The sequence below is a fragment of the uncultured Brevundimonas sp. genome, assembly GCF_963974615.1.
Lineage (GTDB): Bacteria > Pseudomonadota > Alphaproteobacteria > Caulobacterales > Caulobacteraceae > Brevundimonas.
On record NZ_CAXBDH010000004.1, the window covers coordinates 57,672 to 113,086 of the forward strand.

60 protein-coding genes and 2 tRNA genes (2 of these 62 cut by a window edge) are annotated in these 55,415 nt (G+C 64.6%); 28 read left to right on the forward strand and 34 right to left on the reverse strand.

Annotated features, from left to right (window positions below; genetic code table 11):
* Positions 1–194: the beginning of a deoxyguanosinetriphosphate triphosphohydrolase gene (locus tag AAC050_RS03545; protein ID WP_339913677.1), read on the reverse strand. It extends 988 nt beyond the left edge of the window; 194 of the gene's 1,182 nt are visible here — the first part of the coding sequence; its start codon is at positions 192–194; its stop codon lies off the left edge, out of view.
* A 110-nt stretch (positions 195–304) separates the two neighbouring features.
* Here AAC050_RS03545 and erpA point away from each other — a divergent pair, with 110 nt between their 5' ends.
* The 4 genes from erpA to AAC050_RS03565 all read left to right on the forward strand — a co-directional run bounded on the left by erpA (position 305) and on the right by AAC050_RS03565 (position 2,652).
* The gene (gene erpA, locus AAC050_RS03550; protein WP_339913801.1) at positions 305–646 is read left to right on the forward strand and encodes an iron-sulfur cluster insertion protein ErpA; all 342 of its coding nucleotides are present in this window, start codon (positions 305–307) and stop codon (positions 644–646) included.
* An 83-nt stretch (positions 647–729) separates the two neighbouring features.
* Positions 730–1,020, forward strand: coding sequence for a metalloregulator ArsR/SmtB family transcription factor (locus AAC050_RS03555; protein WP_339913678.1), 291 nt, complete (start codon positions 730–732; stop codon positions 1,018–1,020).
* Positions 1,020–1,694: an SdpI family protein gene (locus tag AAC050_RS03560; RefSeq protein ID WP_339913679.1), complete on the forward strand. Its 675-nt coding sequence runs from the start codon at positions 1,020–1,022 to the stop codon at positions 1,692–1,694. The genes AAC050_RS03555 and AAC050_RS03560 overlap by 1 nt, the downstream gene beginning before the upstream one ends.
* A 28-nt stretch (positions 1,695–1,722) precedes the next feature.
* On the forward strand, positions 1,723–2,652 hold the full coding sequence (locus AAC050_RS03565; protein ID WP_339913680.1) for an alpha/beta fold hydrolase: 930 nt from the start codon (positions 1,723–1,725) through the stop codon (positions 2,650–2,652).
* 67 nt (positions 2,653–2,719) lie between these two features.
* Here the strand turns inward: AAC050_RS03565 and AAC050_RS03570 are convergent, their stop codons facing one another.
* The 4 genes from AAC050_RS03570 to AAC050_RS03585 all read right to left on the reverse strand — a co-directional run bounded on the left by AAC050_RS03570 (position 2,720) and on the right by AAC050_RS03585 (position 6,299).
* A complete protein-coding gene (locus AAC050_RS03570; RefSeq protein ID WP_339913681.1) occupies positions 2,720–3,127 on the reverse strand; it encodes a response regulator in 408 nt (135 codons plus the stop codon).
* Between the two features lie 102 nt (positions 3,128–3,229).
* Positions 3,230–3,988 carry a prephenate dehydrogenase gene (locus AAC050_RS03575; RefSeq protein WP_339913682.1) on the reverse strand — a complete coding sequence of 253 codons (759 nt, stop codon included), beginning with the start codon at positions 3,986–3,988 and terminating at the stop codon, positions 3,230–3,232.
* Entirely contained in the window at positions 3,985–5,319 is a 1,335-nt protein-coding gene (locus tag AAC050_RS03580) for a dihydroorotase (protein WP_339913683.1), read from the reverse strand. Before AAC050_RS03580 ends, AAC050_RS03575 begins: the two co-directional genes overlap by 4 nt.
* 20 nt (positions 5,320–5,339) lie before the next feature.
* Positions 5,340–6,299, reverse strand: coding sequence for a glycosyltransferase family 9 protein (locus tag AAC050_RS03585; RefSeq protein ID WP_339913684.1), 960 nt, complete (start codon positions 6,297–6,299; stop codon positions 5,340–5,342).
* Between the two features lie 97 nt (positions 6,300–6,396).
* Here AAC050_RS03585 and AAC050_RS03590 point away from each other — a divergent pair, with 97 nt between their 5' ends.
* Genes AAC050_RS03590 through AAC050_RS03600 form a run of 3 tightly spaced genes read left to right on the forward strand, consistent with a single transcriptional unit; the run spans position 6,397 to position 8,401 of the window.
* A complete protein-coding gene (locus AAC050_RS03590) occupies positions 6,397–7,191 on the forward strand; it encodes a folate-binding protein (protein ID WP_339913685.1) in 795 nt (264 codons plus the stop codon).
* The gene (locus tag AAC050_RS03595) at positions 7,188–7,775 is read left to right on the forward strand and encodes a DNA-3-methyladenine glycosylase I (RefSeq protein ID WP_339913686.1); all 588 of its coding nucleotides are present in this window, start codon (positions 7,188–7,190) and stop codon (positions 7,773–7,775) included. Before AAC050_RS03590 ends, AAC050_RS03595 begins: the two co-directional genes overlap by 4 nt.
* Positions 7,772–8,401 (forward strand): ribonuclease HII, encoded by a 630-nt coding sequence (locus tag AAC050_RS03600; protein ID WP_339913687.1) that lies wholly within the window; start codon positions 7,772–7,774, stop codon positions 8,399–8,401. Before AAC050_RS03595 ends, AAC050_RS03600 begins: the two co-directional genes overlap by 4 nt.
* Here AAC050_RS03600 and AAC050_RS03605 read toward each other — a convergent pair.
* The 3 genes from AAC050_RS03605 to pyk are packed head-to-tail and all read right to left on the reverse strand — an operon-like array spanning position 8,398 to position 11,188.
* Entirely contained in the window at positions 8,398–8,649 is a 252-nt protein-coding gene (locus tag AAC050_RS03605) for a hypothetical protein (RefSeq protein WP_339913688.1), read from the reverse strand. The two genes, AAC050_RS03600 and AAC050_RS03605, sit on opposite strands and share 4 nt — an antisense overlap.
* Positions 8,650–8,695: 46 nt before the next feature.
* Entirely contained in the window at positions 8,696–9,736 is a 1,041-nt protein-coding gene (locus AAC050_RS03610; RefSeq protein ID WP_339913689.1) for a DNA adenine methylase, read from the reverse strand.
* 9 nt (positions 9,737–9,745) lie between these two features.
* On the reverse strand, positions 9,746–11,188 hold the full coding sequence (pyk, locus tag AAC050_RS03615) for a pyruvate kinase (protein WP_339913690.1): 1,443 nt from the start codon (positions 11,186–11,188) through the stop codon (positions 9,746–9,748).
* Between the two features lie 170 nt (positions 11,189–11,358).
* On the opposite strand from pyk, the gene AAC050_RS03620 reads away from it, so the two are divergent.
* The 3 genes from AAC050_RS03620 to AAC050_RS03630 all read left to right on the forward strand — a co-directional run bounded on the left by AAC050_RS03620 (position 11,359) and on the right by AAC050_RS03630 (position 15,265).
* The gene (locus AAC050_RS03620) at positions 11,359–11,541 is read left to right on the forward strand and encodes a DUF3606 domain-containing protein (protein WP_339913691.1); all 183 of its coding nucleotides are present in this window, start codon (positions 11,359–11,361) and stop codon (positions 11,539–11,541) included.
* 134 nt (positions 11,542–11,675) lie between these two features.
* Positions 11,676–14,366: a hypothetical protein gene (locus tag AAC050_RS03625; RefSeq protein WP_339913692.1), complete on the forward strand. Its 2,691-nt coding sequence runs from the start codon at positions 11,676–11,678 to the stop codon at positions 14,364–14,366.
* Complete coding sequence (locus AAC050_RS03630; protein WP_339913693.1) at positions 14,363–15,265, forward strand: mechanosensitive ion channel domain-containing protein; 903 nt, start codon at positions 14,363–14,365, stop codon at positions 15,263–15,265. Before AAC050_RS03625 ends, AAC050_RS03630 begins: the two co-directional genes overlap by 4 nt.
* Before the next feature lie 36 nt (positions 15,266–15,301).
* On the opposite strand, the gene AAC050_RS03635 is transcribed toward AAC050_RS03630, so the two are convergent.
* The 11 genes from AAC050_RS03635 to AAC050_RS03685 all read right to left on the reverse strand — a co-directional run bounded on the left by AAC050_RS03635 (position 15,302) and on the right by AAC050_RS03685 (position 25,183).
* Positions 15,302–15,730, reverse strand: coding sequence for a response regulator (locus AAC050_RS03635; protein WP_339913694.1), 429 nt, complete (start codon positions 15,728–15,730; stop codon positions 15,302–15,304).
* A 131-nt stretch (positions 15,731–15,861) separates the two neighbouring features.
* Entirely contained in the window at positions 15,862–16,227 is a 366-nt protein-coding gene (locus tag AAC050_RS03640; protein WP_339913695.1) for a response regulator, read from the reverse strand.
* A complete protein-coding gene (locus AAC050_RS03645) occupies positions 16,227–16,619 on the reverse strand; it encodes a response regulator (protein ID WP_339913696.1) in 393 nt (130 codons plus the stop codon). Before AAC050_RS03645 ends, AAC050_RS03640 begins: the two co-directional genes overlap by 1 nt.
* 65 nt (positions 16,620–16,684) lie before the next feature.
* A complete protein-coding gene (locus AAC050_RS03650; RefSeq protein WP_339913697.1) occupies positions 16,685–19,786 on the reverse strand; it encodes a PAS domain S-box protein in 3,102 nt (1,033 codons plus the stop codon).
* Between the two features lie 203 nt (positions 19,787–19,989).
* Positions 19,990–20,074: transfer RNA gene (locus AAC050_RS03655), tRNA-Leu, on the reverse strand.
* Between the two features lie 10 nt (positions 20,075–20,084).
* Entirely contained in the window at positions 20,085–21,518 is a 1,434-nt protein-coding gene (locus AAC050_RS03660) for a M20/M25/M40 family metallo-hydrolase (protein WP_339913698.1), read from the reverse strand.
* A 75-nt stretch (positions 21,519–21,593) separates the two neighbouring features.
* Positions 21,594–21,833: a DUF3297 family protein gene (locus AAC050_RS03665; protein ID WP_339913699.1), complete on the reverse strand. Its 240-nt coding sequence runs from the start codon at positions 21,831–21,833 to the stop codon at positions 21,594–21,596.
* Between the two features lie 71 nt (positions 21,834–21,904).
* Positions 21,905–22,837 carry a hypothetical protein gene (locus AAC050_RS03670; RefSeq protein WP_339913700.1) on the reverse strand — a complete coding sequence of 311 codons (933 nt, stop codon included), beginning with the start codon at positions 22,835–22,837 and terminating at the stop codon, positions 21,905–21,907.
* A 20-nt stretch (positions 22,838–22,857) separates the two neighbouring features.
* Complete coding sequence (locus tag AAC050_RS03675) at positions 22,858–23,403, reverse strand: DUF6468 domain-containing protein (RefSeq protein WP_339913701.1); 546 nt, start codon at positions 23,401–23,403, stop codon at positions 22,858–22,860.
* A gap of 1 nt (position 23,404) precedes the next feature.
* Positions 23,405–24,478, reverse strand: a complete 1,074-nt coding sequence (gene fliM, locus AAC050_RS03680) for a flagellar motor switch protein FliM (RefSeq protein WP_339913702.1) — start codon at positions 24,476–24,478, stop codon at positions 23,405–23,407.
* On the reverse strand, positions 24,479–25,183 hold the full coding sequence (locus AAC050_RS03685; RefSeq protein WP_339913703.1) for a flagellar basal body-associated FliL family protein: 705 nt from the start codon (positions 25,181–25,183) through the stop codon (positions 24,479–24,481). It abuts the gene before it with no gap.
* Positions 25,184–25,362: 179 nt separating this feature from the next.
* Here AAC050_RS03685 and flgF point away from each other — a divergent pair, with 179 nt between their 5' ends.
* The 8 genes from flgF to AAC050_RS03725 all read left to right on the forward strand — a co-directional run bounded on the left by flgF (position 25,363) and on the right by AAC050_RS03725 (position 31,754).
* Complete coding sequence (gene flgF, locus AAC050_RS03690) at positions 25,363–26,100, forward strand: flagellar basal-body rod protein FlgF (RefSeq protein WP_339913704.1); 738 nt, start codon at positions 25,363–25,365, stop codon at positions 26,098–26,100.
* A 13-nt stretch (positions 26,101–26,113) separates the two neighbouring features.
* Positions 26,114–26,902 carry a flagellar basal-body rod protein FlgG gene (gene flgG, locus AAC050_RS03695; protein WP_339913705.1) on the forward strand — a complete coding sequence of 263 codons (789 nt, stop codon included), beginning with the start codon at positions 26,114–26,116 and terminating at the stop codon, positions 26,900–26,902.
* Between the two features lie 4 nt (positions 26,903–26,906).
* Positions 26,907–27,500, forward strand: a complete 594-nt coding sequence (locus tag AAC050_RS03700) for a flagella basal body P-ring formation protein FlgA (RefSeq protein ID WP_339913706.1) — start codon at positions 26,907–26,909, stop codon at positions 27,498–27,500.
* Between the two features lie 38 nt (positions 27,501–27,538).
* A complete protein-coding gene (flgH, locus tag AAC050_RS03705) occupies positions 27,539–28,264 on the forward strand; it encodes a flagellar basal body L-ring protein FlgH (RefSeq protein ID WP_339913707.1) in 726 nt (241 codons plus the stop codon).
* Between the two features lie 149 nt (positions 28,265–28,413).
* The gene (locus AAC050_RS03710; RefSeq protein WP_339913708.1) at positions 28,414–28,884 is read left to right on the forward strand and encodes a hypothetical protein; all 471 of its coding nucleotides are present in this window, start codon (positions 28,414–28,416) and stop codon (positions 28,882–28,884) included.
* Positions 28,885–28,917: 33 nt separating this feature from the next.
* Positions 28,918–29,349, forward strand: coding sequence for a hypothetical protein (locus AAC050_RS03715; protein ID WP_339913709.1), 432 nt, complete (start codon positions 28,918–28,920; stop codon positions 29,347–29,349).
* Positions 29,350–29,363: 14 nt separating this feature from the next.
* The gene (locus AAC050_RS03720; protein WP_339913710.1) at positions 29,364–29,876 is read left to right on the forward strand and encodes a hypothetical protein; all 513 of its coding nucleotides are present in this window, start codon (positions 29,364–29,366) and stop codon (positions 29,874–29,876) included.
* Positions 29,877–29,957: 81 nt separating this feature from the next.
* Entirely contained in the window at positions 29,958–31,754 is a 1,797-nt protein-coding gene (locus tag AAC050_RS03725; protein ID WP_339913711.1) for a DUF885 family protein, read from the forward strand.
* Here AAC050_RS03725 and AAC050_RS03730 read toward each other — a convergent pair.
* Together AAC050_RS03730 and msrA are read right to left on the reverse strand one after the other, a co-directional pair.
* Positions 31,747–32,091, reverse strand: a complete 345-nt coding sequence (locus AAC050_RS03730) for an MmcQ/YjbR family DNA-binding protein (RefSeq protein ID WP_339913712.1) — start codon at positions 32,089–32,091, stop codon at positions 31,747–31,749. The two genes, AAC050_RS03725 and AAC050_RS03730, sit on opposite strands and share 8 nt — an antisense overlap.
* A 2-nt stretch (positions 32,092–32,093) precedes the next feature.
* Positions 32,094–32,744: a peptide-methionine (S)-S-oxide reductase MsrA gene (gene msrA, locus AAC050_RS03735; RefSeq protein WP_339913713.1), complete on the reverse strand. Its 651-nt coding sequence runs from the start codon at positions 32,742–32,744 to the stop codon at positions 32,094–32,096.
* Between the two features lie 128 nt (positions 32,745–32,872).
* On the opposite strand from msrA, the gene AAC050_RS03740 reads away from it, so the two are divergent.
* Positions 32,873–32,962 (forward strand) — tRNA-Ser (locus AAC050_RS03740).
* Between the two features lie 331 nt (positions 32,963–33,293).
* Here the strand turns inward: AAC050_RS03740 and AAC050_RS03745 are convergent.
* From AAC050_RS03745 to AAC050_RS03805, 13 genes are all read right to left on the reverse strand, one after another.
* Positions 33,294–34,394, reverse strand: coding sequence for a PHP domain-containing protein (locus tag AAC050_RS03745; RefSeq protein ID WP_339913714.1), 1,101 nt, complete (start codon positions 34,392–34,394; stop codon positions 33,294–33,296).
* Between the two features lie 269 nt (positions 34,395–34,663).
* On the reverse strand, positions 34,664–35,398 hold the full coding sequence (locus AAC050_RS03750) for a hypothetical protein (RefSeq protein WP_339913715.1): 735 nt from the start codon (positions 35,396–35,398) through the stop codon (positions 34,664–34,666).
* Between the two features lie 93 nt (positions 35,399–35,491).
* Positions 35,492–36,178, reverse strand: a complete 687-nt coding sequence (locus AAC050_RS03755) for an ABC transporter ATP-binding protein (RefSeq protein WP_339913716.1) — start codon at positions 36,176–36,178, stop codon at positions 35,492–35,494.
* Positions 36,175–37,500 (reverse strand): TolC family protein, encoded by a 1,326-nt coding sequence (locus AAC050_RS03760; protein ID WP_339913717.1) that lies wholly within the window; start codon positions 37,498–37,500, stop codon positions 36,175–36,177. The genes AAC050_RS03755 and AAC050_RS03760 overlap by 4 nt, the downstream gene beginning before the upstream one ends.
* The gene (locus tag AAC050_RS03765; RefSeq protein ID WP_339913718.1) at positions 37,497–38,378 is read right to left on the reverse strand and encodes an efflux RND transporter periplasmic adaptor subunit; all 882 of its coding nucleotides are present in this window, start codon (positions 38,376–38,378) and stop codon (positions 37,497–37,499) included. The genes AAC050_RS03760 and AAC050_RS03765 overlap by 4 nt, the downstream gene beginning before the upstream one ends.
* Complete coding sequence (locus AAC050_RS03770) at positions 38,375–39,505, reverse strand: ABC transporter permease (RefSeq protein ID WP_339913719.1); 1,131 nt, start codon at positions 39,503–39,505, stop codon at positions 38,375–38,377. The genes AAC050_RS03765 and AAC050_RS03770 overlap by 4 nt, the downstream gene beginning before the upstream one ends.
* Positions 39,502–39,909: a hypothetical protein gene (locus tag AAC050_RS03775; RefSeq protein ID WP_339913720.1), complete on the reverse strand. Its 408-nt coding sequence runs from the start codon at positions 39,907–39,909 to the stop codon at positions 39,502–39,504. The genes AAC050_RS03770 and AAC050_RS03775 overlap by 4 nt, the downstream gene beginning before the upstream one ends.
* Positions 39,906–41,018 carry a peptidogalycan biosysnthesis protein gene (locus tag AAC050_RS03780; protein ID WP_339913721.1) on the reverse strand — a complete coding sequence of 371 codons (1,113 nt, stop codon included), beginning with the start codon at positions 41,016–41,018 and terminating at the stop codon, positions 39,906–39,908. Before AAC050_RS03780 ends, AAC050_RS03775 begins: the two co-directional genes overlap by 4 nt.
* The gene (locus tag AAC050_RS03785; RefSeq protein ID WP_339913722.1) at positions 41,011–41,901 is read right to left on the reverse strand and encodes an alpha/beta fold hydrolase; all 891 of its coding nucleotides are present in this window, start codon (positions 41,899–41,901) and stop codon (positions 41,011–41,013) included. Before AAC050_RS03785 ends, AAC050_RS03780 begins: the two co-directional genes overlap by 8 nt.
* Complete coding sequence (locus AAC050_RS03790; RefSeq protein WP_339913723.1) at positions 41,898–42,263, reverse strand: EamA family transporter; 366 nt, start codon at positions 42,261–42,263, stop codon at positions 41,898–41,900. Before AAC050_RS03790 ends, AAC050_RS03785 begins: the two co-directional genes overlap by 4 nt.
* Complete coding sequence (locus tag AAC050_RS03795; protein ID WP_339913724.1) at positions 42,260–43,201, reverse strand: arginase family protein; 942 nt, start codon at positions 43,199–43,201, stop codon at positions 42,260–42,262. Before AAC050_RS03795 ends, AAC050_RS03790 begins: the two co-directional genes overlap by 4 nt.
* Positions 43,186–44,595: an aminotransferase class III-fold pyridoxal phosphate-dependent enzyme gene (locus tag AAC050_RS03800; protein WP_339913725.1), complete on the reverse strand. Its 1,410-nt coding sequence runs from the start codon at positions 44,593–44,595 to the stop codon at positions 43,186–43,188. The genes AAC050_RS03795 and AAC050_RS03800 overlap by 16 nt, the downstream gene beginning before the upstream one ends.
* Positions 44,596–44,610: 15 nt before the next feature.
* Positions 44,611–45,276: an MtnX-like HAD-IB family phosphatase gene (locus AAC050_RS03805; RefSeq protein ID WP_339913726.1), complete on the reverse strand. Its 666-nt coding sequence runs from the start codon at positions 45,274–45,276 to the stop codon at positions 44,611–44,613.
* A gap of 27 nt (positions 45,277–45,303) precedes the next feature.
* Between AAC050_RS03805 and AAC050_RS03810 the strand changes: the two genes are divergently transcribed.
* The 9 genes from AAC050_RS03810 to AAC050_RS03850 all read left to right on the forward strand — a co-directional run.
* Entirely contained in the window at positions 45,304–45,969 is a 666-nt protein-coding gene (locus AAC050_RS03810; protein ID WP_339913727.1) for an RNA polymerase sigma factor, read from the forward strand.
* Between the two features lie 109 nt (positions 45,970–46,078).
* The gene (locus tag AAC050_RS03815; protein ID WP_339913728.1) at positions 46,079–47,041 is read left to right on the forward strand and encodes a FecR domain-containing protein; all 963 of its coding nucleotides are present in this window, start codon (positions 46,079–46,081) and stop codon (positions 47,039–47,041) included.
* 75 nt (positions 47,042–47,116) lie between these two features.
* The gene (locus AAC050_RS03820; RefSeq protein WP_339913729.1) at positions 47,117–49,486 is read left to right on the forward strand and encodes a TonB-dependent receptor; all 2,370 of its coding nucleotides are present in this window, start codon (positions 47,117–47,119) and stop codon (positions 49,484–49,486) included.
* A 123-nt stretch (positions 49,487–49,609) separates the two neighbouring features.
* Positions 49,610–50,815 carry a cyclopropane-fatty-acyl-phospholipid synthase family protein gene (locus tag AAC050_RS03825; protein WP_339913730.1) on the forward strand — a complete coding sequence of 402 codons (1,206 nt, stop codon included), beginning with the start codon at positions 49,610–49,612 and terminating at the stop codon, positions 50,813–50,815.
* Positions 50,816–50,995: 180 nt separating this feature from the next.
* Positions 50,996–51,352 carry a PepSY domain-containing protein gene (locus AAC050_RS03830; protein WP_339913731.1) on the forward strand — a complete coding sequence of 119 codons (357 nt, stop codon included), beginning with the start codon at positions 50,996–50,998 and terminating at the stop codon, positions 51,350–51,352.
* A gap of 52 nt (positions 51,353–51,404) precedes the next feature.
* Positions 51,405–52,082 (forward strand): response regulator transcription factor, encoded by a 678-nt coding sequence (locus tag AAC050_RS03835; protein WP_339913732.1) that lies wholly within the window; start codon positions 51,405–51,407, stop codon positions 52,080–52,082.
* Positions 52,069–53,445 (forward strand): HAMP domain-containing sensor histidine kinase, encoded by a 1,377-nt coding sequence (locus AAC050_RS03840; RefSeq protein ID WP_339913733.1) that lies wholly within the window; start codon positions 52,069–52,071, stop codon positions 53,443–53,445. The genes AAC050_RS03835 and AAC050_RS03840 overlap by 14 nt, the downstream gene beginning before the upstream one ends.
* Positions 53,442–54,806: a TolC family protein gene (locus AAC050_RS03845; RefSeq protein WP_339913734.1), complete on the forward strand. Its 1,365-nt coding sequence runs from the start codon at positions 53,442–53,444 to the stop codon at positions 54,804–54,806. The genes AAC050_RS03840 and AAC050_RS03845 overlap by 4 nt, the downstream gene beginning before the upstream one ends.
* On the forward strand, positions 54,794–55,415 hold the 5' portion of the coding sequence (locus AAC050_RS03850) for an efflux RND transporter periplasmic adaptor subunit (RefSeq protein ID WP_339913735.1). Its footprint extends 428 nt past the window's final position; the window shows 622 of its 1,050 coding nt (coding positions 1–622); its start codon is at positions 54,794–54,796; its stop codon lies beyond the right edge, outside the window. Before AAC050_RS03845 ends, AAC050_RS03850 begins: the two co-directional genes overlap by 13 nt.

Below are 55,415 nucleotides of genomic sequence, written 5' to 3' on the forward strand. Positions count from 1 at the left end.
CGATAGTGGTCGCCCTCGTGGGCCACGAACACCTGGGTCTTTTCCTTCAGTCGCCGGAAGGCGGTGCAGTGAATGATGCGGTCGCGGTCGCGGGCGAAGGCCGTGCGTGTGCGGCTGATGTTTTCCGGAAACAATCGTCCCCGCGAGGCCACCGAGGTCTCGGCGAAGGAGGCGTGATCGGTCAGCTGGCTCAAGGGCGGCGACTTTGTGAAGACCGCGGGCCTTTGCGAATGCCCGCTTCAGCCTCATATAGACCCCTGTGAGCACCGTCCAATCCCCGCCGTCGTCGTCCCCGAAGCTGGAAATCGCCACCCGTGCGCCCCAGGGTATCGTGCTGACTGCCGGCGCGGCCGTCCGGCTGGCCGAGCTGGCCCGGGCGGAGGGCCGACCGCGGATGCTGCGCGTCGCCGTCGACGGCGGCGGTTGTTCGGGCTTCCAGTACCGCTTTGAACTGGTCGACACCGCCGAGGCCGACGACCTGCGCATTGAGCTGGACGGCCAGACCGCCCTGGTCGACCCGGTCTCGATCCCCTTCCTCAAGGGCTCCGAGATCGCCTTCGTCGACGAACTGGCCGGGGCCCAGTTCGTGGTCCGCAACCCCAATGCCGCCTCCAGCTGCGGCTGCGGCGTCAGCTTCTCGATCTAGCTTCACTCCCATGACGGTACCCTCCCTCGGTTGGTTTCCGTTTTCACTTGCAATTAGGATTTTTCCTAATTAGCGTCTCTCCTATGAACACGCTGTTCAAGGCCCTGTCGCATCCGGTCCGGCGACGCATCATCGAGATGCTGCGCAAGGGTCCCCTGGCGTCCGGCGACATCGCCTCGGCCTTTGACATGAGCTGGCCGTCGATCACCGGCCACCTCAATGCGTTGAAGGCGGCTGGTCTGGTCTCGCCCGAGCGCGACGGAGCCACGATCCGCTACCGACTCGAGATCTCAGTGGTCGAGGAAGCTGTCGCCTTTCTTCTGGATATGACCGGGACCGCACCCAGCGCCCCCGATGATACGGAGCCGACCTGATGACCGCCGCCAACCGCGCCCCCGCCATCGATCTGGCCACCTGGGGCATCAGTATCCTGATCATCGGCACCGGACTCGGCGTGCTCATCGCCGGCCCGACCGAACTGATGCCCGTGCACTGGAACATCAGAGGTGACGCCGACGACTGGGCCGGACGCGAACTGGTCGGCTTGATGATCGCGGGCCTCGGCCTGCTCAACCTGCTGCTCGCCGGCGGCCTCGGCCTGTTCGCCGCCCGCGCCGACGATCCGGCGCGCCACCGCGCCCTGCGCTTCGGCCAGCTGGTCGTCCTGCTCGCCATGACCGGCGTCACCCTGTTTGCCGGTGGCTCCAGCCTCAGCGGTGCGGTCACCATCCGCACCGCCATTCCGATGGCCGGACTCAGCCTGATCTTCCTGCTGTTCGGAGCCTTCCTCGGTCGCGTCGGTCCCAATCCGGTCGTCGGGGTGCGCACGCCCTGGACCTACAAGAGCCGCCTGGCCTGGGACCGCTCCAATCGTCTGGCCGGTCGACTGTTGTTCCTGATCGGCCTTATCGGACTGGTCACCGCCCCCTGGGCCATCCAGCCCTTCGCCCTGATCGCTGTGATCACCGCCGTAATCGTTGCCGCCGTCTGGTCCGTGATCGAAAGCTGGCGCGTATGGCGCACCGATCCCGACCGCCAACCCTTCTGATCGCCCCCTTCAAACCGGAGACCTCGCCATGTTGAGCCTCACCCTCGCCGCCACCCTGCTGACGACCGGTCCGGTCGAGACCGCGGTCATCCTTCCGACCCAACCCGCCCCGCTGCACGGCACCCTGCTAACCCCGGAAGGCGTCACCCACGCCGTCGCGGTGATTCTGCCCGGTTCAGGTCCGACCGACCGGGACGGCAACAGCCCGCTCGGCGTCGCGGCCCAGCCCTACCGGCTGCTGGCGCAAGGTCTCGCCGAGCGGGGTATCGCCACGGTGCGCATCGACAAGCGTGGTATTGGAGAAAGCGCCGCCGCCGCCCCGGCCGAGGCAGACCTGCGTATCACCGCCTATGTCGAGGACGCCCGCGCCTGGGCCAGCGAAGCCGCCGCCCGCACCGGACAACCGTGCGCCTGGCTGATCGGCCACAGCGAAGGAGCCCTGATCGCCCTCGCCGCCGCCGACGGTCATGAAGACAGCATCTGCGGCCTCGTCCTGCTGTCGGGGGCCGGACGCCCGGCCGGGGTCATCCTGCGCGAACAGCTGGGCCCGCAACTGCCCGAACCGATGAAGACCGAAGCGTTCGCCGCCCTGTCCGAACTGGAGGCCGGGCGCACCGTGGCTGACACGCCGCCCGCACTCGCGGCCCTGTTCCGCCCGTCGGTCCAGCCCTATCTGATCTCGTGGCTGGCGCTGGACCCGACAGCCCTGATCGCCGTCTGGGACGGACCGGTCATGATCGGTCAGGGCACTACAGACCTGCAGGTCGGCGTCACCGATGCCGAGGCCATGGCCTCGGCCCGGCCCGATGCCCGGCTGGTACTGTGGGAGGGGGTCAATCACGTGCTCAAGACCGCCCCGGCCGGGCGCGCCGCCAATCTCGCCACCTATGCCGATTCGGTCCTGCCGCTGGCACCCGGAGTGGTCGAGGACGTGGCCGAATTCATTCGGGAAAACTGACGATCTCGCTCCTGCCGCATGCGGCAGGCATGCGGGCTACGGGGACCCTGCCCCCTCCGCGACGATGTCAGTAGTGATTGCGCAGCGAACGTCGCGGCAGTTTCGGGGCCGCAGCCTCGGCAATGGCCAGGCCGACCCGCTCGACGATCTCGTCAGCCTCGAACGGTTTCAGCACATAGCCGCTGCCCCCCAGGAACATCACTTCCTGCAAGGTGGCGGGACTGTTGTCGGCGGTCATCATCAAGATCGGCGTGGAAACACCCAACTGACGCAGCTTGGCCAGCGTCTGCAGGCCACTGATCCCGGGCATGCGAATGTCCAGCAGGATCACCGACGGCATCGCGGCCCGGATCATTTCGATCGCATCCGCGCCGCAGTTCGCGACGCTGACGTCATACCCCGCTTGCGACAGGATCACATTGACCGCTTCGCACATGAAAGGATCGTCGTCGACGACCAATACCCGATCCGTCATGGTTCTGCTCTCTCTCCACAAGCTGCGAGGGAAAGGTACAGGAAAACTCTGTATTTTGGTTAACGGCGGTGCGCGTGACCCGCCCTGCCCCGACCTTTTGGGCTACAGCGCCTCTTGGCCTTCAAGGCTGTCCCGACAGTCCAGCTCTGCCCTAGTCTCCGCCGCCAGACGAAAAAACCGTTCGCGCACCTCGGCGGCGAACGGATTGTCTCGCTGAATGGCGCTGAACACCGTCGGCGGGTCGTCCCGGACCATGTCGATCGCCTCCAGCAGTCGCTCGAAACTGGCAGTCGTCATCCGGTGCGGAAGGGGTTCCATGGCCACCAGGACCCGGGCGATCAGATGGGTCAATCCTTGGACGATAGCCGCCTCTCGATCATGCTCCTCGGGAGAGGCAAAATACACGTTCAAGTCCAGATGGTGCCGGCAATAGGCGGCGACACGGCGCGCCGCCTTCAGACTCCGGATGGGGCAGACGGCAATCCTGAGGCCTGCGATCCCTTCACGCCCGCTCTGTGGTCCGAACAGCGGATGGGTCCCCACGGCTTCTACATGGGCCGGCAGAAATTCGTCCATCAGTCGGGCAGGCAACATCTTGACCGAGCCGACATCGACGACCAGGGCTCCCGGTCGCAGATGTGGGGCGATCGCGACGAGCACATCGGCCATGGCCCCCACCGGCACCGCCAGGATGACTACCGGACAGGCGGCGGCTGTCGCCAGGTCGCTCAGGACAGTCCGACCTGCGGGAATGTCCGTGACGCCGGGATCGTGGGCCAGGATCTCGCTACCCTCCGGCAGCCGGTCTGCGACCAGACGCCCGAAGGCCCCGAGGCCGAAAAGGCCGATCCGACCCCTCACCGCCCTAGCGTTTCCTGGAACCGGACCGGACGGCCTTTAGCTGTGCCGATCAGCTCACCGTCACGCATCACGGTCCGGCCGCGAACGATGGTGGCCATCGGCCAGCCCGTGGCCTCAAAGCCGTCGAACGGGGTCCAGCCCGACCGGGTCGCCATGTCCGCGTGGCGGATCGTCCGCTTCGCCTTCAGGTCGACCAGCGTCAGGTCAGCGTCATAGCCCTCGGCCATCCGCCCCTTGCCGGCGATGCCAAACACCCGGTTGGCCCCGTGCGAGGTCAGGTCGATGAACCGGTCCAGCGTCAGCCGCCCGTTAGCCACATGGGTCAGCATCACCGGCACCAGGGTCTGGACCCCAGGCATGCCCGAGGGTGAGGCCGGATAGGGCCGGGCCTTCTCCTCCAGCGTATGCGGCGCATGGTCCGAGCCCAGCACGTCAGCCACCCCCTGCTCAATACCGCGCCACAGACCCGCGACGTGCTTGGCCTCGCGGATCGGCGGGTTCATCTGCGCCAGTCCCTTCAGCCGCTCATAGGCCTCGGGCGCGGTCAGGGTCAGGTGCTGCGGCGTCACCTCGACCGTGGCCACGTCCTTGTTGTCAGCCAGAAAGGCGATCTCCTCAGCTGTGGTCACATGCAGCACATGGATGCGCGCACCGGTCTCGCGCGCCAGGGCCACCAGCCGGCGGGTGCTCATGATGGCGCTCTCGGCATCGCGCACCTCGGGATGGCTGGTCCAGTCCCCGGTCCGGGCCAGCGGCCGCCGCTCGACCAGCCGGTATTCGTCCTCGGAATGGAAGGTCGCCCGCCGTCCAACATGGCGCAGCACCTCGCGCACGCCGTCATCGTCGGCCACCAGCAGGGTTCCGGTCGAGGCCCCCATGAACACCTTGATCCCGCAGCACCCCGGCAGCCGCTCCAGCTCGCCCAGGAACCGGGCGTTGTCATGGGTCCCGCCGATGTAGAAGGCGTGGTCGGTCCACATCCGGTCACGCGCCCGCACCAGCTTGTCGGCCAGGGCTTCCGGGTTGGTGGTGCTGGGCTCTGTATTGGGCATCTCGAATACGGCCGTGACACCACCCAGCGCCGCCGCCCGCGAACCGCTCTCGAGGTCTTCCTTCCACTCCAGCCCCGGCTCGCGGAAATGGACCTGGGTGTCGATCACCCCGGGCAGGACGGTCAAGCCGGTCGCGTCGACCACCTCCCCGGCCGAGGCCTGTCCCAGATCACCGACCACCACGATCCGCCCGTCGCGGATGCCGACGTCGGCGCGGCCGTGGCCGGCATGGTTGGCGACATCGCCGCCGCGAACGATCAGGTCATAGGTCTGGGTCATGACTTCCCCTTACTCCGGGATCAGGCCGCCGTCTTGTCCGCCAGCAGCTTTCGCGCCGCCTTCAGCACCCGGTCGGCGGGCAGGTCCATCATATGCTGGATCGCCTGATTCAGATTGGGGTCGATGTTGCGAAATTCACCCACCGTGCGCGGGCCCCGCACCGTGACTCCGCCCCACGGTCCGTGGTGCGCCTCGTCGGACGGCCCGAACGCCGCGACCGTCGGCACCCCGGCCGCGGCCGCCATTTGGGTCCAGATCGAATCCGCGCCGACATACAGGTCCGCCCGTGACAGGGCGGCGGCAGTCTGCAGCCGCGTCAGCTTGCCCTGGAGCTCAATCACCCGGTTCCGCGCCACGGCGAAACGGATCGTATGCGCCGCGTCCCGGTCAGCTTCCTCGCCGACGATCATCAACCGTCCGCCGGCCAAGGGACCGTCGTCAGCCAGCAGGGGTCCGGCCACCTTGGCGTAACGTTCCGCCGGCCAGCGCTTGCCCATCCAGTCGACACCTGGACCGATCGCCAGAATGGGGCCGTCGGCCTTGCCGATCAAAGCATCCGCCGCCGCCCGGGTTCGGTCACTGAAAAACAGCCGCGGGGCCGGAACATCGTCCAGGTGCATGATGCGGGCAGCCTGTTCCACCGCATGCAGCCCCGGTAGATCCTCGGCCCGCACCGCCCGCCTCTGCCGCCTCAACCGACCGGACAGGGTCGAGCCGCGCATATCGACGATCAGACCCCATCGCCGGGTCCGCACCCGGTTCCACAGGGCCACCCAGTCCCAGCGTCCCTCGCGATCGAGCACAAGCAGGGATTCCAGCCGTGGCGTATCGGCGAACAGCGGCGCACTGGCTGCCGAACCGACAATGGTAAAGCTCGCCTGCGGCACAGCCTCGACCAGATGCGCCAGCACGCCCGAAGACAGCACCGCCGCCTCGGCGTCCGCCTCGGCAATGTAGAGAATTGGAAAGCGGCGCGTCATTCGCACAGTCTACAGGGATTCTGCCTTTTGCTTCACGATTGCGCATCGGGATCGAACAACCCTCGCCGGGCCGATCCGTCCCCTCTATCCTGACCTGATGACGCCCCGTATCGCCCACCTCGCCAGCCGCGCCCTCGTCCAGGTTTCCGGCCCCGACGCCCGGCCCTTCCTGCACAATCTGCTGACCCAGGACGTGGAAGGGCTAACCCCGGAGACGCTCCGTTTCGGGGCCCTGCTGTCGCCGCCGGGGCGTTTGCTGTTCGACCTGTTCCTGCTGGGTCAGGACGACGGTGTGGTTCTCGATGTCGCTGCGGCCCGCCGTGAGGCGCTGATCCAGCGCCTGTCGATGTACCGGCTGCGCGCCAGTATCGACATCCAGTCGATCGAGACCCCGGTCTTCGCCAGTTGGCCCGGTCCGGCGGACGGCTTCCTGCCCGACCCGCGTACGCCGGACATGGGGGGGCGGCGTTACGGAGGAGCGGTCGCGGCCAACGCGACGGAAGCTGACTACCGGCATCACCAGCTGACGACCGGTCTCCCCGATGCCGCGGACATCAGCGTCGACAAGACCTATCCGATCGAGGCCGATTTCGACCTGCTGAACGGCATAGACTTCCACAAGGGCTGTTTCATCGGCCAGGAGACCACCTCGCGGATGTGGCGACGCGGCGCGATCCGTAACCGCATGATGCCGATCACCTTCGACGGCCCGCCGCCCGCCATGGGGGCCGAGGTGCTGAACGGCGAGTTGCGCGCCGGCGAGGTCATGACCGGCCAGGACGGTGCGGCCATGGCCCTGCTGCGACTGGACCGGCTGGACGGGCCCCTGACCGTCGACGGGCGACCGGTCACCGTGCGCCGTCCCGCCTTCCTGCCGGAGGTCACCGCATGACCGGGAGCGACGGCCGCTGCGGCTGGTGCGGGAGCGACCCCCTCTACGTCGCCTATCACGACACCGAATGGGGTGTACCCGAGTACGACAGCCGCGCCCTGTGGGAGAAGCTGGTGCTGGACGGCTTCCAGGCCGGTCTCGCCTGGATCACCATCCTGCGCAAACGCGAAGGAATGCGCGACGCCTTCGACGGTTTCGACCCGGAGATCATCGCCCGTTACGGCGAGGCTGACATCGAGCGGCTGCTGGGCGACGCCCGCATCATCCGCTCGCGGGCCAAGATTACCAGCGCCATCCGCGGGGCCCGGATCTGGCTCGAGATGCGCGATCAGGGCGAGGATTTCTCGGCCTGGCTCTGGTCCTTCGTCGACGGCCAGACCGTCCAGAACAGGCCAGCCACCCTGGCCGACGTCCCGACCCAGACCCCGCAGTCGGAAGCGATGGCCAAGGCGCTCAAGGCGCGGGGCTTCAACTTCTGCGGCCCGGTTATCGTCTATGCCTTCATGCAGGCCACCGGTATGATCAACGACCACCTGACCGGCTGCCCGCGTCACACCGATGTCCGCGCCATGGGCGACCGATGAGCGTCACCGACCGCTCCGAACCAACCCTGTCGCTGGAGCTCCTGCTGATCGAAAGCCACGGCGGGCCCGTCTGCGGCGTCGACGAGGCCGGGCGCGGTCCCTGGGCCGGGCCGGTCTCGGCGGGGGCCGTGATCCTGAACCCCGACGACCTGCCCGACGGCATCGATGACTCCAAGGCCCTGAGTCACGCCCGGCGGGAACGGCTGGAGATCGAGATCAAGGCCCGGGCGATCAGCTGGGCCGTCGGCTTCGCCTCGGTCGAGGAGATCAACAGCCTCAACATTCTGAAGGCGACGGGTCTGGCCATGCACCGCGCCGTCACGGGCCTGACCGTCTCGGCCGCCGCGGCCCTTGTCGATGGCAATTATCGCTTCGACCTGCCGTGCCCCATCCGCACCGTGGTCAGGGGCGACAGCCTGTCCCTATCGATCGCCGCCGCGTCGATTCTGGCCAAGACGGCGCGGGACCGGTTGATGGTCGAGCTGGACGCCCAGTACCCCGGCTACGGCTTCGCCGGGCACAAGGGCTATCATGCAGCGTCACATGTCGCGGCGCTGAAGGCGCTGGGCCCCTGTCCGGCCCACCGTCGCAGCTGGGCTCCGATCCGGGCCCTGCTGGAGACCTAGATGTGCAGGGCCCCGCCGACCAGGGCCCCGAGAATGGCGGCGACCACGCCGCCGGCACCGATCACCACCCACTCCGGCAGGGTCGACAGAACCTGCATCAGGGTCTCGTCCCCGGGCGATCGATCGAAAGTGTGGGTCTCCGGTCTGTCCCGCCGTGGCTCGCGCCAAGCAGCGACATCATAGGCGTCGGCTCCATGAATGTCGGTCGAAGACTTCAGACGGGCGGGTGGGGCGGACGGATATTCCATGCCCCCCGAACGATCTCGGCGGCCGAACCGTTCCCGTCCGACATGGTCAGGCCGCGTCAGCCAGCACCACCGGTCGTTCCGTGACCACGAACAGATATTCGACATTACGCAGCCGCCCCACGGCCCCGACCTTCTCGCCCTTCAGGTTGTGAATGCCTATCCGGGCCCCGACATAGCGGGGCCGGGCGATCTCGATGACCTGCACATGCCCCCGCGCCGACAGCATCTTGACCAGCTGATCGCGCGACAGATAGCCCTCGTCATTAAACGACACGATCAGATTGGGAGCGGTCAGCGACCCGACCACCGAGGCTAGGGCCGGGGCGATACCCGGCTTGCTGTTGAACGGGCTCTTGCGGGTGCGGACGTCGATCCGCTTGTTGGCGATGCCATAGCTCTCGAGCTTGTCCCACAGCACCAGACTCTCCCAGCAGTGATAGTTGCCGAGATAGGAATGCTGGTTATAGGGCGGGTCCAGATAGACGAGATCGGCCTCGATCTGCGGCGCGATCTCGACCGCGTCACCGCGGGTGGCCTTGCACGGTCCGGCGGTCACACCGGGCAGGACGTCGGGCATACGCAGCGCCAGCGGCTTCAGCGCCCGACCGGCCCATTGCTTCATATAGGCCATCTGCACCCCGGCCGTGGAATCGACCCGGTCGGCCGCCTCCATCAATGAGACCAGGGCGATGGCCTTTAGTTCGGGCTCCAGGCCCATGGCCTCAATCCGGTCGCGCATGGCGTCAATCCGGGCCCCGTTGTCCGGATGGAAGAAGCGCGCGTCCTCGCAGAAACTCTTGGTGAACCAGCCGGCTTCAGGCGACACCGTCCGCAATTCAGTCAGCACCCGCTCGGCCTGGTCGTTCCAACGTTCCCGGTCGGCCTGGACATAGGCGGTGGCCAAGGTATGGGCATAGGCGTTGTGATCGTTGGACCAGACGCGGAAGCCCTGTCCCTTCAGCGCATGCCCGACCCGCGCCGTCCCCGAAAACAGATCACAAACCGTGCCACCGTCAGGCAGCAGGCTGCGCACCGCGCCCGTAACATGGCCCAGCAGCGCGCGCTTCGAGCCGATGTATTTGATCATTATCGTCCGTCAGGTCTTCCGGGGGCGTTTGCCCTTGGCCGGAGCATGGGCCAGTCGCAACAGATTCGCAGCCCCCGGCGCGCCAAAGGGCGTGCCCGCGAGAATAAGAATGCGCTGCCCGGGGTCGGCGAGACCATATTCCACGGCGCTGCTGATCGCATCCTCGGTGACATCCTCGAGGGATGTGGGCTCCCTGCCCAGCCTCGATTCCAGCCCCCACACCAGCGCCAGCCGGCGCGCTGTATCGACATTGGGAGTCAGGGCCAGGATCGGCTGCAGCGGACGCTCGCGTGCCATGCGCCGCGCCGTTCCGCCGAGCGTTGTGAAGACAACAATACAGGCCGTGGACTGGGCCTCGGCCGCCTTGCGCGCCGCTGCGACAAGAGCATCGGCGTCGAAATCATCCATGCCGGCGTGTTCAGCGTCCATCAGGCTGGGCCAGAGCGGGTCACGCTCAACCCGCTCCATGATGCGGTTCATGATGGCCACAGCTTCCAGCGGATAGTCGCCCGAAGCCGTTTCGGCCGACAACATCAGGGCGTCGGCCCCCTCATAGACGGCATTAGCCACGTCCGAAGCCTCGGCCCGGGTCGGGGTCGGCGCATCGGTCATCGATTCCAGCATCTGGGTGGCGACAATCACCGGCACGCCACGCTGGCGGGCCGCGCGGATGATCTGCTTCTGCGCCACGGGCACGTCCTCAGGGTCCAGTTCGACCCCCAGGTCGCCACGCGCCACCATGACCCCGTCGCAATAGTCGAGGATGCTCTCCAGATCGGCCAGGGCCGCCGGCTTCTCGATCTTGGCCAGGCAGGCGGCCTTGCCGCCGACCAGACGCCTCAGCTCGGCCATGTCCTCGGCCTTCTGCACGAAGCTGAGCGCGACCCAGTCGACGCCGATACGCAGGGCGAAGGCCAGGTCCTCGCGGTCCTTTGGCGTCAGGGCCGAGACCGGAATTACCGCCTCCGGCACGGCGACGCCCTTGCGGTCTGACAATTTTGAGCCGCTCTCGACCTTGACGTCGGCCCATTTGTCCGTGCGTTCGCCGACCCGCAGTCGTACCCGTCCGTCGTCAAGCAATAGCAACATGCCCGTCCGCAGCGCCTTGAATATCTCCGGATGCGGCATCTGCACCCGTTTCTCATCGCCGGGCGTCGGGTCCAGGTCGAACCGCATGGTGTGACCGGGCTTCACCGCGATCTCGACATCGCGAAACCGGCCGAGACGAAGCTTGGGTCCCTGCAGGTCGGCCAGTACGCCCAATGGCCGTCTCAGTGCCATCTCGGCCCCGCGTACGGCCTTCAGGGCAGCGGCGTGATCTTCATGCGAACCGTGACTGAAATTGAGGCGAAACACATCCACGCCGGCCTTGGCCAGCGCCTTGACTGTCCCGGGGGCCCGGCTTGCGGGTCCAAGGGTTGCGACGATGCGCGCGCGCCGGGCTCTGTTCATGCTGATTCCGTCGGCCAATGGGGGACACCCCTTGTGACAACGAAACCTGAGCCGGTTAAGACCTGGTGCAGACGCCGAAACACGAAGTTATGCGATCAGACATTTTCCGCGGGCTTCGCGTCTGTCCCGTTTCAGCGTAGGTGCGGTTGAACAAACAGGGAGACGCCGTCATGGCCGGCCTCAAGGACAAGCGCGGCTTTATCGACAAGGACCGGCTGGACCTGTCGGAACGTCAGGCCGTCGAATACTGGATGAAGCGCTGGGGCGTCACGCGCGACCAGCTCGCCGCTGCCCATCGCAAGGCCGGTCGCATGGTCAAGGACATCGCCGCCGAACTGGGCAAGAAACGATAGAACCGGAGTTCCGCAGCGCTTCGCGTCGGTTCAGCCACCGGGTCCCGTGATCATCGGGGGCCATGGTCGACTGTCCTTCAGGCCCGATCCGGCGTAACTCTCTCTTTGTGGGCATGTTTCCGACGGGGTTGCGCATGGGGGGATTCCCCTTTTCTGGCTGGATACCAAACAAGGCCAGTGCCCTGATCCGCAGCGGCGTGTTCGCCTGTCTGGCTGCGATCCTGCTGTCGGTTGCGACGGTCGCCCGGGCGACGCCGGTTCCGGCTTCGATCGTTCCAGACCCGATTGTCACCACGGTCGGTCCCGCTGCTGTCCCGGTAAATACCGTCTCGGAGCGTGAGACGATCGAACGGGCGGCGCAACGCGCGCGCGCCGAAGCCCTTCGGTCCGTGCAGACGGAGCGAGTTCGCCTGAAGGCCTATGCTGCGACGCTGGACCGGTTCGGGCTGCAACTGGCTGACGCCCGGCACAGTCGGGAACTCCGTCAGGAAGCCCTCCTCGGCTGGCGCCAGCGCACCCTCGAGGCCCGGAACAGCCGGACCGAGGCCGACCGGGTCTATGACGCCCTGCGGCGGGAACTGCGCACCTCAAGGAACGGCCTGGCTGACACCCTTACAGCCCTGTCCGGCGGCGGCAGCGACATCCCCCCGATGATCGATGACCGGATCGCCGCCCAGGCACCGGAGTCGGAAACGGCGCGGGTCGAAGCCCTGCGACGTGCGCTCGACGGCCGGAGGCAGGCCCTGGTCAACCTTGAACGCACGGAAAGGGAGGCAAACGCTGCCGGCCTGCTGGGTGAAGTCGGAGCCCTGAATCAGGCGCGCCTTTCGCTGATCGACTATCTGTCGCCGGCAAAGCGGCGGGATCTGACCGGCTTCACGGCGGTCGGCTTCGATCAGGCGGTTTCGGAGGGACGGCATCTGGTTCTCATCGCCCGTTATCATGCGTTTGCCACGGTCAAATGGATCGGGTCGGTCAGGCACGGTGACGGAGTCTGGACCACGATCGGCAAGTCCGCCGGTTCCCTGATCATCTGGATTGTGGCCCTCGCCGCATTCTTCTGGTGGCGATCGACCGCCCGACATGTCCTGCCGAACCTTGAGGTGCGGCTACAGGAAAAAAACCGCGCTGAACTCAGAACCCGGCCCGGCCCCCGCCTCCTGGCCCTCCGCCTGTTTACCGCCGTCAGAAATCCGCTGGAATGGTTGATCATTCTGACCCTTCTCGGAAACGCCCTGCCGGCTGACGTCGCGGCCCGGCTTGAGTTCCAGATCATCGGTCTGATTGCCACATGGCTACTGGTCGGCGCGATCATCGCCAGATTGCTCGACGCCATCATCGGGTCCAGCGCCCCGAGATCGCTCCGCCGTTCGCGTGAGTCCCGTGAACTTCGACTGCGCTCCCTGCGCCTTCTTTCCGGTGTCATCGTCGGCTTTATTCTGGTTCTGGCGATAACCGACAGGCTGGTGGGCCAGGGCACCATCTATCGCTGGGTCGCCTCGACCTGCTGGTTTGCCGCCATACCGGTATTCCTGATTCTGGTCGGCTGGTGGCGTGGGGTCGTATTCGCCAGGCTGGAACGTCTTCGGCGGCGCACGCCCCTCCAGGAGTGGGCGCTCTCGCACCGGATAGGCGGGATGAGCTTCCTCGCCGCGATTTTGGGCGCGACCGAAATGTTCGTGCGCGGGGCCTGGAAATTGATCCGGACCGTCGGCGTACGCTTTGTCTATGTGCGGCGCGCCGTGGCCTTTGTGTTCCGGCAGGAATTGGGGCGGCCCGGACACCAGCGCACCGTCATCGATCTCGCCCCGCTACCACGGGAAGCCTTCGATCAATTGTCTCCGGAACAGCCCGGCGACCGGTGGATTCCAACCCGAATGGATCCGCTGCTGGAGAAGCTGCAGACACGGGCGGCGGCCGGCATGGACGGGATCGTCGTTCTGGTCGGCGAACGCGGCTCCGGAAAGACCGCTGCCCTCAAGCAATTGCGCTCGGGTATGCCCGGTGCAGAGCTGCATTCAGCCGAGGTGCTTGTCGCGACCCTGGACAGGAAAAAACCCGGACCGAAAAATCGACCCTCCAGCCCGGGGACACCCGGGCGGGTCATGCTGATCGATGACGTTGAGAGTCTGGTGCGTTTCGAGATCGGCGGACTGGGCCGGTTCGACACTCTTGTCGAACATGCCCGGCAAAGCCCCGCCGGCACCCTCTGGATTCTCGTGGTTGATGAAGCGGTCTGGCCGTATCTGACCCAGATGCGGGGCGACCGTTCGTTCTTTGATGAGATCGTCCCGATCCCCCGGTGGACCGAGGCCGCGATCGGGGAACTGCTACATGGGCGAAGCGCACAGGCGGGCCTGAAGCCCAGTTTTGATCTGCTGATCGAGGACTTGCCGGCCGAAGCCGACGAGATCGACCGGCAGGAAGCGCTCGAGGCCAAGAGTGCCGCCTACTCGCTGCTGATCTGGGACTATGCGGAAGGAAACCCCGGCGTGGCCCTGCATCTCTGGCGGGAAGCCCTCGGTGTCTCGGAGTCAGGAATAACCTATGTCCGGGCGCTGCACCCGGCCGCCGACGCCGCCCTGGATCGGCTGCCGCTCGAGACCCTGTTCGTCTACCGGGCCGTCCTGCGGACGTCGCTCGCCTGTCTCGAAGATGTTCAGAAATCGACCCGTCTGCCGGAAACGGCCGTCAAGGATGCGCTGCGCTACGGCGTAAGCCACGGCTATCTGACCGCCACCAACGGGGCCTACACCGTATCCTGGAGCTGGTACCGGGCGTTGACCCGCAGCCTCGAGCGCCGCCACCTGATAGGTGCCCCATGAAGACGGATCACACGACTGTCCGGCGAGTCCTTCATCTAGCCCTGCTTTCGGTCCTGATGTCGGCTGGCCCGGCCCGGGCCCAGGACGCGGCCGATCTCGGACGTCTTGCAGAATTCGTCCAGTGGGGCGGAGTCGCCTTCTCCGTAGTGATCCTCGCGGTCGCTGTGGTGATCCTTCGGACTGTGGAACGGATCTCGACCCGATTGGGCAATCGCTTCGTCAACCGCCGACCCACGATCCAGAAGATCGAGTCCGCCGGGCGTTTCATCATCTATATCGCGACGATCATCCTGGCCGTTCGCCTGAGCTTCCGACTGGATGCGACGGCCCTCACCGTCGTCGGCGGCGGGCTGGCCTTTGCCGTCGGCTTCGCGATGCGGGATCTGGTGGCCGCCGTTATCGCCGGCATCACCATCATGTTCGACCGCCCGTTCCAGGTCGGCGACCGGGTCGAATACGCCGGTCAGTATGGCGACATCGTCAAGATCGGCCTGCGCAGCATTCGCATGAACACGCTCGATCACAACGTCATCACCATACCGAACAACAAGGTCCTGACCGACGTGGCTTCGAGCGCCAACTACGGCGCGCTCGAAATGCAGGTGCCGATGGATTTCTACATCGCGACCGACCAGGACGTGGATCTGGCGACAACCCTGGTCCAGGAAGCATGCCTGACCAGCCCCTATGTGTACCTCGGACGGCCTTCGCCCTTTTTCATCAAACAGGCGATCCAGGGCAATTTCGTGCTGATCCACATCAAGGTTCGCCCCTATGTGTTTGATTCAAAATTCGAAAAGAGTTTTGAATCCGATGTCCACCTGCGCGTCATCCGCGCATTTCGGGATCACCACATCAGCGCGCCGACGATCCCGACCGGGCAGGTCGTCCCGGCGTAAACGTAGTCATTTTCAGCGAAAACAGCGCGCGGGCTGTCAGACGGAATCAATATCGAATGACGGCGCGGGCTCAGCCTTGGATGGCTGACCGAGCTTGGCATCCAGCAGCCGCCGAACACGTTTGACCAGATAGTCCGGTCGGAAGGGCTTGGTCAGGTAATCGGACGCCCCGCTGGCGATCGCGCGCTTCACGTCCGCCTCGCTACGCTTGGCTGTCAGCATCAGGACAGGCACGGACTTGTGGGTCTTGCTGTTTTTCAGCATCCACAGTGTCTCATAGCCGTCCATGATCGGCATCATTGCATCCAGCACGATGATGTCGGGCATGAATATGTCTGCTGTGCGGAGCGCTTCCTTGCCGTTTTCGGCCATCTCCACGACCAGGCCGTCAATTTCGAGCGTCTGCCGCACCAGGGCGGCAAGAAAATGATCGTCTTCGGCAACAAGAACTCTGGGCGCGGACAACGAAAGTCTCCAACTGACGGCGGCACCCGGTCTGATGCTGCGAGCTGGCAGGATGGACGGTAACCATGAAAATCGGGTTTCCAAGACATGCGAGCGGCATGCATGGCCGATCGCGTGTCAATCTCGTCTGATCAGGCGAGCAACTGCTTCACGATATCGATCAAAGCATCCCCATTAAGCGGTTTTTCCAACCAGTTCGCGCCAAGCGCCCTAACGGCACGACGGTTGTGGTCAGCAGACCACGCCGAAAGCATGACGACCGGCAATAGCGCCGTCTCCGGATTGGCCCTGATGCGTTCCAGAGCGTCGCGCCCGGAAACACCGGGCATCGCAAAATCCATAATCACTGCCGACGGCTGCAGCGCCGCTGACTTGATGACGCCTTCCTCACCTCCACTGGCCAGCTCTACGCCGTAACCAGCCTGTTCGAGATGGATGCGTGTGACTTCACGCATAACAGGGTCATCATCAACCACCAGGATCAGAGGCTGCTTCATTAAGCCTTCGGTTCTAGACATCCAGCCCCGGCAGCCAGCGCCATCCAGCTGTCGACCAGCTGGGCCGGCGTAAACGGTTTGGCCAACTGTCCCTGGGCCCCGAAAGTACGCGCCAATTTCAGATAAAATTCCGCGCCCAGCCGACCACCACCGGTCACCGCCAGTACGGGCATATCGGGTACGACATGCCTAAGCTGTTGCAGAACCTGCACGCCATCGACATCCGGCAGGATGATATCCAGAATCATTCCGGCGTCAGGATACCGCCGCGCCATCTCGATCGCCTCCCGGCCATTGGCAACGCGGACAACCTCCACGTTCGCACCGACCAGGGCGTCGTTGATCTCTTCGGACCAGAAATGATCGTCCTCAACGACAATGCATTTCAACATCCGTGACTCCGGTCGCGCGGGGGACCCGTTGTTTGGCAAGTCCGCCACGGTCTGTAAAACAAGCTTCACGCCAATGCCAGTGCATTGCGCAAAGCTTGAACCAGCCGACCGAGGTCATCTTCCTCGTCTGTACCTGAAACGGTGCAATTAGTCGCCGCCTCTAGGGCAAATGCAGCCTCTGATACATCAGAGAAGCCAAGACTACCTGAGGTTCCAGCGATCGAGTGGGACAACACAGACAGGGATTCCGAACGCTCCGGCTCCTTGAGAGCCTCAATTCGTTCGAGATCGGCCGAAAATGTGACCATCTGCTGACGGTAACGGTCCTTCAGCGCGGCAAAGGGATCCGACTGTGCGGTAGCCTCGGCAGGCTGCGTCGCCTTGTCAGCAACGGCACCGACCCGGTCAATAAGGTCGAAAAGATCCTCCCTGCGGATCGGTTTGCCCAGATGCTCATCCATGCCGACCGCCCGGCAGGCGGCGACCTGTTCAGCGAGCACATTCGCCGTCAGGGCAACAATCGGGATACGGGCAGCCACGCCTCCCAGCGCCCGGATCCGACGCGTCGCCTCCAACCCGTCCATGCCGGGCATCTGCACATCCATCAGCACCAGATCAAATCCGGGATCTCTCTCAAGTGTGGCGATGGCAGCCTCGCCTGAATCGACGCAGGTAACGCCATGGCCGGCACCCGAGAGCAGGATTTCGATCAGTTCGAGATTGGCCTCAATGTCGTCCACAGCCAGAACCCGCAGCCCTCTCGCCGGCCCAACGGGGGCCGGCTTGTTCACCGGCGCGGGAGCTTCCGCGACTTCATAAGGCAGGCTGAAAATCGCTGTCGTACCCGCGCCCTGCTCGCTTTCCAGCCGCACACCACCGCCCATCAGGAGCGCCAGCGAACGACTGATGGACAGCCCCAGCCCGGTCCCGCCAAATCGACGACCGATGGATGAATCCGCCTGGGTGAAGCCCTCGAACAACCTGGCGAGCGCCTCCGGTGCGATACCGATGCCCGTATCGACAACCCGCATCTCGACCATGTCGTCGGCAAGCGTCACATTGATCGTCACGGACCCCTCACGGGTGAATTTGGCCGCATTGCCGAGGAGGTTCAACAGAACCTGGCGTGTGCGCTGTTCATCGCCGAAGATCCACGGTGCGACCGTTTCAGGGAAATTCACCTGAAAGACCAGACGGTCCCCAACGGCGCTGCGGGTCAGGTCGACGATTTCCGTCATCAGGGCACGGAGATCGAACACGGCACGATTCACCGTCAGTTTTCCGGCTTCGATCTTTGAGAAATCCAGAATGTCATCGATCAGCGCGGACAACCCCCTGCCCGCGGTACAGATACGATCGACGTAGCGCGCCTGGTCGGAATCCAGTTTGGTCTGTGCCAGCACATCGGCGAACCCCAGCACGCCGTTCAAGGGCGTGCGGATTTCATGGCTCATATTGGCGAGGAACTCACCCTTGGTGCGGGTCGCCTCCTCAGCAATCGCACGCGCTTGTGCAAGCGCCTGTTCACGCTCGTGCCGCTCCGTGACATCCCGCACTGCGTCCGTAATTTCGAGGACCCGGCCCGTGTCGTCACGCTGGAATCTCGGCCGCGCCTCCAGCCAGCGAACCGAACCGTCCTTGGCAATGGCACGGTATTCGACGGTCAGGGACGTATCCGACTTCATCGCCTCGATAAATTTCACGCCTATCGGGGCACGGTCTTCAGGGGCCATAATATCAAACGGCGTCTTGCCGATCAGTTCTTCCGGCGCGTAACCCAGTAGCTCGGTGATGGATGGCGACAGATAGGTGAACACGCCACTGACGTCATAAACGGCAATCACATCGGTGGCGTTGTCGGCAAGCAGTCGATAGCGACGCTCCTGTTCAACGGCCGTCGTCACGGCGAGCCGCTCGTCGGTCAGATCCTGGAAGACCCCGAAGAAACCGATCACGTTTCCGGCGGCATCCTTTTCGCACGCCGCCATGGACCGAACATCTCGGTGGGAACCGTCCGACCGTCGGATCAGGCCCGCGTCGAATTCCCAGCCTTCCCCACTGGCGACCCCGGCACTGATGAGATCGGTAATCCGTTGCCGGTCCTTATCGACATAGAAGGCCAGTGCATCCCCGAGAGAGGGATTGAACGAGTCCGGTTCAACGCCGTGAATCCGGTAGACTTGCGGCGACCAGAAAACCGCTCCGCTGTCCGGATTCAGGGTCCAGTAGCCGACCTGGGACATGCGCTCGGCCAGACGGGCATGATCGATCAACTGGCGCTCACGCGCCATTTTTTGCCGTCGAATCGTGCGGGCCCTGGTCAAGTGGGTGATGATGTTCCGGCGCTCGGCAAAGGCGGAGCCCACCGTCAGCGAGAGTACGGTCAAGGTCAGCAGATACATCTGAAGAACCATGATCTTCAGCGCTTGATCGCCCTCCATCAAATTGATCGGACCGACCCCGGCGATCGTTGCGATCATCGCGATGATCGAGACAGCAAGGGTGCCCAGCGCAGCGCCGCCGAACCCGGTCCGGATCGCGACCAGTGCCAGGGCCGCCAGCGGGACAAACATCAGGGGCAGGGAAGACTGGAAGAAGATCGCAGATGAAACGGCTATCAGAAACGCCAACCATGCCCAGGACGCGTATTGACGTGAGCCCAATTCTTTCGGAAAATTTCGTCCGAAAATCGCAAACAGGACCGGCGCGAAAATGAGCAGGCCGAGCAGATGGGCGGTCAACCTGAAACCGAGTTCCGCCCAGCTGACCCACGCCCCGACAAGCCAGACCCCGACCTCGGCAACGGCCAATGAAACGGCACAACCGATGACCGCCGCAAGGCCAAACCGGATGAGACCGGACCAGCGCATCAGGCGAAGACCACCCCGCCTGCGGATCAACCATGAGACCAGCGCAATCTCGATCACATTGGCCGACATATAGATCAGGGAGACAGGCAAGCCTTCTCCACTGACCAGGAAGGCCAAAAGGCCACCCACAAATACCGATGCCAGCAATGAACGGGTGGCTGCCCTGCCTTGACTCAGGATGAGGGCAAGGCCGATCGCGTTGACCGGCCAGATCGCAGCAATGTGCCCCATCTGGTGCGTCAGGGTCGAGGCGGCGAGCGTGACAAGAAAAACCACTCCGGCCAGCGCCGGGAGCATTAACGGCAGCGATCGCTTACCCGGTCCCCTCATCGATCGTACATCCCGTCCGCTTTAGAGAACCATGGTTAGCGATAATCATTGGCCAGATTACTAACGCCCGGTCGAAATGCTGTGTTTCGCCGCCTTCATGATCGCCGACAGGAGCAATACCGGCTCCCGGCCCCCTCAAGAAAAATCGCTAATGTACGGCTGGATGGTGCTGGTGCGAGCGGCGGGGGTCGAACCCGCATGACCGAAGTCGAGGGATTTTAAGTCCCTTGCGTCTACCAGTTTCGCCACGCTCGCAGAGCTGCGGTCAGTGTGCGCCGGCACCTTCCGTCGCCCGCATCGCCCTGAAATCCACGTCCGAGTCAGCGATCAACCAGACCAGACCGGCCCAGGCGGCGACGTTCTGGCTCATCTGCGACGGATCAATCTTGTTCAGGGTGTCGTCGGCCGTATGGTGCAGGTCGAAATAGCGGGTGCCATCCTGGGCCAGGCCGAACACCGGGACCCCGGCTCCGGCCAGCGGTCCGACATCGGCCCCGCCATGCATTTCCGGCTCCTGGGAGGTCAGTACGCCGATCGGATACAGGACCTCGGCCGCGGCCCTGGCGAAATCGCTGCCCTGGGCTCCCGGCGGCAGACCCAGCGCATAGACCCGGTCTGCGCCGAAATCGCTCTCGCCGGCGATGATGTGATTGTCGACCGCGTTCCCGATGCCGCGCAGATAAGCCCCGCCGCCGTTGCCGGTGTCAGTCGGCTGGGCGACCTCTTCCGAACCGTACAGAACCACCCGGATGGTCCGGGCCGGACGGCGTCCGCTGTCGGCGATCGCCTTGGCCGCGCCCAGGGTGATGGCTCCGCCGGCCCCGTCGTCAATGGCCCCGGTGCCCAGATCCCAGCTGTCCATATGCGAGCCGAGCACGATGACCTCGTTCGGACGCGTGCGGCCGACGATGTCACCGATGACATTCTGGGAATGGGTCTCATAGGTGTGGGCGGTCGAGGACAGACGGACCCGCACCGGCTGGCCCCTGGCCACCAGACCCGACAGTTGGTCGGCATCGGGTGCGGACAGGGCGAAGCCCGGCACGGGCACCCGGCCGTCAACGTAGCGGGTCGTGCCCGTATGCGGCATCCGATGGTCGTCGGACCCGGCCGAACGCATGATGAAGGCCAGCGCCCCCTTGGACGCAGCCGCCGACGGTCCGGCTCCGCGGATCCGGGTCAGGGGCCCGTAGCCGGCCCCATCCTGCATCCGCACCATCTGACCCGCGTCGACAAAGGCGATCTTGCCCGCCAGCGATCCGGCCGGGGCGGCATTCAGCGCCTCCAGGCTGGTGAAGCGCACGATCTCGGCCTCAATAACGCCATTGGTGCCCGGAGAATGGCCCAGGGCTGCGACCACCAATCGTTGCGGATGATCGCCGACGACAGAGGCGCTCTCCTCGCCACGCTCCCAGCCGACCAGAGGAAATTCCTCGATACGGACGTTCTGGAAGCCGTGGGCCCGCATATAGTCGGCGGCCCACGCTGCGGCATCCTGTTCGGAGCGCGACCCGGCCGGACGCGGCCCGAAGCGGGTCGTCAGCTGGGTGATGTAGTCCAGGGCGATATTGCTCGCCATGGCGCGATCCCGGACCGTCTCGGCCCGCGCGATGGTCGTCGCGTCCTGTGCCAGGGCCGGAGTGGCGACGAGGCCGAGCGCGAAGGCGCTGACAGCCAGTTTACGAGCGGAAAGAAACACAGGCACGCCTCCAGACTCAGGAACGAGGCGCGAACCCTAGCGAGACATGGGGCCGGCGCAAAGGCCGACGTCGGCTCACTCGCCCTTGATGAAGGCTTCGACCGGTCCCTGCAGCTTGACCGTCAGAGGCTTGCCCTTGCGATCGACGCGATTGCCCAGTGCCAGCCGGACCCAGCCCTCGGAGATGCAGTATTCCTCAACGTTGGTCTTTTCCTCGCCCTTGAAGCGAATGCCGATACCGCGCGTCAGCAGCTCGCCGTCGTGGAACGGGCTGGAAGGGTCCACCGAAAGGCGGTCAGGAAGCGTGTCGGACATGGCGGCCAGCGGATCTGCGTCAGGGGAAGGCGCGGTGATAGCCGTCGCCGCCGGTCCTGCCAATGGGCGCTCTACTGTACCGACTGCCGCGGCGGTGTCGGTGCCGCCGAAGCCGTCGAATCGGCCGCGGTCGCGCCGGACGGTTGATAGGCTCGCGGTCCGGACGGCGGTGGCGTCGCTGCAGGCGTCGCGGCAGGTGTCGCCGCCGGTCGACGGGCGGCCGGACGGGCGGTCGGACGGTTTGCCGAACGATTAGCGACCGGTTCGGGGGTCGACGGGGCAGGGTTGGTCGCGGCGGGTGGAGATGCAGCCGCCGTCTGGACCGGCGTCGCAGCCGCCGGGGCCGGAGTCGCGGCAGCGGCCTCCCCACCGGCAGCGGCGGTACGAACGGCCAGTTGCTGGGACTGGAAGCGATGCGCGAGCTTTTCGGTCAGTTCGCGAGCGGCGGCCGGAGGCATCTGGGCCATAACGGCAGCGAGAGAACGCGGACGCATTGCGGCCGCGACCGGCAGACGGACCTCGTCGTTCAGACTGTTGAACACCGCAGCGGCCTCACGCGGGCGCATGGCGGAATAGACCGCGACCAGACGATCGACCTCAGCCTTTTCACGGTCATCGACCTGGCCCAACAGCGCCTGAACCTCAAGCTTGATCGCCGCCAGCGCCTGGACCTTGGCATCCAGCTTCTGCTCCGCCGCGACCATCAACGGGAGCGTTGTGGCGAAATCAGCGTCACGAGCGTCCAGCTCGGTCCGGCGAGCCGACAGGCTCTGGATGATGCGCAGCTCCGCCGGCGAGATACCGGCCTGCTGGGCCAGCTGGTCAGGTGTCAGGGCGCAGACGGCGGGTGGCGGCGTCGTGCCCGGCGCGCCGGCGGGGGCGGCTTCCTCGGCCCAGGCCTTGGCACCATCGAACAGACCCGGTGCCACGCCGACGGCGCGCACAGCCACCACACCGCCGATGGCGATGGCAATAAGGGGCAGGAGACGCGGAATCTTGCTCATCAGATTTTACTCAAAAGGGGTCAGGCGGCGAAAAGATCTTCGTCCAGACTACGCCGGGCGCGATTTAGACTTTGTTGAGCAGCCTGGTTAGCGGCCAGAGCCTGAAACACAGGCGCGAATGTCCGGGCGGCTTCGGGTTTGGGCTTCACCTCGCCCGCAACCCCGTTGATACGCTCCAGCAGCGAGGCCATACGGCGGGCATGCCCGCCGTCATCCTCGGCAGCGGGGGCTACAGAAACCGGAGCAGCCGGTGCAGCCGGGACCGGAACCGGGGCCGAAACGGTTTCCCGAACCGGAGCCCGGGCAATCAGGACCTCAAGCTCCTGCTTGATCGCGCGGGCCTTGAGAATGCGATCATGCAGCAGGTCGGTTTCCTGACCCGAGGCCCGGAGCGAAGCCAGTGCGGCTTCGGCACGTCCCGCGGCGGTATTGAGCTCCGTCACAGCCCCGGCGAAAGCCAGCTGGCCGGCGCGCAACGAAACCAGCTTGCGTTCCAGTCGCACACCGTAGCCGATGGCCACGACCAGCAACAACATCAGGACCGCGTCGAGAATGATTCCAGTCATGTCAGCGCTTTCCCCGGGTCAGGCTTGTTGCGGCTTCAATATTGATCGGGCTCCCAACCCGCACGGCGATATGCTGACCCTTGCGACCCATCTTGCCGGTCGTGACGGGAATGGAGCCGCAGCGGATCGAAATGTCGGAATCCGGAGTCGAGTTGAGCATCAGTGTATCCCCAACCTTCAGTTCCAGTACGCGTGACAGCGGCACCTGCTGTTCGTCGAGTACGGCCCGGACTTCGGTTTCGGTCGTCCACAGCTCGGTAGCCAGGTGGCCTTCCCAGATATTGTCCCGTCCGAATTTCTCACCCATGAACTGCTGCAGCAGCATCTTGCGGATCGGCTCAAGCGTCGCATAGGGCAGCAGCAGCTCGACCCGCCCGCCCCGGTCTTCCATGTCGATTCTCAGCTTGACCAGGATCGCCGCATTGGCCGGTCGCGCGATCGCAGCGAAACGCGGGTTGGTCTCAAGTCTGTCGAGCACGAAATTCACAGGCGTCAGCGGCTCGAAAGCCGCCCGGGCGTCGGCCAGAACCACCTCGACCATCCGCTGCACCAGCACCCGCTCGATCGTGGTGTAGGGTCGCCCCTCGATGCGCAGGGCCGCCGTGCCGCGACGGCCGCCCAGCAGCACGTCAACGATTGAGTAGATCAGGTTGGAATCGACCGTCAGCAGACCATAATTGTCCAGCTCCTCGGCCCTGAACACCGCAAGAATCGCGGGCAGAGGGATGGAATTCAGATAGTCGCCGAAGCGGATCGAGGAAATGTTGTCGAGTGTCACCTCGACGTTGTCCGAGGTGAAATTGCGTAGCGACGTCGTCATCAATCGCACAAGGCGATCGAAAACGATTTCCAGCATCGGCAGCCGCTCATAGCTGACCAGCGCCGAATTGATGATGGCGCGAATGCCTGACCGTTCGGCCCCGTCGTCATCCCCGAGGTCAAAACCGAGCAGATTGTCGATCTCGTCCTGGTTCAGAACCCGTTCGGACGTGCCCTCGGCACTATTGCCGCCCAGGTCACCCTCGATACCGCCGAAAGGATCGTCCGGATCTACTGCCGTGGCTGTGTCTGTCATCTACTGGACCAGCATTTCTTCGATCAGCACCGCATCAACCTTGCCCGGCGCGGCCACCAGATTCACCCGACGGAGCAACTCGGCACGAAGCTGGAATGTGCCGGCCGACCCGGCCAGATCCTCTGGGCGCAGCTCGCGCAGGAAGCTCTGGAACATGTCCTGCATTCGCGGAGATTCACTCTGCAGGTGCGAAGCCAGATCGGCATCGGCCATTTCCAGGGTCAGCTTGAGCTTCAGGAACGTGGGACGCCCATCAGGAGCCTGTATGTTCACGACCATATCCGGCAGGGTGTAGAAGGTGACACCGTCCGGGCCCTCGCTGATCGTGCCCAGGGCCGGATTGTCCTCGCCGCCGGCAGGCGCGCCGTGACCGCCCCCCTCCTTCTTCTTGGCCGCCTTTTCATGCCCCCCCTTGGGCGCGGCACCATGCTCGTCCGCAGCGGCCTCGGCCGGCTTGGGCTTCATCAGGAAAAAGGCTGCGCCGCCACCGCCGCCCAGCACCAGAAGCGCTACGGGGATGATGATGAACAACAGCGGCAGCTTCTTTTTCTTGGGCGCGTCTCCGTCCTCGCCTTCGCCCTCACCCTCGGTGCCTTCGGCGTCTTTAGCGCCCTTGGCGTCCTTGGCTGCATCCGCGGCGGGCGGAGTCTCCTCGTCATCTGCTTTCGGGGCCTTGTTGCCCTTCTTCTTGCCAAATTTCAGCATTCGCGACGCCCCGGAGAATCTCTCCCTGCAGTAGCGGCCCTTTTGGTTAACGGGACGTTTAGAACCGGCAAATCCTGCCGGGTGCCGCGGGGGTCCAAACCGCAATAATGCCCACCACGACTGGGTTAACCATTCTGGCACGACCGTTGCGTGGAATGATGCGAAGGAGCACGCCCCACGTGGAAAACGCCACCTACATCGGACTGTCCAGGCAGATGACGCTACGCCGCGAACTCGACATCGTGGCCAACAACATCGCCAATGCCGACACAACCGGCTTCAAGGTCGAGCAGCTGCTCGTCGGTGAAGAGATCGGTGCGCGGGCCCGTAACGACAACGTCCGGCCCGGCGTCAGCTTCGTGCTCGACAACGGTGTCGGCCGCAATTTCGGCCAGGGGCCGTTGAGACAAACCAGCCGGCCGCTCGACTTCGCCATCGAGGGGGAAGGAACCTTCTTCAAGCTGAAGGATGGATCAGGCGAAGCCTACACCCGCGACGGTGCCTTCACCCTGGACCCCGAGGGTCGTCTGACTACCCAGGGCGGGGTGCCGGTCCTTGGCGACGGCGGCGAGATCATGCTCAACCCGGCCCTGGGTGAAATCGCCGTGGCCGCCGACGGCACCATCAGCCAGAACGGCCGGCCCGCCGGAAAACTGAGTGTGGTCCGCTTCGATGCTCTCGGAGCGATCGAAAAAAGCGGAGACGGTCTGTACCGCAACGCCTCCAATGCTGTCGCCGTCGATGCGACCGACGCCCAGATCCGCCAGGGGATGCTGGAAGGCTCGAACGTCAACTCGATCCTGGAAATCACCAATCTGATCGAGGTCAGCCGCGCCTACGAAAGCATCACGCGGATGATCGAACAGACCACCGAACTGTCCAAGCGCGCCGTCGAGCGCCTCGGGCGGGTCAGCTAGGAAAGATTGAACCATGCAAGCCCTCAGAACCGCAGCCTCCGGAATGGCCGCACAGGCCCTGAACGTGGAGGTGATCTCCAACAACATCGCCAACATGAACACGATCGGGTTCAAGCGGCAGCGAGCCGAATTTCAGGACCTGCTCTACCAGAACGTCGAACGTATGGGGGCCCAGTCCTCATCGCAGGGAACCGTGGTTCCCACCGGCATCCAGATCGGTGCCGGCGTGAAGGCGGGCAGCGTCTACCGCATCGTCGAACAGGGCACGCCGACCCAGACCGGTGGCCGCTTCGATGTCGCCATCGACGGCCGGGGGTATTTCCAGATCAACCTGCCGTCCGGTGAGACCGCCTTCACCCGGGCCGGTAATTTCTCGCTCAACGGCGAAGGCCAACTGGTCACCGACGACGGCTATGCGGTCCAACCGGCCATCTCCATTCCCCAGGACGCCGTTGACGTGGTCATCTCGAAGTCAGGCCTGGTTCAGGTCATCACCCAAGGGTCGCCCCAACCTCAAACGGTGGGTCAGCTCGAGATCGCCACCTTCTTCAACGAGGCCGGCCTCGAGGCCATCGGCGACAACCTGCTGCTGGAGACGGCGGCTTCGGGACCGGCGACCACCGGGGCACCGGGTGACGCTGGTTTCGGACAGCTACTGCACGGCTTCACCGAGTCCTCCAATGTCGACGCGGTGTCCGAGATCAGCGCCCTGATCATCGCCCAGCGCGCCTATGAAATGAATTCCAAGGTCATTTCCACCGCCGATCAGATGCTGTCGGTGGCAGCCCAGGCGAAGGGCTAGGACCATGCGATTGATCACTGGCACAGTCACACTGGCCCTGACCCTCATGATCGCGGCTCCCGCCCTGGCCGGACCGGTCACGTTGAAGGCCAGTCCGGTCGACGCCGACGGACAGGTTACATTCGGCGATATTTTCGACGGCGCGGGCAGTGCCTCATCCGTCATCGTCGCCTACCGCAGCGGTCCGTCCGTCGTGATGGAGGCCGGGCAGTTGCAGAGTCTGGCCCGGCAATCGGGGCTGGACTGGGACAACCCGCGCGGTCTGCGTCGTGTGGTCATCCGCAACGCCGCAATGGCTCCCTCCGCCCCGGCACCCGTCACCGGCCCGTCAGACAACAGCTTCACCCGGACCGCCGCACCGACCTATGCCGCACGGAGCGAACGGGTCATCTCCCGCAACGATATCGTCCAGGTCGTCTACATCGTCGGTGCGGTAAAGTTGACGATCAGCGGGCGGGCCACGGCCAATGCCGCGGCAGGCGAACCGGTATCCGTACTCAATCTCCAGTCCGGCCGGACCATTGACGCCCTGGCCGTCAGTCCCGGTCAGGCTATCGCTGGCCCGGCCGCCGTTCAGGCCCGCGCCAGTCTCCAGTAGGTCGTCGCCCGTCAGGGCCAGTCGAAAGAATCAGGTTCATGCGTAATACCGTGGTCATCTCCCTCGCCGTCCTTTCCCTGGGGGCCTGCTCGACCGCCATGGAGGCCGTTCGGGGTCCCGAACTGGCTCCGATTGGATATCCCGCCGCCCTGATCCCGGTGCAACAAGCCTATATGCCGCCGCCCCAGGCCCGTCAGGCGGCCAGCTCCAATAGCCTGTGGCGGACAGGTGCCCGCACCTTCTTCGGGGACCAGCGCGCCCGGCGGATCGGTGACATCCTGACCGTGACCATCAACATCGATGATCGCGCCCAGACCCAGAACACCACCGACCGGAGCCGTTCCAACAATATTTCCGGCGGGGTCTCCAATCTGTTTGGTCTTGAAAACAGCATCGGCCGGGCCTTCCCCGGCGGCTTCGACCCCGCGAACATGGTGGGCATGGGCGGATCGTCGACGGCGAACGGCACCGGTTCTGTCAGCCGTTCCGAAAAAGTCTCCCTGACCATCGCGGCGGTGGTCACCGAGGTGCTGGCTAACGGAAACATGGTGATTCAAGGTAGGCAGGAAGTGCGTACCAACCGCGAGGTCCGCGAACTGACCGTGGCCGGTATCGTGCGGCCCGAGGACATCTCCTCGGCCAATACCATCGACCACACCCAGATCGCCGAGGCCCGCATCAGCTACGGCGGACGTGGCGACATCAGTCGCGTCCAGGCCACACCTGCGGCCCAGTCACTGCTCGAGCGCTTCAGCCCGTTCTGATGTCTGCGCCGCCCCGCAGGCCCTGGGTCGGCGGGGTCAGGTGACACCGCGTCAATTCGACCACAGCAGCGGAAGCCTCCCGCTCTCAACAAGCTGTGCCGTGAACCGTTAACGGTGATCCGCGTTTGACCCTCAGACGCGAGTATCCAATGTACAGAATCCTTGTCCCTGCTGTCGCCGCCCTCGGTCTGGTCGCATTCGGTGCCCAGACCAGAACGCCTGTCGACAATTCGCTGACCGAACCGGCCGCAATGGAATGGCTGCGGAGTCAGGAAGGCCAGACGGCCAAATTGGCGTATGGCGTGGCCAATTCCGACCATCTGGCGCTGATGCTTACCTGTGAGCCCGGCCAAAGCAGTGCCACGGTATACGGGGATCTGAAGCCTGTCGGTGCCGGTCTCGTGCCAACCGCCACCAGCCTGACCGAGATCGACCCGCTCAGCGGTGAAGGGGCCCCCGACACCCACATTGCCTTGCGCGACCCTGCCCTGCAGGATCTGGCCCGACGCGGCGTTCTGAATGTCGAAGGCGACAGCGGCAGGTTCCGGATTTCGGCCAGCAGATCTGAACGTCAGGTCGTCGCCGGTTTCTTCGCCTATTGCAGTTCGGCCCGGGTCTGACCATTTCTGTTCCGACGGCTGGGGGGCTGATGCATGAGCGGTTTGTTGGGTATCACCTTGGCGCTGCTGTTGCAGGTCGGCCAACCACCGGCGACGGCCTGGACCTGGACGCTCTACGATGACTCTCCGCTGGTCCTGGCCAATGAGGTCCCCGATACCGCCCGACTGAGATCAACATTCGAATGTGATCCCGGAACCAGTATTGTCAGACTGTCCCTCTATCAGGCTGTCCCGACCTCGGGTTTTGCCCGCGTAGCTGCCGGGTCGGCCACGACCATGGCCCAGGTCGAACGGATCAGGGGCTCCGGTCTGCGCCTCGCGCTGCGCACGGACCATCCTGTTTTCGCGGCCTTCGCCGCCGACGGCCGTCTCTCCGTCAGGATCGGCGAAGAACAGCGGCTCATAGAGGTTCAACGCCCCCACCTGGCCAAATTACGCCGCTTTGCCGAGCTCTGCGCGGAATGAATCGGATAACTGACATGCGGACCCCCGCTCTGCTGATGATCAGCGGCCTGTCACTGGCGATATCCGCCTGTGCCACGCTGCCCACCTCATCGACAGACACGTCCTCGTCCCCGGCCTCGACTGCCACTCCGGCACCCGTGCCTGGCTATGACTGGTTCCTGCACCTGGATGGCAGCGAAGCCCGGCTGGCCTATGGACTGCGCGACAGCGACGATCTGAGGCTGGGCATGGACTGCCGCCGCGGATCCGGACGTCTCGAGCTCAGCGCGACCGGAGCCGCCCGGGCCAGGCCGGAAATCCATATCGAATCCGACGGCGAAACAGGGCGCTACCCCGCGGAATCCGAAACCTCCGAGCTGCATGACGGCGTCTTTCTGACGGCCCATGCAAATACCGGTGCCCCCGTATTCCAGCGTTTCCGCAGCGTCGGCTGGCTGGCGCACTGGCAGGATGGAGACCGCCACGCCTACGCCGCCCAGCGCGGTTCCCGTGAAACCATCGAGCGGTTTTTCGCCTTCTGCGGCTAGAACAGAAGCCCGGGTCCGGACTCACGCCTTGACGTAGCAGGCCCGCTCCGGTGCAGTCAGACCTGCAACGGGGATCCTGACATGACACGACCAACGATGATCGCGGCTGCGGTTCTTCTGGCAGGGCTGGCCGGACCCCTTCCGTCATACGCCCGGGACACGCCCGTCGTCGCTGTCCAGGCCGAAGCGATTGACGCACGACTGGCCCCCATCCTGGCCGACTATGAAGCCTATCTGCGCGCCAATGATCCGGTCACCTCCGGGCTCGACGGCGACCGGCCGGCCCTTTCGCGCCTCCCCGACCTGTCGCGCGCCGGTGAGCTGGCCCGTCGGCAGCCGCTGCAGTCCCTGTTGGCCCGGCTCGACGCCATCGCTCCTGAAACGCTGAACAGCAACGACGCCCGTAACCAGGCCTTTGTCAGCCTTCTGATCCACCGCGAGCTCGACGGCATCGCCCTCGACACCTCGCGACTGGCCTTCAATTCGGAAGGAGGGATCAGCCAGAGTGTCGCCTATTTCGCCACGGTCACCCGGATTTCCACCCTGGCCGACGCCGAGGCCTGGCTGGCCCGCCTGGACGGAACGGCCAGACTCTTCGACGACACCCTGGCCAATGCCCGGCGCGGGGTTTCGACCGGTATGGTCCAGCCGGCATCGGTCGTGGCAAGTGCGCTCAATCTGGCCCGCACAGACGTCAACCTGTCGCCCGACACTGACCCGCTGCTCAAGCCGTTCGCCGACCTTCCCGCATCGATTCCGGCCGAGCGGCAGGCGGCCCTGCGGCAACAGGCCCGGGCCATCGTCGCTGACGACATCATGCCGCGCCGCCGCGCCTGGCTGGCCTTCCTGACCGACGAGGCCCTGCCTGCGGCCCCGACCGCACCGGGCCTGGTCCATCGCCCCGGCGGTCGCGAGCTCTATGCCTATTTCGTGCGCGGCTACACCACCACCGACCTGACGCCGGACCAGGTCCACCAGATCGGCGTCGAGGAAGTCGCCCGCATCCGCGCGCGCATGGACACCGAGATGCGCGCCGCCGGCTGGACCGGCGATTTCGCCGGTTTCCTCGCCTTCCTGCGCAGCGACCCGCAGTTCTACGCCACCTCGCGCGAAGACCTGCTGGAGAAGGCATCGGAGATGGCCAAGCGCGCCGACGACCACCTGCCCGGCCTGTTCGGCACCCTGCCGCGCCTGACCTATGGCGTGCGCCCCGTGCCCCGCGCCATCGAGGACAGCTACACCACCGGTCGCTACAACGGCGGCTCGATGAAGTCCGGGATCGCCGGCGGCTATATGGTCAACACCTCACACCTCGACCAGCGCCCGCTGTACGAGCTACCGGCCCTGACCCTGCATGAGGCTGTGCCCGGCCACCACCTGCAGATCGCCCTGCAGCAGGAGGCCGAGGACCAACCCTATTTCCGGCGCGGAGCCGACGTCACCGCCTTCGTCGAGGGCTGGGGCCTGTATTCGGAATTCCTCGGCGAGGAGATGGGCTTCTACCGCACCCCCTATGAGCGGTTCGGCCGCCTCAGCTACGAGATGTGGCGCGCCTGCCGGCTGGTGGCCGACACCGGCCTGCACTGGATGGGCTGGACCACCGAGCAGGCCCGCGCCTGTTTCCGCGACAACTCCGCCCTGGCCCCGCTCAACATCGAGACCGAACTGCAGCGCTACATCGGCTGGCCCGGTCAGGCCACGGCCTACAAGATCGGCGAGATCCGCCTGCGCGCCGTTCGTGCCCGCGCCGAAGCGGCGCTGGGCGACCGGTTCGACATCCGCGCCTTCCACGATGCCCTGCTGGTCGACGGCCCGCTGCCGCTGGACCTGCTGGACGCCCGCATGGACGCCTGGATCGCCGGACAGGCCGTCAGGTAAGGCCCAGTTCGGCCCGCGCCTTGCGCGTCAGCTTCGCCACGATCAGGGCGTGGGCCGTCTGCAGATGCCCGATCAGTTCCGCATCGTCCCAGTCGCCGGAGTCATCCAGATTCACCCATCTGGCCCGCGCCAGATAGGGAGCCGGCTGCGCGCGCCCGGTCCCGGTCAGCACTTCATAGGCGATGTCCGAGACCTTGAACGACACCCGGCCGGCGTCACCGGCCATGGCAAACATCCTGCCGCCGACCTTGTAGGTGTCGTGGTCATGCCCGAACGGATGATCCAGCGTCACCGCCGGCAGGGCCAGGCAAACTCTGCCGACTTCCGCCCGGTCCATGCTCAGGCCCCCACACCAACGCCGATCGGGCAGACCACGCCGGTGCCGCCGATGCCGCAATAGCCGTCGGGATTCTTGGCCAGATAGGCCTGGTGATAGGCTTCGGCGAAATAGTACGGCCCGGCCGGGGCGACCTCAGTGGTGATGGTCCCCTCCCCGGCCGCCGTCAGCGCCGCCTGATAGGCGTCGCGCGAGGCCTCGGCCTCGGCCCTCTGTCGGTCATTCAGGGTATAGATGGCCGAACGGTAGGTGGTGCCCACGTCATTGCCCTGACGCATGCCCTGGGTCGGGTCGTGGTTTTCCCAGAAGGCCTTCAGCAATTTGGCGAAGCTGATCTCCGCCGGATCAAACACCACCTGCACCACCTCGGCATGGCCGGTGCGTCCGGTGCAGGTCTCCTCATAGGTCGGATTTGGCGTGATCCCGCCGGAATAGCCGACCGAGGTGACCCAGACGCCGGGCAACGACCAGAAGATCCGTTCAACGCCCCAGAAACAGCCCATGCCGAGGACGGCGGTCTCAAATCCGTCGGGATGCGGCCCCTGCAACGGCCGGCCGTTGACGAAATGGACCGCGTCGGTCGGCAGTGGCGTGTCCCGTCCCGGCAGGGCGTTGGCGGCGTCAGGCAGGGCGGCGGCGTCGCGGATCGACATCTCGGAACTCCATTGAACGGTCGCTGTCCATATAGGGACGGCAAACTGGCTTGCCGAGGGGGGCATGGTGGTCTATCAGCCTCGCCTCCGCCGGGACGACCCCCGGCGGCCTCGCCCAGGCGTGGAACGGACAGGTGGCGGAGTGGTCGATCGCGCACGCTTGGAAAGCGTGTGTACGTGAAAGCGTACCGAGGGTTCGAATCCCTCTCTGTCCGCCACGGCCTCACAATTATGTTTATAATTCAACAGTGTAGTTGAAATTGGTCTTTGGTGCCAACAAGAGTCCCACCTCCTGAGGTGGAGTGGAAATGCTGTGGCGACCTGGCGCCAAGTGCGGACATCACCTTGGGTCCGCAGACGCGACGTTCCCAGATCGACGGGTTTCCGCTTTCCGTGCGGACAGTGCCCCAGCCCGCCATCACCACCGGGGGCGGCGCTGATACTTTCGCTTGGAATCAGGAACCGGCGTTCGCCCTCCCCGCCTGTTGCGCATAAGCGGGCCGCCGCGAAACGTCTGCCTCAACTCAGCGCCTGGTGCCTCTCACTGAACTAGGAACGACCATAAATCGGGTTGGAATAGATCCAGGTGACCTCCCGATCAGCACCAAAGGCTGTCGGAACCATGACGACGCTCTCAACGCGATAAACGCCCGGACGATCGTCCCGGTAGGCGTAGGTCGGGGCTCCCGGCCGACTGGTCGCGACGACGACACCATTGCGCAGGACCCGGGTGACTGCGTGCAGGGCCGCAGCCGTGCTGGGCAAGGTCACAGAATAGGTTGTGCCAGAACCGGCGATGAACTCATCGCCCATAACGACCCTGGTTTCACCGCGGGTTCCCGTGAACATGAATCCGGTCGCGTCACCGAGAACGTCAAGAGAAACGTACAGATGGCCGTCGCCGACGGCCCGATAAACCAGAGCCTTGTCGGTTTCGAAATCGCCAGACATCGGCACGTCGGAAACGATATGATTCCGCGCGATACGCATGATCTCGGCGGCAGGCGGAAAGGCCCACCGTTTGTCGGCCCACAGTTCGATCGACTGGTGAATGTCCGGCGCATAGACGCCGACGAAGCGACGGCGTTGCGTCATCGTGTCCCAAATTCTGAGCGTCGGTGCGTTGTCAGACCCCAGTTCGAGATAGGCTTTCATCCGGTTGAAGGGCAGCAGGGCGATCGCCGTCAATTTCGACGACAGGGGTGCCGCATAGAACTGATCCGCCAGATCGAGGATCTCCATACCGCCGACCCGGTCGTCGATCGGCCCCCGCCAGCCCCATTTGCGGTGCGCCGGATGGGCAATCAGGGCCAGTGCCCCCTCGTGGGCTACCGTGTCCAGCAAGGCACCCGTGGTCTCACGGCCGGCCTTGGCCCTGGCGGGGACATTCATCTCCAGCAGGTGGCCTTCGGGCTGTGAATTTTCTGCACCGGCGAGAACAAGCACGCCATCGCGCCAGCCTTCCTCGCCTGCCGTGATCGGTTCAAGCGTACTGTGGTCGGTGACGATCAGGAAGCGAATGTCCTGCTCTGCCGCAGCCTGTGCCAGAGATTCATAGGACGCCGAAGCGTCGTCCGAATAGTCGCTGTGCAGATGGATCAGACCGGCATAGTCATAATGATCTTCCGGGGGGATAGCCGGGAGCGGCAAGCTGACCGCCTGAGCCCGGGTCAAATGCGCCAGCCCTGCGGTCAGGAGAATGCACAGCACAAGACCGACCAAAACGCGCGTTCTCAGCGGATGTTCGGACTGTACCTTGTGTGCGCCAGGCGACCCGGGCGACGACGCGGAGTCCCCGTTCCGCCGGCGCGGATTTGACCAGGGGGCGTTGGGTGTTGCGTCCGCCCTCCCCACACCGAGCCCCGGGCCCTTCGTCAACCGGACAGAACGCGAGTTACGGCACACAGCTGTCGATGCATTCATTTCGCGCTGGTGGCGAAATAGGTCTCGAGCTCGTCGACCAGATCGAGTTCTGCCTTTGCCCTGCGACCCGCATCCGCACTGTCATGGGCGTGAACGGCAGTCTTCAGACCGACAACGGAGGCTCCAAACCGACCCCTTAGCCCGACATCCGAAATCCGGGGTTCGATCTCAGCCCACCGTGCTGCGGCATAGTCTGCGGCAACAACGGCGTCGTCCCACCGGATGGGCGTGGCCGAGACATCAACGGCATACCGGAATCCGGCATAGTCCAGAAGACTGACCTGAACGGGCACGACCGCTGTCCCATCACCGGCGGAAACGAACAGGCGGAAGGCTTCGATCGATGCAATCGCCAGATCGGCGCGTGCCATCGAGCCCCGGGCCCGTTCTATCACCTGGAGATACAGAGCCAGTTCGCCAGCGGGGCGGGACTGCAGCAGATGACTGTCACGGGCCGCTGCGACCTTCGCCTGCGCGATCATGGTATCCAGCTGGCCCGGCGTCGCGGTCGCAGCCTGTTCCGTCAGGGTCTCGAAATACTCCGACGCCGCGAGGGGGGCTGCGACCGGGGCACCGGATGTGGACGCAGCGGCTCCTGGAACGGCGACGGTCGGCTCGGCAGGCGGAGCCGGGTTTGTCTTCTGACAAGCCGTCGCCGAAAACAGGGTCAAACCCGCCAGGGCGAAGAGTGCGACGCGGTGTGCGCCGACGGGGGCGTGAGCTAATGTCATTCCGGAGCCTTTTGAAACAGGGGGTGTCGTTGGATAAACGGCACCGCCAGGCCACCACCTCAAATCGAGGCGGGCAGGAGGCAGTTTCGTGACTCAGGCCTCCATCCGGATCCGGCCATCCTCCATGCGCACAACCCTGTCGGCATAGGCCTCCAGGCGGGGATCGTGACTGACGCAGACCACACCCGTACCCTCATCCAGAGCCGTCGCCCTGAGCATCTCGGCGATCTGCCGTCCATTGCTGGAGTCCAGGGCCGAGGTCGGTTCATCGGCGAAAATCAACCGGGGTCGTTTCGCCAGCGCCCGGGCGATGGCGACGCGTTGGCGTTCCCCACCCGAAAGCGAGTCCGGCCGGTTCTTCAGGCGATGACCGAGCCCCACATCTTCCAGAACACTGGAGGCCCGGGTATCGGCCAGTCGGCGCTTCAGACCCTGCCGACGCAGAACGATGCTCACCTGCTCCATCGCCGTCAGAGCCGGAATGAGATGAAACCCCTGAAAGATGAAACCGAACGAGGCCAGCCTCAGGGCGTCGCCCTGGTGACGACTGAGACCGGTCAAATCCTGCCCGAGAACCTCGACCTGGCCTCCATCCGGCGTCAACAGTCCGGAGGCGATCGCCAGCAAGGTCGACTTTCCCGAGCCCGACGGCCCCGAAACCATGACGAACTCTCCTCGCTCGACACTGAAGTCTGTCGGGAAAAGCGCGGTCACAGGACCGCCGCCCGTGACGTAGGTTTTTCCGATGCCGCGCGCCGTGAGGACGGGATCACGCTTCATGCCGCCCCTCCCCGCGCCAGGCTCAACAACACCCGCTGCCGCAGAAGCTGGGCCTGGGCCTGGGCAACCGCCAATCCGGCATCCTCGAGCGCGACACGAGCAGTCGCCATCGCGACACCATCGATAACCCCCTCATGGTGACGTCGCTCGGCCAGACGAAAACGAGTCTGCGCCCCGTCAAAATGTCGCCGGGCCAGCGCCAGCTCCGCCGATGCAGCGGCATCGTGTTGCACGGTGCTCTGCAGATCGAGCCAACCGTCTACCACGGCCTTGCGCCAGGCCAGTTCAGCCAGGTCTGCGTCGGCCGACGCCTGGGCGACGCGAGCCCGATTGGCTCCTCCGTCTACCACGGCATGAGTCAGGCTGGCCGCCGCCGCCCAGGCCAGGGCACGGACGTCCAGCAGGGCGGCGAAGGCGGCGTCGGGCGTTCCCAGGGCGGCGACAATCCTGAACCCGGGTCGGGTTGCCGCAATCGCTGCAGCGCGATGGGAATCCGCGGCCTGGAGTCGAGCAAAGGCGGCCCGTACCTCTGGTCGGGCGTCTACGTCGTCAGAGGCCACGGTCTCGCCCGGAACGGTAACAACCTCAGGAAGATTACCGGGGGAAATTTCAAGGTCGGCCACACCGCCCAGCAGGGCCTGAAGTCGCAATCGTTGAACAATGGCTTCAACCGATGCGGCCTGCTCGGCGGCAGCGGCGTCTGCGACCATGGCACCGGCCTCAAGGACATCGTCTTCACTGGCGGATCCCGCACCCGCCCGTATACGGATCAGGTCACGACGACTTCCGATGAACCCGGACCTTCTCCTGGCCGAGGCCTCTGCCTGTTGCGCATAGCGAAAATCCACATAGGCCGTCACCGTCCTGGCCGCGACTAGGTGTCGGGCTGCTTCGACTTCGATCGCGTTGGCAGCCGTCTCGCTGTCCGCGGACGCAATCTCCTGCTTGAGCCGGCCCCACAGGTCGACCTCATAGCTCGCCTCCAGGGTCGGCGAAGCGCCGACCCGACTCCGACCGAAGGTTTCCCCGCCGGTCACACCGGAAAGGCCGGTATCGATCTGGATTGACCGACCGGAGCGCGCGAGGGCGGCGTCGGCTTCAGCGCGTTCCAGACGCGCCAGGGCAGACTTTATGTCGAGATTGGTCAGGTCGGCCCTGCGCAACAGGGCGCGCAACTCGGGATCGTCAAAATCCTCGCGCCACGACGTGGGGGCTGTGGGCACCAGAGAAAGGGCCGTGGGCCGCTCTGTCTGGGGCACCCCGGCACAGGCTCCGAGCGCCAGCATCACAACCATCATCGCACAGACAAATGACTTGCTCATGGTGCAATCCGCACGAGGACCCGCTGGCCGAGACGAAGGGCGTCACCCCCCTGCAGGCTGAGGACGATCTCGAGACTGCGGGTGTCAGTCGGTGCGGTTGGGTCACCGGGGATGGTCGACGGCCCGTACATCGCCGCCACCCGCTCGATCCGGGCGGGAAAGGATCTCGACGGATTGGCCTCCAGGCTGACCGTGGCCGTCATGCCTGGATGCAACCGGTCGGCAAAAGCCTCATCCAGTTCAGCCCGCACGATCCGAGCGCCGTCCGGCTCCAGCAGAAACAACGGTGTACCGGCCGCGACCCATGTACCGTTGGAAACAGATCGTCGGATCACCCGTCCGGCGACCGGTGCCGTCAGCCTGCGAGCATCGACTGCATAGGCATCGAGACGACGGTGCGCCCGAGCCGCAGCGGCCGAGCGTCGAGCAATGGCCAGTCCGGCACGAGCCTCTCGGGAGGCCTGCAGGGACTGGTCCGCCTCTTGCTGCGTGCCGGCATCGGCCGAGGCGAGTCTCTGCAGACGGGCTGCGTCTGCCTCGGCCCCGGCGAACCGGACAGCGGCACTCGTGGCCCGGGCATCCGCCTCAGCGATGTCAGCCCCCGAAGCGTCAAGGGTCAGTCGTGCCAGACGGTCGTCGAGTCGAGCCACGACCGCGCCCGCCGCGACCTCATCGCCCTCTTTCAGATCGACGGTCCGGATGATCCCGTCAGTCGGGGCCGCGATGGAGATCAGGCCCGGGTCCGCATCAATGGTGCCCCGTCCCACTGCGATCGGCGGAGGACCGTCATGTTCAGTCGCGGCGGATGCCCGGTCCGGACCATCGCAGGCGGCGAGCGAGATCAGAACGGCGATCAGGAGAGGAATGTGAGGTTTCATAGCAGCAGGCTCGCAGGGTCGGCCAAGGCCACGCGTCGCAGCGCCCAGGCGCCGGACCCGAGGGCCACAAGAATGATGAGGATCCCGGCCGCGACCATCATGGGCAGGGACAGAATGATCGGCACACCCTGGGCCCGGGCGACGAACGCCAGGAGAACGGTCAACACTCCGGCCGCCGCAAGGCCTGCGACGCCGACCCAGGCGCTCTGCTCCAGCACGATGACTCTGAGAGACCCCATCGAAAACCCGAGCGCCCGCAGTGCGGCGTACTCCTTGATCGAGCCCACGACAGCGGCGGTCAAAGTCTGGCTGGTGATGATGACGGCAACGGCGAGAGCAACAATACTGCCGAACAGAAAGGCCACGCCGGCACCGGATTCCGACAACCAATAGCGGGTCGTCCTGTCAGCAAAGGCTCCGGCGTCAAGCGCCTCGAAGCCGCTGCTCTGTCCAATCCTGTTGAGTCGGCGCGCCGCGGTGGTCGCGGCCGCGGACGAGTCAAACCTGGCCAGGACATAGGCGACCATGCCCTCAGGTCCCGCCGCCGGATCGAGGCTTCGGGTCGTGGGCAGGGAGGCGATGACATTGACGCCCCCCAGACCGCGCAGACCGTGGGTCAGCCCGGCCACGCGGACCCGCCGACCGTTGATCTCGACCATGTCCCCCAGACGCACACCCAGCTTGTGGATGTCGCCGTCATCGATCAGGACGGCCCCTGGTTCGGCCAGGCTGGCCCGCTGCTCCGGAGTCAGAGTCGTCGCCAGCGCCAGTGCACCGGGGTCGAGCGAAACACCGACGATATAGACGTTGACCATGCCCTGGCTTTCGGTACGCCACTCGCCCGAACCCCACAGAAAGGGTTCGACCTGGCGCACGCCGGGCTGCATCCACGCCGACATTTCGGCCTGATCACTGATGGGTCGCCCCAGATCGACGCTCTGAACCCCGGGATATCCGATCCACAGATCCGCTGACGAGCGGGTCACATACAGGCTGGACAGCGAGAATATGCCCAGGATCAGTGCCGCCTGCAGAAGGACCAGAAGACCGGAAAAGGCGACGGCGACCACAGCCGGCGAAAACCGGCGCCAGTCATGGATCAGGCTCTTGAGCCCCAGCGACATCATGGGCGATCCCGCCCGATCAGCCAGACTCCAGCGAGGACGGTGAGCCCCCCCAGGACCTGCAATCCACCAATCGGTTCGTGGAAAAGGGTCCAGCCCGCGACCATGACCAGAAGATACCCCAGGGCCAGCATCGGAAAGGCCGCGCTCAGCTTGATCTCGGCAAGGACGATCATCCACGTCGCCATGCTGAGAACTTCGATGACCAGTAGCAGTGGGCCCCATGGCTGACTCAGGGCGGCTATCAGCCAGTCCACGCCGAACGGCATGCCCTGAAGCGCCAGTGCGGTGAATTTGGATGCCACCTGATAGCCAAGGCCCAGCAGGGGCAGACCCAGACACAAAGCAACGAGCGACAGACGGCGACTGACCGTTCCCTGTTCAGTATCCCGGCTCCAGATCGTCATGCCGCCGGCCTCAGCGTGGGGTCCGCCGCGAACAGGGGAGCCACCAGGTTCAGCCCGCGGTTCATCAGGCGATTGCGATGCCGGAAATACAGGCTGGTGCCGATCAGGGTGCTGCCCAGCCGCAGCTTGATGTCATAGGCGGCCGCCCCGCTCTGATAACGCGCGAGGCTCACCTCAAGACAATAGTCTATATTGTTGAACCAACTAAGAAAATATAGATCCAAAGCTCGCCCGCGGTCGCCGTCCATGACGAAGAATTTGTCCGTCAGGATGTCGTCGCCGCGCAGCAGCATATTCACGGCCAGCAAGTCGTTGCCGGACCAGTACAGGCCATAAACGGCCCGTTCTCCCATTGCCGTGGACACGCCAGAAAAATAGTCCGGCGTCAGGTCTTCGAACTGCATGTCGGCGCGGTCACGGGTCTGGCGGTACAGCGCCATTGTCTGGTCGAGCACTCCATTGAGGTCATGCCGCCATTCCAGTCGCACCTTCGCGCGGTTGCGAAGCTTGCGACGCATATCCTTGCGCGTTCCCGGCGACAGGGTCGCCAGATAGGCCTCAAGCGTGTGGAAGGCGATGTCGAGGCTGGCGACGGGCAAACCGGCGATGCCGCGATATCCTCGCGCGCCAGCGACCGCATTCCACAAAGGTGCCTGGTGGGTCGGTACGTCCTTGACGCCCATCAGGTGCGCCCCGCCCCGTGCCGCCTCGGCCTCAAAGGCGTCCAGTATCAGCCGCAGCAGCGCGGGCTGTCGGCCCGGACCGGCCTCGGGGGAGAATCCCAACGGCAGCATCTCAGTGCAGGGCGAGCCAAGGCAGGCCAGAGGCAGGATCAACATATTGGGAAACACACGGCGAACGCCCGCGATCATCCGCCGCCCCACGTCTCCCAAAGTCGTATCAAGTGCATAGGTTGTCAGGAACATCGGCACTGCCGCCAGCAGCCGTCCGGCATCCTCGACGACCACATAGCGCCAATCGAACGCGTCGAGGCCCGCGGTCTCGACCGCTCGCAGATAGGCGAAGGATTCGACTTCATCCGGAAAAAGACGGTCCCACGACTCGCGACCGATATCGGCAATCGAAGTGACGACGCGCGCTTCAGGCATGGGCGGCTTCCAGCGCAGACACTCTGGTTCCGTGGCGGGCGAAAAAGCCGGCCGACAGTTCCGCGACCAGGTCGCGCTCCCGATCCACATGAATCATGTGGAAGCTGTCATTCAGAAAAGTCAGCTCGGTAGAGCCCGCGAGGCAGGCTTGCAGACGGTGCGCGTTCCCGGGGCTGCTCATGTCGTCTTCGCGGGCGTGCAGAATCAAAGTTGGTGTTGTGATGGTAGGCCCGACAACCTCGACCCGGCGCCCCAGACGGTAGAGCTGATAAAGGGCCCCCAGGGGCATGGTGTCGATCGCGCCGTCTATCAGCCCTCCGGTCGAACTGGCGGCCAGTGCTCTCAGCCGTTCATCCTTGAGCCCGAAAGGCGAAGGCTCATTAATGGCGATACGGCGCAGGCCCGGCAGGTTGGCGACCAGTTGAATCACCGGAGCGCCCATGGCCCATCGCGGCATGTTCCAGCCGTCGTACTCAAAGGTCATCGAATAGGCGGCTACGCTGCGGATCGCCGGTGTTTCTGCTGCCAACAGCAACGCCAGGGCCCCACCGGCGCAGATGCCCGCGACATGAACCTCGTCGACCTCCCTGGCGAACGCTTCATGGGCGATCCGGACACTGTCGAGCCAGGCCCGCCAGTCGGTGCGCAGCAGATCGGCTTCCGTGCCACCGTGTCCCGCCAGCTGAGGGCAGAAGCAGGAAAAACCCCGGCGACGCAGGCGCTTGGCCAGAGGTCTCATCTCTCCCGGAGCGCCGGTCATGCCATGCAACAGCAAGACGCCTTTTCCGCTGTCGTGCGATACTGAAAAACTTCGATCGGGAATCCCCCGGCCATCCTCGCGCGACATCGGAAGGCCTTTCAATGTGGAGGGAAGGTCGGTCATGCGGCGGACAGGCCGACGCACATGACGCCTGCAAGGATCAGCACGGCCCCCACCGCCTGTTCGAACGTCATCCGCTCCTTGAGCAGCAGGGCACCTGCCGCCGGGACCCCCGCGTAGGACAGCGTCATCAGCGGGAAGGCGACGACGAGCGGAACGGACTGCAGGACCACGATCCAGATCGCCGTCTGCGCCACCCACAAAACGATTCCGGCCCACAACCAAGGCTCACGGACGAGAGCCATCGCGTAGTTTTCGCGCCCGGCTGCCCGGTTCGCCGCGAGCTTGAAGGTCAGTTCGTGCGCGATCTCCGCGGAGATGCACAGTCCGATCAGTCCGAAAGCGGACCAGCTAAGCGGGCTCACTGGACCACCCGCTCGAAGCAGTCGAGTAGGGCAATGTTCACCGCCTCATTGAGTCGCTTCGCGCCCGGCGACGGTGACGCCCAGGGTTGATCCAGCAGGGCTTCGCCCCGCTTCATCAAGCCGTCGAATCCCTTGCCGCCGTAACGCGGACGCGACCAGTCTCCGGTCACGTCCGCACCGATCAGCCGGCGGCCGCTCGCGACCACGCCGATCAGCGTCTTGAGGTAGTCCAGGCCGATCTCGCCCTGATCCCAGTTGGTCGCGGCGTCGCTGGGTTTCAGAACGTCCTTATCGACGGTCACATAGACGGCGTCGGTCTGGATCCGTTCATAGAGAAGCGAGGCGAAGGCCGACTTTCCAAGGGTTTCAATCGTTGGCCAACGCCGACCGAACAGATCCAGTGCGCCGCCTTGAGGGGCCCGGTAGGCATACATCTCCAGCAGACCATCATGTATCAGGGCCGCATCCGCCGCGTCCGTCCCCGGCACGTCGATATCCGGGCTGCACACGCCGACCGTAATCACCTTCTCGACACACGGGATGCGCGCCGCGGCTCCCACCCAGGAGCCGCAATGCAAGCCGTTTTCAAACCTTACCCAATCGGGATGATTGTCGAAATGAACCACCGTTACAGCTGGATTGCCCGCGGCCTCACACGCATGCCGAAGCAATGAGGGTGTGACATGATGGAAGTCACCCGAGCCGCTGAAGGTAAGCACCGGTTGACCGTCATTGGGCAACGCCTTCCTGAGGCGCGCCTCAAGGGCCAGTAGCGGGTCTGGCCGGCTCCACAACCGGATCGCCGGCCCCAGATCGCGACAGTCCAGCGTTTGACCCGCGCCCGCACCGATCCGGGAGGTCAGCGTCGCCTGACCGATCAGGGCGTCGTCGAGATGTAAAAGGATCGGACGCACGCGCCGCTTCAGATCGCCGTGCATCGGCGCAGCAGGATGTCGAGCAACTCGATCGCCAGATCGATCTCCTCGAAGGTGATTTCCAGCGATGGTGCCAGCGTGATGACGTTCTTGTAGTAGCCACCCACGTCAAGGATCAGCCCGAAGGTTCCGCTCCCGGCCTTGAGGTCGGCCTTCATGCCTTCGTCGGCCATGAGGTCGAGCAGCTTCTTGTTGGGCGTGAAGCCGTCGGCCTCGCAGATCTCGCACCGCAGGGCGAGCCCGAGTCCATCCACGTCGCCGATCTGTGGCCAGCGCGTCTGAAGCTCGCGGAGCCCCTCAAGGAAATAGGCCCCTTTGGCCATGACGGCCGCGCCATAGTCGACTTCGGAGACCATTTTCAGGGCCTCGAGCGCCACGGCGGTTCCCATCGGATTGGAGTTGAACGTCGAGTGGGTCGATCCCGGCGGGAACATCTCCGGGCTGATAAGCTCTTCGCGGGCCCACACGCCTGACAGGGGGTTCAGGCCGTTCGTCAGGGCCTTTCCAAACACCAGAACGTCCGGCTGGACTCCAAAATGCTCGATCGCCCACAACTTTCCTGTGCGGAACATCCCCATCTGGATTTCGTCGACAACCAGCAGAATGCCGTGCTGATCGAGCACCTTCTTCAACTCGGTGAAGAAGTTCGGCGGCGGTATGACATAGCCGCCCGTCCCCTGGATCGGCTCGACATAGAAGGCGGCGAACTCTGCCTGACCAGTCTTGGTGTCAAGCACGCCGTTGTATTCCGTCTCAAACAGGCGAGCGAATTTCTGGACACAGGCGTGGCCGTATTCCTCCTTGCTCATCCCCTTGGGCCCGCGGAAATGATAGGGAAATTCTATAAACTGGGCCCGGTCACCAAAGTGGCCGAAGCGGCGTCGATAACGATAGGATGAGGTGATTGCGGAGGCCCCGAGCGTGCGTCCGTGATAGCCGCCCTCGAACGCGAACATCAGCTGTTTTCCGCCGCTCGCATTGCGGACCAGCTTGAGCGAATCCTCGACGGCCTGGGCACCGCCGACGTTGAAATGTACGCGCCCCTTGCGCCCGAATTTCCGTTCGGCGTCCTGGGCGATCATCGCCGCCAGTTCGACCTTCTCCCGGTGCAAATACTGGGATGCGACCTGGGGCAGGCGGTCCAACTGCCGATGGGCGACCGCATTCAGACGCGGGTTGCGGTAGCCGAAATTGACGGCCGAGTACCACATCTGCAAATCGAGGAAGCGGCGTCCCTCGGCATCAAACATGTAGGATCCCTCGCAGGTTTCGAAGAATTTGGGATCGGCCATGTAGTGGACGGTATCGCCGTGCGAACAGTATTCCGCCTCCAGGCGACGGAGTTCTGCCTCGTCAAGAACCGGAAGAACCGAGGCGGGGGTCAGGGTGTCGTACATGATTGGGGTCCGGCTCTAGAGAATGGCTTGCTGGAGCGATTGGGCATCGACGAGCGCGGCCAGGATCATCGTGACATCGGTGAAACTGTCGAAGGGATGGAAGCGGCGCCCCCTTGCCCTGGCGTAGGTCGCGAGGCGGTCCTTGGCGAAAAGGATGTCGACACGTCGCGACACGCAGAAGTCAGACGTCCCGTCACCGATGAAGACGATGTCTTCGGGGCGAAACGGCACGGCACCGGCAGCAACACATTTGCAGACGCCCGTGCCGCCTGCGCAGCCGTAACGCACCCATGGCTGGTCCAGCTCGCGGCGACCTGGCTCACCGGCCAGTCGGTTTGAGACGACAGGAACCCGCGACAATCCCATCCGGGCCAGTAGCCGACCGATAAAATAATCGACGCCATCGCTGAGAATAGTGACGGAGATGGCATTGGCTTCGGCCCAGGCCACGAAGTCCACGAAGCCGGGGTCGATCTCTACCTGATCCAGAACGGCATCGAGCTCGGCGTCAGTACCGTTGATCATGGCGATCTGGCGTCGCATGCATTCGGCGGCGCTGATCTTGCCCGCCACCCACTCGGCCTCAACATCTTGCCAGGCGGGGTCCGCCAGGGAGGACAAAACAAAATCAGTGGTATCGCTTCGGCTGATCGTTCCGTCGAAATCGCAGAAAATGCGCATTCGGTGACCTCGCAATGAACCGCGTCCATGCGGTCTGATTGGAAGGACGACGCCTGCAATGCCTTGCCTCAAAAATATCCAGACGGCATGAAAGGACTTCACTGGAACGGCGCATCTTCGTCGGCGGGGACAGTACGACGCGTGTCGAATTCAGGACCCAACGATCAAATTGTCGAGCGCCCGCCGGGCCTGCTGGAAACCTATCTCGACCAGCGCGAAGCCATGAGCCGGTTCTTCCGCGCCCGCATGGGCAGTGAAGCCGACGTCGAAGATCTCCTTCAGGAACTATACCTGAAGGTCGCGGGACATGACCCCGGCCATGCGGACATCCAGAGTCCCCGCGCGTATCTCTATCGCCTTGCCTCCAATCTCCTGGTGGACCGTTGGCGCGCCTGGCAGAGGTCCAGAGCGCGAGACAGTGCCTGGCGGATGACCACCCGCACGCCCGGCGTTGCAGAAGACGTCGACGACGCGCCGTCGCCCGAGGCGGTTCTCCTCGACCGTGATCGTCTGAACCAACTCCAACGGATCATAGCCACCCTGCCCCAGCGCACCCGGACCATCTTCCGCCTGCACAAGTTCGAGGGCGTCAGCCACGCAGACGTGGCCAAGCGGTTGGACATTTCGCGAAGCTCCGTCGAAAAACACATGATGGACGCGCTGCGCGCTCTGGCCGAAAAGATGGAACCATGAGCGTCTCTTTTTTGCCGCATACCCCAAAAACACGAAAGGCGATGGCTGCACGGTGTCGTTATGTCGTCAAAGGACGTCGCGAGACGCCCGACGTTGGGAAGACATGACGATGAGACCGCAGATCAAGGAAAAGGCACTGCAGTGGTTCGTCCGACTGCAGGATGCCGAAGCGACCGAGGAAGACTGGTTGGCATTTGTTGACTGGCAGGAGGCTGACGACGAGCATCGCCGGGCCTACAATCTGCTCGAGCAGACTTGGGCCGCCGTCGATCTGACTGACGTCCAGCTTGAACCTGCCAATGACAAATCCTCGCCGCTCGGTGAGCTTGTGACGACGCGACGTCCGCCAAGAAGGACGTGGCTGATAAGCGGGCTTGGCATTGCTGCAGCCATGGTGGTCACGGTCGGGTTATGGCCCCACCTGACCGGCACCGGCGTGACCCAAACCTACCACGCGACGACTGCCCCGATGACCGTTGACCTCGCCGACGGTTCTCATGTCTATCTGAACCGCGACACCGACCTGAGTGTCCGCCTGGGTCGTAAACAGCGCTCCGCGACGATCGAGCGAGGCGAGGTCGCTTTCGACGTGAACCACGACCCGTCCAGGCCCTTTTCGGTCAAGGCGGGGGATCGGTCCGTGCGGGTGCTCGGAACCGCTTTCAATGTGCTGCGCCATGGCGACCAATTTCGCGTCAGCGTCGCGCGAGGCGTTGTCTCCGTGACCGCGCCAGGGCTTTCCGCGCCCGTCCGTCTCAAGGCGGGCCTGCAACTGGACCAAACGCGGTCAGGGCCGGTCGACGTTTCCCGGATCGAACCGGGTCAGGCCTTCTCCTGGCGCGAGGGGGTACTGGTGTATCGGGACCGTCCGATCGGCGATGTTGCCGCCGATCTGTCCCGCTATCTGGCCACCCCCGTCGTGGTCGACCCGTCCGCCCGCGCGATCCGCTTCACGGGCTCGCTTCAGATCGGCGACGAACAGGCGATGCTCGGCAAGCTCGGCGACTACCTTCCGGTAACCGTGAACCGGTCAACGGATGGAATCCGACTGTCCGCGCGAGCCGGCAGCTAGTTGCGGGGGCTACGCGACCCTTCGAGACGGGGTGGCTCCCTGGGTGCGTGCGCGCTGGCAGCGGTCTGGCTGGGATTGAGCCTCTCGCCCGTCCAGGCTCAAACGCCATCGACGCAACTGACGCTGAGGATCGCCGCCCAGCCGCGATCGGATGCGCTTCTCGACCTCGCGCTCCAGGCGCGTCTGTCGATGGGCGGAGATCTGCCGAGGTGCAGTGGCTACAGCCCCGCGATCAGCGGCCGTATGTCTGTCGAGGTGGCGCTGACCCGCTTGCTGGCGGGCTCCGGCTGCGACCACGTGGTCGAGCGGGACGGATCGGTCACTATCCGCAGACTGCGCCAGGCACGACCCCGACCGGCACCGACGGCCGCACCAACAGCCATTCAGACTGATATCGTTTCCCAGGTCAGCGATATCGTGGTGACGGCCACGCGCCGGCCCGAGTTCCCTCAGCGCGCTCCATCCGCCATGAGCGGCCTTTCCGGACTTCAGCTAGAAACGGCACGTATCGACGACATCACCGATCTCTCGACCGTTGTCGCGGGCATGACCGTCACCAACCTGGGTCCAGGTCGCAACAAGGTCTTCCTGCGCGGCATGTCTGACGGCGCCTTCACCGGCCTCACGCAGTCGACCGTGGCGCTGTACCTCGACTTTGTGCCGATCACCTACAACGCCCCGAATCCTGACCTGAAGCTGCTGGATGTGGACCGGGTCGAAGTCCTGCGCGGCCCCCAGGGCACGCTCTATGGAACAGGTCCGATCGGCGGAGTTGTGCGGATCGTGACCCGGCGCCCCGCCTTTGACGCTCCGACCCTGGACATTTCGACGACGCAATCCGTCACGGAATCCGGCGGGGCAGGCAGTGACTATTCGGCGACGGGAAACCTGCCCCTACCTGGCGGAAGGATCGCTGCGCGCGCTACGGTCTACACGGAGACCTTCAGCGGCTATATCGATGATCCGGGGCTGCAGCTTCGCAATGTAAACGGGGGTGCGCGTGACGGTGCGCGTCTGGCGCTCTCGGCCCAGATCACCCCCGACTGGCAGCTTACGGGCGGCCTGGTCCTACAATCGATCAATACCGACGACACCCACTACGGAACCCGCGCGCTCGGTCCCCTGAAGCGCGCCAATCGGGTTCAAGAACCGCACGACAATGATTTCCAGGAATCCTACATCACGCTCGAGGGTCAGGGCCGGTGGGGCCGCGTCGTGGCCTCTGTCGCCGAGGTCGCCCATCAATATGACAGCCGGTTCGATGCGACCGCTGCCCTGCCTGCGTTCGGAGCCGTCGGCGACACCGGCGCACTGGACGAGAGCAAGGCAGTCGACCTTCTCGTGGGAGAGCTCACCTACGCCTCGCTCCAGTCCGGCCGACTGCGATGGCTTGCCGGCGGGTTCTTCTCCACCAGCTCAACGACAGGCGCGACGGCGCTGTCCGTTCTTCATCCGGGGATCGCCAGCGTCTATCGGGAAGATCGGACCGATACGCTCAACGAAACGGCGGTGTTCGGCGAGGTGTCGTACGACCTGACCGACCGCCTCACCGCCATTGCAGGCGTCCGCTGGTTCAGCTTCGACTACGACACGACGTCCGAGGTCGTCCAGGGTCTGGATAGACGCGGGTTCACCGGGAGCGACACGGCGACAGGACTATCGCCGAAACTGGCGCTGGCCTACCGCGCCACGGATGGGCTGAATCTCTACGCTCAGGCCTCCCAGGGGTATCGCGCCGGCGGTTTCAATACGGCCGGGCCAATCGGCCAGCCGTTCACCGGGACGACCGGAACCCCAAGTCGGGAGTATCTCCCGGACGAGCTCTGGAATTTTGAGATCGGCGCCAAGGCGATCCTTTGGGACGGACGCGCAAGTGCGCGCATCGCCGTATTTCACGCCACCTGGAGCGACATCCAGAGCGACCAGTTCCTGCCGAGCGGCCTGGCCTATGCGGTCAATGTCGGGGATGGATCCAACCGGGGCGTTGAGGTGGAAGCGAACTGGAAAGTCTCCGAAGAGTTCGAGCTTCGGAGCAATGCGGTTCTCGTCGATCCCCAGATCACCAGACCGAGTCCGGGCTTTGATTCCCGCGGCGATTCCGGCCTGCCGGGCGTGCCAGGCTTTTCGGCCAATCTGGCGGCAACCTACCGCCACCGCCTCGCGGGCGGGCTACAGGCCACTGCGAATGCCAATCTTGTTTATGTGGGACGCTCCAGCCTGACGTTCGACGCACCGGAACAACTTCGTATGGGCGACTACCTTACGGGCAACCTGTCAGCGGGCCTTGAAGGAGAAAGCTGGACCTTGCTGGCTTTCATCGACAACCCGCTGAACAGCCACGCCAACACCTTTTCCTTCGGCGATCCTTTCCGGCTCATCGACGGTGGTGTCGTCACTCCATTACGCCCCCGGACGATCGGCCTCTCCCTTCACCTGCGGCGCTGACCATCGGCCGACCCTTCGGCCAAGGAGTGTCGTATGTTGAAATGGCTTGTCGAAACGACCCTGGGTCGCCTGGTTCGCACTGGAAATCTGTCGGTAATCCTGCCTGACGAGACACGCGTGACGATGGGCGACGGCACCGGCGAACCGGTGGAAGCTCGACTTGCCGACACGCGCGCAGTGCTGTCGCTTCTGCTGCAACCTGAACTGCGAACGGGAGAGCTGTTCACCGACGGCCGCCTCGTCATGATTCAGGGAACCATCTACGATTTCCTTTGCCTGGTATTGAGCCAACCGCAGGAACGGGCGTCCGGCACCGCCCGGGCGATTGAGCGAATACGACAAACCATTTCACTGTGGGGCCAGCGAAACGACCCCGGTCGATCGCGCCGCAATGTCGCCCACCACTACGATCTCGGAGATGCCTTCTATTCGCTCTTCCTCGATCCTGACTGGCAGTATTCCTGCGCCTATTTCGAGCACCCGGGTCAGAGCCTCGCCGATGCTCAACTGGCCAAAAAGCGGCACATCGCCGCCAAGATGGTCCTGCGCCCCGGTGACCGGGTTCTGGACATTGGCTGCGGCTGGGGCGGGATGGCCCTCTATCTGGCAGGCGTGGCGAAGGTCGGAAGTGTCGTCGGCGTGACTCTATCGGATGAGCAACTTGCGCGGGCTCAGGCAAGGGCGGTCCAACAGGGTGTAGAGGATCTGGTGGAATTCCGGCTTCAGGATTATCGGGCCGTGCCGGAAACCTTCGATCGCATCGTCTCGGTCGGCATGTTCGAACATGTGGGACTGAAATTCTACGAGCCGTTTTTCGATACCTGCCGGGACCGGTTGACCGAAGATGGCGTGATGCTGCTGCACACGATCGGATCCTCCGACGAACCGACCACAACCAACCCCTGGCTGACCCGCTACATTTTCCCGGGAGGCCATTTGCCGTCCTTGTCGGACATGACTCGGGTCATTGAGAGGGCCGGTCTGATCGTGACCGATGTAGAAGTACTGCGGCTCCACTATGCCGCCACCCTGCGGGCCTGGCGGGTTGCCTTTATGGCCAGTCGTACCGAGGCCTGCGCCATGTTTGACGAGCGGTTCTGTCGCATGTGGGAGTTCTACCTCTCCATGGCGGAGGCCGCGTTCCGGTATGAAGACATCGTGATTTTCCAGATCCAGATCGCCCGGAGTCAGGAGACTGTTCCCCTGACCCGGCGCTACATCGACGAAGCCGAAACCCGGTTGAGAGATCGCGAGACATCGGCATCAGATAGCGCGCCTGCGGGACCGGGCGCAGTCGTTACCCGGAGCGGCATGGCCCTGGCGGAATAGCGGCAGAACGCGAAAAGCCCCGGGGCGGGCATTTCAGCTTGTCGATGTCTGGATCGAACCCAACTGAAGGTCCCGCCAATGAGATCTTCGACGCCGTTGTAATGTCACCGCGAGCATCCGCGAAGGTTGGGCAACCTAGTGTGAAGACACACCCGATTGGGGTGAGAGGAGAGACCAGGAATGACTCGCAAGACCTTGATGCTCGGCCTGTCCGCAGCGGCGCTTGTTTCCGCTGCCGCCATCGGCGGGGCGGCCCTTGCCGCAAACCCGATCAACACACACGATGACGAGCGTGGAGAGATCGCGGCGATTACTGCCGCGCGCGTCTCGCTCGCTCAGGCAATTGCCTTGGCCGAACAACAGAGCGGCGGCAAGGCCATGGAAGCGTCGTTTGACGACGAAAGCGGCAATCTGTGGGAAGTCGAAACCCTCGCCAATGGCCAGGTCCAGACCTACACCGTGGATATGACCTCCGGCGCGATCTCGGCCCAGGCGGCTGAAGCGGACGAAAACGAAGGCGCCGAAGACAACGACTGACGAAGACCGGCTCCGTCTCTCTGGAGGCGGGGCCGATTTCAGGGACGTGATGATGAAAATCCTGTTGGTCGAAGATGACCCTGAATCCGCGGAATTCGTGAGCCGCGGCCTCGGTGAAGCCGGCCACATCCTCGATGTTGCCGTTCGGGCCGATGACGGCCTGCATCTGGCGCTTGAGGGCGACCACGATGTTCTGGTCGTTGATCGCATGCTCCCGGGCGGGGACGGGCTGTCGATCGTTCGGTCTGTGCGCGCTGCCGGAATCGCGACCCCGGTTCTTTTCCTGACCGCTGTCGGTGGCGTCGGCGATCGCGTCGAAGGCCTCGAGGCGGGCGGCGATGACTATCTGGTCAAGCCCTATGCCTTCAGCGAACTGCTCGCGCGCGTGAATGCGTTGGGTCGACGACCGCGCGCGATGGACATGCGATGCAAACTGAGGGTCGCGGACCTGGAGGTGGACACAGGCGCGCGTACCGCTCAGCGCGGGCAGACCCGGCTCGATCTGACCCCCCAGGAGTTCAAGCTCCTCGAATTTTTCGCCCGAAACGCCGGACAGGTGGTGACCCGCGCCATGCTTCTGGACAAGATGTGGGGGTTTCATTTCGACCCGCGAACCAATCTGGTGGATGCCCATATGAGCCGTCTGCGAGCCAAGGTGGATCGCCCGTTCGGAAACGACCTGATCCACACCGTCCGCGGCTCCGGATACATGTTGCATGACCGTGCATAAATGGATCGGCTCGGCCGCCCTTCGCCTTGCCCTGATCTATGCCGTGGTGTTCGCCGTTGGGGGCGGAGCATTGTACTGGGCCGTAGACAGCGCCGTTGCCACCTTCGGCACCAATGGGCTCGACTCCGACTTGCAGACCGAGACAGGCGTTCTGCTTTCGACCGATGGAGGACAGGATCGGTCCGGGTTGGAACGACGCGTCGATGCGCGCTCCCGGATTGTGAGCCCCTATGTTTACGCAGTGCTGGACAGCCAGGGCCACCGGGTCGCCGGGCAGTTTCCGGAAGGTTTGATACCGCGGACGGGTCTTGACGAGGTGCAGCTTCCGCATGCGGAAGACGACAGCCCCAACCCCGAAGACGTGCCGGTTCGGACGCTGCTGACCCCCCTGAGAGACGGCTCACTGATCGTCGGAAAGTCCACCTACGCCGTTCTGGAACTCCAGGAACTGGTGTCCTGGATCAGCCTCTGGGCCATAGGCGGCCTGTCCCTGATCGCTGCCATCGCCGGAGGCGTCGCGGGAGCGGCCCTGGCGCAACGGCTCGACCGGATCAACCGGGCGACGGCCCGCATCATGGCGGGCCATCCGGCAGAACGCGTTCCGCCCGTCGGTCTCGGTTCGGAATTCGAGACGCTGCGATCCAATCTGAACGCGTTGCTGGACTGGCAACAGGCGGCGCTGGAAGCCCTGCGTCACGTATCGTCCGATATCGCCCACGACCTTCGCACCCCGCTCAACCGGCTTCGGCAACGCCTGGATCAGGCCCGCACCGCCGCCAAGGGACCCGATGTACCAGCCGCCATTCTGGAGGCCGCGATCACTGACCTTAACGGCGTACTCGAAACCTTTGCCGCGCTCCTGCGCATCGCCCAACTTGAGGGCGGCACCGGGCGTACCGCATTCGAATCCGTCCAACCCTCCGAGATCATCCAGCGTGTCTACGAGGCCTATCAACCCGTGAGCGAGGAGGCCGGGCACTCCCTGACCGTAAGCATGGACAGCGCACAGCCGGTATTGGGCGACGCCGACCTCCTGGTTCAACTGCTCTCAAATCTGATCGAGAACGCGATCGTGCATTCTGGCGAACCCACGCGGATCAGCCTCGAGTGTTTGGACGAAGGCAATCAGGTCGTCCTGGCGGTCCGTGACAGCGGACAAGGCATTCCCGCGGGTGAACGCGAGAACGTTACCCGCCGCTTTCATCGTCTGGATGCCAGCCGCAACACGCCGGGGTCCGGTCTCGGCCTGGCGCTAGTCCGCGCGATAGCGCAGCTACACGGCGGCAGGCTTGTGTTAGCGTCCAACAAACCGGGACTGCTGGCGCAGATCTACCTGCCACGCCCGGCGGAGGTAACAGGGTGAAGCGACGGAAGATCATCTGGTCGGGCCTGTTGGTGCTCTGCGCCGGGCCGGCGCTGGTATCCTGTGCGACCTACGTCCCGGCTCCCCTTCCGCACGGTCTGGATCCTGACCCTTCCAGCGAGACGCTCGATCAAGCTATTGCGGCGCGATACGGCCGTCAGGCGACCGACGTCCCGATCGATCTCTCCCGCGCCCTTACGCCGGACCAGCTCGGCCTCATCGCCGTTATTTCGAATCCCGACCTTCGCGCGCAGCGCGCCCGACTGGGAGTCGCCGGGGCCCAGGTGTTCGAAGCCGGTCTGTTGCCGGACCCCCAGTTCAGTTTCAGCCTGGACCACCCGGGGGCCGGCCCGGGGCTGGTCGATGCCCTGGCGGCGAGTCTGGGAATGGACATCTCGGCGCTCTACACCCGGCCCCAGACCCTGCGAGGCGCGCGCGCGACCCGCACACAGGTGCGGCTCGATCTCGCCTGGCTGGAATGGCAAACGGCCAATCAGGCTCGGTTGCTGGCGGCACGCGTCATTGGTCTGGAGGCGACGCTTGCTGCGGCTGACGAGGCTCACAGCCTGTCATCCAGCATTCTCGAGCGGACGCTCCGTGCTGTCGCGCACGGCGACCTTTCCGCCAGCGATCTTGAGACCCGCCGGATCGGCGAAGCTGATGCCGGTGATCGGGTTCGGACCGTTGAACGTGATCTTCAGACAGCGCGGATCGCCCTGAACACGACCCTTGGCCTGTCGCCGGCGTTTTCCATAACACTCACCCCGCCGGCGGCTCCCCCCGCCTGCCTCCCGAACACAGCGCGCCTTGTGGACGAGGCCATCGCCTCCCGTCCCGATCTCGCCGCGCTTCGGGCCGGCTACGATGCCCAGGATGCCAATCTCAGGATCGCATTGCTCCGCCAGTATCCCCGGCTGAACCTGTCCCTGAATGCGGCCCGCGACACGGGCGCGATCCGGACGAATGGCGTTGCTCTGGGTTTCGATATACCGCTCTGGAACCGCAACCGCGGCCAGATCGCGGTTCAGAACGCGACCCGTGAACAGCTCCGGGCGGAATATTCAGCACGGCTGTATTCGACGCGGTCCGACCTGGCGACGCTGGTTTCGGCCTATCGAATAGGCAAACGACAACGCGAGGACCTGGCAGGCCAGGTCGTGCCGCTTCGTCTGACAGTCGATGCCTTTGAGCGGGCCGCCGCCAGAGGCGATATCGCCACGATCACATCAGAAACAGCGCGCCTTACGCTACTCGACAAGGAATTCGCCCTGGCGAGCATCGATCAAGGTCTGGCTGAGCAGTGGAGTGCAATCCAGCTCACCACCGGGAGAGCCCTGAGGGAAAACGAATGCGACGAATAATTGCGGCGATCGCGATCGTGACGGCCCTCTCAGCCTGTTCGAAACCAGCGGACAAGGCCGTTGAACCGACCGCCCAGGTGCGAACGGCCGTTGTGAGCCTGCAGGACATCGACGAACTCATCACTGCCTACGGGCGCGTCGAGTTTGACCCCTCGGCGATCCAGATCCTGACTGCGCCGTTTGAAGCCCAGGTCGCCCAGGTCCACGTTCGGGTCGGCCAGGCGGTTCGGTCCGGACAGCCTGTGATCACGCTTGTGGCGAGTTCGAACACCCGGCTCGACCTGAGCCGTCTGGCGCGCGAAGCCGGACTCGCCGATGCCGCGGCCGCTCGACTGGGGCGGCTCCGTGCTGACGGGCTGGCCTCCGACGCCGACGTCGCAACCGCGGCCGCAGCCGCAGCAACGGCTCGCCAGGCGAGCACCAACCTTCAACGACTGACACGCGGAGGTCGGCTGACGCTCGTGGCCCCCGTTGCCGGCGTCATCGATGCCCTTCCGCTCAGTCCGGGGACCCTGGCCCCGTCAGGAACCAGCGTGGCGAACCTGGGGTCGACCGCCCTTATGAACGCCCGACTCGGCGTTGAGGTCGAGGATGCGCAGCGCCTGCGAA

Coding starts and splice junctions, on each gene's coding strand:
- AAC050_RS03605 (WP_339913688.1), bottom strand. CDS start 8,649: ATGGAATATCCGTCCGCCCCACCCGCCCGTCTGAAGTCTTCGACCGAC.
- AAC050_RS03675 (WP_339913701.1), bottom strand. CDS start 23,403: ATGACTGGAATCATTCTCGACGCGGTCCTGATGTTGTTGCTGGTCGTG.
- AAC050_RS03825 (WP_339913730.1), top strand. CDS start 49,610: ATGGGCGACGGCACCGGCGAACCGGTGGAAGCTCGACTTGCCGACACG.
- AAC050_RS03570 (WP_339913681.1), bottom strand. CDS start 3,127: ATGACGGATCGGGTATTGGTCGTCGACGACGATCCTTTCATGTGCGAA.
- AAC050_RS03580 (WP_339913683.1), bottom strand. CDS start 5,319: ATGACCCAGACCTATGACCTGATCGTTCGCGGCGGCGATGTCGCCAAC.
- AAC050_RS03625 (WP_339913692.1), top strand. CDS start 11,676: ATGGGGGGATTCCCCTTTTCTGGCTGGATACCAAACAAGGCCAGTGCC.
- AAC050_RS03780 (WP_339913721.1), bottom strand. CDS start 41,018: ATGCCTGAAGCGCGCGTCGTCACTTCGATTGCCGATATCGGTCGCGAG.
- AAC050_RS03810 (WP_339913727.1), top strand. CDS start 45,304: ATGCGGTCTGATTGGAAGGACGACGCCTGCAATGCCTTGCCTCAAAAA.
- fliM (WP_339913702.1), bottom strand. CDS start 24,478: ATGACAGACACAGCCACGGCAGTAGATCCGGACGATCCTTTCGGCGGT.
- AAC050_RS03805 (WP_339913726.1), bottom strand. CDS start 45,276: ATGCGCATTTTCTGCGATTTCGACGGAACGATCAGCCGAAGCGATACC.
- AAC050_RS03840 (WP_339913733.1), top strand. CDS start 52,069: ATGACCGTGCATAAATGGATCGGCTCGGCCGCCCTTCGCCTTGCCCTG.
- AAC050_RS03645 (WP_339913696.1), bottom strand. CDS start 16,619: ATGTTGAAATGCATTGTCGTTGAGGACGATCATTTCTGGTCCGAAGAG.
- AAC050_RS03590 (WP_339913685.1), top strand. CDS start 6,397: ATGACGCCCCGTATCGCCCACCTCGCCAGCCGCGCCCTCGTCCAGGTT.
- AAC050_RS03630 (WP_339913693.1), top strand. CDS start 14,363: ATGAAGACGGATCACACGACTGTCCGGCGAGTCCTTCATCTAGCCCTG.
- pyk (WP_339913690.1), bottom strand. CDS start 11,188: ATGAACAGAGCCCGGCGCGCGCGCATCGTCGCAACCCTTGGACCCGCA.
- AAC050_RS03650 (WP_339913697.1), bottom strand. CDS start 19,786: ATGCTCCCGGCGCTGGCCGGAGTGGTTTTTCTTGTCACGCTCGCCGCC.
- AAC050_RS03765 (WP_339913718.1), bottom strand. CDS start 38,378: ATGAAACCTCACATTCCTCTCCTGATCGCCGTTCTGATCTCGCTCGCC.
- AAC050_RS03710 (WP_339913708.1), top strand. CDS start 28,414: ATGTACAGAATCCTTGTCCCTGCTGTCGCCGCCCTCGGTCTGGTCGCA.
- AAC050_RS03555 (WP_339913678.1), top strand. CDS start 730: ATGAACACGCTGTTCAAGGCCCTGTCGCATCCGGTCCGGCGACGCATC.
- AAC050_RS03595 (WP_339913686.1), top strand. CDS start 7,188: ATGACCGGGAGCGACGGCCGCTGCGGCTGGTGCGGGAGCGACCCCCTC.
- AAC050_RS03815 (WP_339913728.1), top strand. CDS start 46,079: ATGAGACCGCAGATCAAGGAAAAGGCACTGCAGTGGTTCGTCCGACTG.
- AAC050_RS03670 (WP_339913700.1), bottom strand. CDS start 22,837: ATGAGCAAGATTCCGCGTCTCCTGCCCCTTATTGCCATCGCCATCGGC.
- AAC050_RS03620 (WP_339913691.1), top strand. CDS start 11,359: ATGGCCGGCCTCAAGGACAAGCGCGGCTTTATCGACAAGGACCGGCTG.
- AAC050_RS03560 (WP_339913679.1), top strand. CDS start 1,020: ATGACCGCCGCCAACCGCGCCCCCGCCATCGATCTGGCCACCTGGGGC.
- AAC050_RS03585 (WP_339913684.1), bottom strand. CDS start 6,299: ATGACGCGCCGCTTTCCAATTCTCTACATTGCCGAGGCGGACGCCGAG.
- AAC050_RS03700 (WP_339913706.1), top strand. CDS start 26,907: ATGCGATTGATCACTGGCACAGTCACACTGGCCCTGACCCTCATGATC.
- AAC050_RS03755 (WP_339913716.1), bottom strand. CDS start 36,178: ATGAAGCGTGATCCCGTCCTCACGGCGCGCGGCATCGGAAAAACCTAC.
- AAC050_RS03775 (WP_339913720.1), bottom strand. CDS start 39,909: ATGACGATCTGGAGCCGGGATACTGAACAGGGAACGGTCAGTCGCCGT.
- AAC050_RS03610 (WP_339913689.1), bottom strand. CDS start 9,736: ATGATCAAATACATCGGCTCGAAGCGCGCGCTGCTGGGCCATGTTACG.
- flgG (WP_339913705.1), top strand. CDS start 26,114: ATGCAAGCCCTCAGAACCGCAGCCTCCGGAATGGCCGCACAGGCCCTG.
- AAC050_RS03795 (WP_339913724.1), bottom strand. CDS start 43,201: ATGCACGGCGATCTGAAGCGGCGCGTGCGTCCGATCCTTTTACATCTC.
- AAC050_RS03770 (WP_339913719.1), bottom strand. CDS start 39,505: ATGATGTCGCTGGGGCTCAAGAGCCTGATCCATGACTGGCGCCGGTTT.
- AAC050_RS03730 (WP_339913712.1), bottom strand. CDS start 32,091: ATGGACCGGGCGGAAGTCGGCAGAGTTTGCCTGGCCCTGCCGGCGGTG.
- AAC050_RS03665 (WP_339913699.1), bottom strand. CDS start 21,833: ATGTCCGACACGCTTCCTGACCGCCTTTCGGTGGACCCTTCCAGCCCG.
- AAC050_RS03760 (WP_339913717.1), bottom strand. CDS start 37,500: ATGAGCAAGTCATTTGTCTGTGCGATGATGGTTGTGATGCTGGCGCTC.
- AAC050_RS03600 (WP_339913687.1), top strand. CDS start 7,772: ATGAGCGTCACCGACCGCTCCGAACCAACCCTGTCGCTGGAGCTCCTG.
- msrA (WP_339913713.1), bottom strand. CDS start 32,744: ATGTCGATCCGCGACGCCGCCGCCCTGCCTGACGCCGCCAACGCCCTG.
- AAC050_RS03800 (WP_339913725.1), bottom strand. CDS start 44,595: ATGTACGACACCCTGACCCCCGCCTCGGTTCTTCCGGTTCTTGACGAG.
- AAC050_RS03565 (WP_339913680.1), top strand. CDS start 1,723: ATGTTGAGCCTCACCCTCGCCGCCACCCTGCTGACGACCGGTCCGGTC.
- AAC050_RS03725 (WP_339913711.1), top strand. CDS start 29,958: ATGACACGACCAACGATGATCGCGGCTGCGGTTCTTCTGGCAGGGCTG.
- AAC050_RS03750 (WP_339913715.1), bottom strand. CDS start 35,398: ATGACATTAGCTCACGCCCCCGTCGGCGCACACCGCGTCGCACTCTTC.
- AAC050_RS03785 (WP_339913722.1), bottom strand. CDS start 41,901: ATGACCGACCTTCCCTCCACATTGAAAGGCCTTCCGATGTCGCGCGAG.
- AAC050_RS03835 (WP_339913732.1), top strand. CDS start 51,405: ATGAAAATCCTGTTGGTCGAAGATGACCCTGAATCCGCGGAATTCGTG.
- AAC050_RS03830 (WP_339913731.1), top strand. CDS start 50,996: ATGACTCGCAAGACCTTGATGCTCGGCCTGTCCGCAGCGGCGCTTGTT.
- AAC050_RS03720 (WP_339913710.1), top strand. CDS start 29,364: ATGCGGACCCCCGCTCTGCTGATGATCAGCGGCCTGTCACTGGCGATA.
- flgH (WP_339913707.1), top strand. CDS start 27,539: ATGCGTAATACCGTGGTCATCTCCCTCGCCGTCCTTTCCCTGGGGGCC.
- AAC050_RS03640 (WP_339913695.1), bottom strand. CDS start 16,227: ATGAAGCAGCCTCTGATCCTGGTGGTTGATGATGACCCTGTTATGCGT.
- AAC050_RS03685 (WP_339913703.1), bottom strand. CDS start 25,183: ATGCTGAAATTTGGCAAGAAGAAGGGCAACAAGGCCCCGAAAGCAGAT.
- AAC050_RS03715 (WP_339913709.1), top strand. CDS start 28,918: ATGAGCGGTTTGTTGGGTATCACCTTGGCGCTGCTGTTGCAGGTCGGC.